Origin of the sequence: Microcoleus sp. Pol12B3, from assembly GCF_036701355.1 — a bacterium.
In the GTDB taxonomy this organism is placed as follows: Bacteria; Cyanobacteriota; Cyanobacteriia; order Cyanobacteriales; family Microcoleaceae; genus Microcoleus.
Genome location: NZ_JAUBQS010000008.1, coordinates 57,672 through 115,342, shown reverse-complemented (window position 1 = coordinate 115,342; position 57,671 = coordinate 57,672). Strand labels below are relative to the sequence as shown.

The window sequence follows — 57,671 nt, the reverse complement described above, 5'->3', positions numbered from 1 at the left end:
GAGTTGGAGTTGGAGTTTGAGTTTGAGGATTAACTCCCAAAAAGTCGGCAGCCGTGATCAGCGTTGCGTTGACATTCAACAATAGCGCCAGCGCGAAGTTATTGACCCGAATTTCGGTATTGCCACCGACTTGTATAAAGGTCAAGCTGCTAAAGTTCAAGTCCCCAAACAGCAGAAACTTGTCGCTGCCGTCCTCGAAGTCAGTGATGACTGCACTTGCCCCAGAGGTACTGTTACTCACGACATAAACGTCATTTCCAGCACCGCCGACACAGGTATGGTTGCCAGTACCGCCCATCAGCGTATCGTTGCCGTTGCCGCCCATCAGCGTATCGTTGCCGTTGCCGCCGCCGCTAACGCTGTCGTCGCCCTCGCCACCGTCTGCCATGTCATTGCCGTCGCCAGTCACGAGGGTATCGTCGCCGCCACCGCCGAGCACGGTATCGTCGCCGTCGCCGCCGCTAACGCTGTCGTCGCCGTCGTCGCCTGCACAGTTGTCGCTGCCGCCACCGCCGAGTACGGTATCGTCGCCGATGCCGCCGCTAACGCTGTCGTCGCCGTCGTCGCCTGCACAGTTGTCGCTGCCGCCACCGCCGAGTACGGTATCGTCGCCGATGCCGCCGCTAACGCTGTCGTCGCCGTCGTCGCCTGCACAGTTGTCGCTGCCGGCACCGCCGATCACGGTATCGTTATCTTTGCCACCGTTAACGGTATCGTTGCCGTCGCCCCCGCTAACGTTGTCCTTGCCTGTGTCGCCCCTGACGGCATCGTTGCCTTCGCCGCCCCCGCAATCGTCGTTGCCTTTGCCGCCATAGACGGTATCGTTGCCGGCGCCGCCGTCAACCTTATCATCTCCTTCGTTGCCGTGGACCCAGTCATCGCCGTCATCGCCTTCGCAGGTGTCGTTGCCGGTACCGCCCATCACGGTATCGTTATCTTTACCGCCGTTAAGCTTGTCGTTGCCTTTGCCGCCCTTAACGTTGTCTTTATCCCGATCGCCCTTTATTTCATCGTCGTCATCGCCGCCCTCACAATCATCGTCATCTTTACCGCCGTAGATTTTATATTTTTTGCCACGGTTTGCTTTGATTTTGTCCTTGCCTTTCTTGCCGAATATCTCCTCGGTATTCTCCGTGGCGACAATTTCGTCATCGTCATCGCTGCCGATGACGGTTCGGCGGCGATCGATGCCGTTGCCATCATCCTTGCCCGCACCTTCTTCGGGTATGTCGTTAAATTGAGCTATTGAGCTGTTATCCGTAGCACCTGTTTTGGATGCACCGTTAGACTGATCCGGAAATAAGGCGTTAATGTCGGCGGTGTTTTCGGTGAGCGCTACCTGAATTAACTTGGCTAAGTCCGGAGCGGAATTTGGAGGGCTGTTTTTGCCTAAATCCCCCACAGGATTTTGTGTTTCATTTTGAGCGGGAAAAAGTGTTCCCTGTCCTTCTTCTAACAACGTTGTTACGTCTGGTTCCATTGTGGATATTTCCCCAAAAATGGTAAGCTTCTTAGAATCAATTTATCAGCAAACAGGAGGCAGCAGAAGATTTTTTTTAACTTCATGCTTTCGCCTGCTAGAGGAGCTGGTTTCCTCATCTTTACTCTTATAGATGCCACTTAAACGGCAAGGTTTTTTTTCGCTCTGTTGCGAGTTTTATATTCTGCAATTGCGTACCAAAATTAATTGATCCGCAACCTACACTGTAAAGGCTACGCCGAAACTTCGAGAATTTAAGATGTTCTCGGTAATTTCTACAGTAAGCTGCGCCGAAGGGCCCCTGATTGTAGATTTTCTACGTAATTTCTACAGTAAATTAGCTGAATTTAAACTCGCAACTGACAACTCCTAAATAACTACCCAAAACTTGTATCCCCCAAATTTTACCCTTGCTTTTTTTCCGATCTCGGCTGGGTGTATTGAAGTTTTGTAACACTCCCAGCTTTAACAAATCCTTCCCTGACTTAGGATTTGAATCTCTTGACTAAACGACTGCACGTTTCTAATTTTAGTTCCCGATGAGTAATTAGAAATTTAGATAATTAGGCAGGGCAAATATTTGTTCTAATTTTTAGTTGCACAATTTTCTCTCGATTCGAGGAAATCTCGCGAACTGAGAAAAATTTTTTTTTCAGCTCAATACTAAGAGTTCTGCTAAAATATATCTATCTAAAGACATATTGCAAAATATAGTAAAAAGTAGTATATGCGAATGATGCGTTTTTGGTGATAGTTGCAAGCTCGATCGGCATTTTCAGCGGGAATGACCCACGGCGAGGCTGCCAAACCCGGTTGCTTCGTAGAGGCTTCGCTACCATATCGAATAATTCTCCGAGGAACCGGCCTGATGAGGCTTAATCCTGTAGGTGCCAAAAATGATGCTTGCTTGAGAGTACCGGAATAATTTAATTGCCGTTGTATTGTTGAGAGTTCTTGGCTGCTTACGTTTATTTTTGCTGCTTAACTTTAACTAAATTAAGAGAGTTAAATTAAAACTTTTCTATATCATAAAAGCGGTAAATTAGCAATCAGTTATTAGCAATTATCGATGGTCCACTATCGATTACCGATCGCCACTGAGGTCTTAAGGATGAGGGCGGAGGGCTTACGGATGAGAACCCAGGGCTGACCAATTAATTAATTGACACAAAATCAAGATTACACATGGGGGGCTGGTGGTAGAGGATAAGCGGTAAAGAGAGATCGACCGATCGCCAAAAAAAATAAAATACTCAACTTTCCCTGCGATATTGCCCTGAAACCGGTTGGCGAGACCCGAAGTAATTTTAATAAGAACTAGAGATCCGCCTGGTAAAGTGCCTCCAATTTTACTTTACTCAGCAATGAGAAACTCAAGTTCACGGCGAATCTAAAGGGGTCTGCGGTAGAGGTGCAAAATGTTAAAGATAGCAAGATTGGAGAAAATTCGGCTTTCACCGAGCCACAGGGCAATCAAAACTAATAAACTGTTATTAAAGTACAACTTTTATATCCTCAAAGTGTTTGAACAAATATATATCACCCCAGCGATCGCCCGATCGGGGGAAGCGCATTCAGAAACTTTGATTGGAAGAGTAAAAATTATTTTGCCGATCGCTATTGCTAGCCGCAAAAACGCAGGCAAATTCAGAATTAAGGCGGGAGGGCGCTAAATCGGTGAGCCAGGAATTTCAACTCTCAGTCACCCCTGTTGGGGACGACGAATATCTAGTCAGGACAGAAAGGGTTGCACCCGGTGTACCCTTAGCCGAACAACAAGTCCGCTGGCCGATCGACGAATGGCTTGCACTATCTGCTCAACTGATGAACGACCCGCTGGTGGGCTTGCTCCAGGGAAAAGCAGTACAGGGAACCAATTTTGCTGGTCGCGGCCTCTCCCGTTCGGGAAACAACTCAGCGCCGAATTTAGTAGCCCTGGGGCAACAATTATACAGCGGGCTGTTTCAAGGAAACTTGCGCGATAGCTGGACTTGCGCTCAAGGCATCGCCCAGCACCGCCGAGAAGTGCTGCAACTGCGACTCGGACTCAAAGGCCGGCGCTTGCCACGACTGCCGTGGGAAGTTCTGCACGCCGGCGATCGCCCTTTGGCAACCGGCACCGATGTCGTGTTTTCTCGCTACCAACCAGGTACAAGTTTGTTCAAACAAACCCGGATAGTGCCTAGTAGCGGGCCACTAAAAATTTTAATGGCGATCGCCTCTCCGAGCGATCGAGACAGCTTGCAGCTCAAGCGAGAAGTGCTCCACCTGCAACAAGAACTCCAAAACCGCAGCGCTAATCCTCTCAAAAACAGCCCGCATTCTCCGGAAATTCAACTGACTATTCTCGAACAGCCCGATCGAGAACAACTTACCCAAGCCCTAGAACAAGGACACTACCAAGTCCTGCACTACGCAGGCCACAGCAACTTAGGTTCCAGAGGTGGGGAACTCTACCTAGTCAGCAGCCGGACCGGCTTAACCGAAACCTTGAGTGGCGACGACTTAGCTGGATTGCTCGTTAACAACGGTATTCAGATGGCCGTGTTCAACTCCTGCCGAGGCGCCTACGGCGACCCCTCAGACCTCGCGGACGACAGCCCGGAACGGAACTTAACCGAAGCTCTAGTGAAGCGGGGCATTCCGGCGGTGCTAGCAATGGCAGAAAGCATCCCCGACGATGTAGCGCTAACTCTGACGCGGTTGTTTTACCGCAACCTCAATCAAGGCTATCCAGTCGATCTGAGCCTGAGCCGGGCCAGAGCAGGGCTAATTTCGGCCTACGGTTCTCACCAGCTATACTGGGCTTTGCCCATTCTCTACCAGCACCCGGACTTTGACGGCTATTTGATCGGTGGCCCAACCCACAGCGCGACATCCGGGTCTCGGATGCAAATAATCGCGTCGGGAACGCAGCCGGCTCTGGCGGGTACAGAATGGAATGCGCCACCTTCACTCTCGGCGATCGCCCAATACCCGCCAATGCCAGCCAATCGATCGCATGAGTCAGAGAGTTCAGACGGCGAAGTCTGGGAATATTTTCCTGACCAATTAAAAGATCGCAGGGATTGGGTTCACCAGAACGATCGAGCCGATGCTACTAATTCACCGAACTCACCGACGGCTTCGGAGTGCTCTATTCCTAATTCTGAGTGTTCGGCGATCCAAGCAACTCGCGCCGCTGCACCGACTCAAAAACCGTTAAAAAAACCGGGGTTGAAAAAATCTGTGGGCCTAATGCTTTGCTTGTTGCCCGTTGCTTTGAGTGCTGGCTTTTTTGGATGGCGGTACTCGCACCAGCGAGGCACGAAACCTGAAGAGTTACTGCCGGCGGTACGGACTCCCCTGTCGCAAAATTATTTGCAACAACGCCACTAAAAGCGATCGCCCACTGCAATGCCGAATTTAGACCCTTTTGGCCTAGCTCCAAACTGGGTGAGGTTTTTGCTGACCATTCGCGATCGGCTGTCGGTGGAAAAGCGATCGAAAGTATGTTGCTCGATCGAATCTCGGACTTACCTTCATCAAGTCGGTTTTTACCGAAAATAAGCAGCAGCGCAACCAAGCGCATCTAGGAACAAACCGGGTTTCTCGTCGAGAGAGGAACTCCGGGACTGTTTGATATAATTCGTCAGTCGATTGTAGATTTTCGACTTCGGCTTGAGTCCGGAGTCGAAACAGTTGAGATTTTAGATTTACTCCACAGATGAATCTGCAAGCTTGAACAAGAGTCTAAAATTTAGATGTCTCTACGACAGGAGTCGGCGGCTTGTATGCGTTTTTGGGCGGGCTGATTCGGCAGCAGGAGCATTCGTCATTCGGCACAAGACAATAAAAGCCATAGTTGCAACAATTAAGAACGTCCTCACCGTCAGTGCGGTTGGTATATTTCACAATAATTAATTATGGAAGCGGCTGTGAGTTTGACGCGCCCCTCCAGTTGGTGGATAAATTTTGAGATTCTGGCAGTTTACAGCCCACGAGTGGAAACCAATACATTTCCATCGAAAGTCCATGTCGGGAACCGCTGCTAATTTGTAGTGCATCAAACATTTAAGCAGTTGTCCATTTAACTCGCTCTTTTTCAATTCCCCTGTGGAAATAACCTCAAATTCTCTGGCTTGGGGCCGGAGGAGGAAGATTTTCCCGACTTCCCCCTACATATCTACTGATTCGTGGCGAAGTGTTAAGAGTCGCGAAGCAATCTCGCCAGATCAAAACTATTCCCCTCTTAGTGGCTGACCGATGTTTCTGCCGTGCCCATTGAGTCTGATTTTAGGTTAAACCCGTTCAACGAAGATGTGAAATTTCCTTCAATTTTTACCGGATTGCCTTCCCTAGACTGCTTTCTGTGGAAGTTATATGCCCAACACCTTAATAGAAGATTGCTCGTTGGTATTTGGGGTTTTGAGGGGATTTCCAGCCCAAAAAGTAGGGTTTATACCATTTTAGATTTTAGATTTTAGATTTTAGATTGAAGAATTGGGAATGACTTATTCCATAAGGGTTTGGAGCTTTCCTACAGTTGGATTCTTTTTGTAAACTGGTTTTGCAAGTAGCTGGCAGCGGCATCGAGAACAAGTGCTGCCTCCCCTTGTTGAGGTAAAAGTTAACCCCGGCAGGTAAATGCTTTCGCCAGATTTGCAGCGGCCGCGCTCTAGGTATTTCGATTCATGGCTGTCTTGTTTTTACCTTGACCACAGACTCGATCGGGGATTGGTGAATGCAGGGAACAGACTTTACTGTAAAAAAGTAAAGCATTTAATTTGCGACAATAATTCCCCGCGCGATCGCTCTGAGGCTTACGCAAGGATTTGGGCCGCAAGCAGCAAATTGATCGCCCTTCGAGCATCCTTACTTGCACCCCCGGTCTTGAGGCTGCAGAAATTTATCCAGAATCTTAAATATTGAGAATTCTTAGTATTGACAGTGAAACAAAGTTAATCTAATGTGTTGTAATTGATATAAGTAAAGTCCAATAAGCGAGGTACGGTCAATGGCAGAAACAGCTACAGCACCCTTAACAGGAAAAGGTCTGCTTCAAAAAATCAAAGGCAGTGATTTGCCACGCAGAGAACTTGCAAAGCTTTGTGGCTACTTCACTGTCAGCAAAAGTGGAGAAACCCGGATTAATCTGGCTGAGTTTTACGATGCAGTGTTAGCTGCTAAGGGCATTGAGCTAGAGAAGTCGAAAGCAGACGGACGCGGGCGAGAAGCGAGTTATCGAGCTAGCGTTCACAAGAATGGTTCGATCGTGATCGGGGCAAATTATACCCAAGAAATGGGATTAAAGCCGGGAGACGAGTTTGAAATTAAGCTCGGATATAAGCATATTCGCTTGATTCAGATCGATGTGGACAGACCGGATGTGGATGTGGATGATGAAGAGGAGGATACAGAAGAATAGAGGCGATCGTGATGCAGTCAGCCGATAGCAAGGCGACTGGATTTGGCATTCGCTACACGAGTATTTGCGCGCCACCCTTCGATTGAACTGATGAGCTGTCTTGACTATTTCTATTTTCTCTTGTCCCGCAAAGACTACAGTGCCTCTGAACTTCGCAAAAAGGGGCAAGAGAAAGGTTTTGGCAATGAGGAAATATTGGAGGCGATCGCGCAAATTCAAGACCGCGGCTATCAGTCCGACACTCGCTTGGTGGCAAACTCGATCGCCTCTGCAGCAGGCAAATACGGGAAGTCTGCCATCAAGCGCAAGTGCCTGCAAAAAGGAATTACCAACGATTTGTTCGAGCAAGTCTGGGAAGAAGAAATTGCCGAAAATCACGACTCCGAAGCAGAAAAACGGGCCGAATTAAAAGCCAAAGTAATGCGGAAATACAAGATCGATACTTGGGGTAAAGCAGATCCGAAAACCAAGGGCAAAGTCTTGAATTACCTGCAATACAGGGGCTTTAATGCCTTTGAAATTTGGCGACAGTGGCAAACAGAAGAAGATGACGAGTAAATAGTAGGGCCACGCCAAGAGGTGGGACCCAGATAGGCAAGCACAACTACACTGCTGCCGATGGGGCTAAAGTGTAAGTTCTGAGTTTTTGTAAATGTATGTCAATCCTCAGCGTTGACTAAATAAGATTCGTACATCTGCCGGTGTCTGACTAAAAGCTCGAGATATTTCTCGTTGATTTTAGCCAGCATCCATTTTTCTTGAAAAATGGCGGCGGATTCTGCTTTCACCGGATCTGCTTGTAGGGGCAAAATATCTTTTCGAGCGGCGGTTTGCTCTGCAGCAGACTTCAGCTTCTGAGGGTTTTGCTGGTATTTTCGACCGCTTTTGTGGTTGGCGTAGCGACGCGATCGAGTATACCCCATCTGTAAGAACTTGCGGGCCATGTCTGCTCCCACAAAATCCTCGCGATCGAGATACTCTAAAAACAAGGAGTAAATTTTGCTGCTGGATTCCCTGGCAATTTCAGGAGTCTTAAATCTCCAGAAAGGCAGAATTTCTCCTTTGTAGGGTTCCACCAACAGCACTCCCTGTTCTCCTTTCCCTACGCGATAAAGTTCCGGGTGCTGTCGAAAGTCGATGTTCTTAAAATCCAAAGAGTAGTCGAACTGCTTCATCGGGCATTTTCTGTTCTATCTGGAACTATAGAAGCCCGGGGTTGACCTTCGTCTGGTTTGGTATAAACCCAGGCCCAAGCAATGAGGACAGCTTGAAAAGGCAGCCTGAACCAATACAGTAATTGGTTGTGGGGAATCCCTTCTATGGGAATGTTGTTGACGGCTTGATTGATATTAGCTGGAAACACGGCAATAAACAAGGCAATTAATCCCCATGCCGCTGCCCTGCTGACAGGAGGAACTAACAGCCCAATGCCGCCCAAAATCTCGAAAAAACCGCTGATATAAACTAAGGCTTCTGGGTAAGGAAGCTGGGGTGGCACGATTCGTATAAAAGGTGCGGGTACTGCAAAGTGCAGCACGCCTACAATACTGATAGCTACTGCGAGAATAACTCGCCAAATTTCTTTTTGACTTTTCATGGGTAATCGGTAATTAATAATTGTTAAATTGCTGCGATAATGCTTGCCAAAATTCGCTATCTGCGATCGAGAGGGCCATAAAACTGAGAGCCAAAAATTCCAGCTTTGCGTGTTTGTCTACTCTTGCTGGTGGCTGTAACGATTTTATTGGGTAGAAAAACCAGGTTTCTGGATAAGTCTCAGACAAATTTTCACAGCCCCAAACTGGAGGAAGCCAGAAGTGGAATCGAAGGTATGCCCGTTGACTGCCAAAAACAGATAGCGCGCATTTTGATAACAAGATTTTAATGTCTAGTTCCCTGCTGCAGTCTCTATCTTCGGGTAGTAAAACATGATTTTTGTTCCGCCTCTGGCTCCGTCAGCAGCCAAACCAGCCGGAGATTTTCTCGATCGACAAATCCACCACCGCTTAAGATTAAATAAATCTTCGCCCAAATTGATGAGTGCGATTGCTGCTAAATTTGACCTAGCCTTCCAGGCGCTTCCCTACCCTACGGGAACCCCTACTGGGAAGGGGAACCCCTGTGGGAAGATACCTTTGCTAGCGCGTACCTTGATGAGACTAATTAAGGCGAGTAATTTGTCAATAACTTTTATAATTATTTAATATTTGCGCTTTGAGAATTCTTGGAAGAGGCTATTGAGGAACGCTATGTAATTAAACTTACTATCTAAAGTTTGAATTTTGTCAACTTCCGACAGATATTATAATGAATGAAATTATTGAATTTGCTAAAAAGTCGATCCTCGTAGCAACTCCCCAACCATCCTGGTGGAATTCAAAATAGTCACCAATGGCAGGAACTTTTTAGCAACCAGATTATTCAAAAAGATTGAGCCTCCCAGCGCTGTGTCATTTTTATTTACACGCAATCAATCACCGACGACCATGAACACCTCAATAAACACCTCTAAATTTGGCATCAACCGGATGCTGCGACAATCGCTGTTGCTTGGCATCTTTTCTGCAGCAGCTTTAGCTAGCGGATGGGCGCCCGGTTTGTACGCACAATCCCCAAACCTCGTTTTCGGAGCTGCAGCCCAAGCTCAAGAGATTAGCAGCGAGGAAATTACTAGCTACGCTCGCGCTGTGTTGGCAATAGAACCCAGACGGGTGGAAGCTTTTAACGAAATTAAAGGAATGGCTGGGGGATCGGTTCCCAGAGTAGTGTGCAACGAAAAGCAGGAAATTAATAGGTTGTCTGGAAGTGTTCGCGGCATCGCGGTGAATTACTGCCAACAAGCTAAAAAAGTTATCGAAACCAATGGTTTGACAGTTAGTCGCTTCAACCAGCTCACTTTGCTCCAGCAAGCGAATCCGGCAGTCAAACAGCGAATTCAAGCCGAGCTCCTGCGACTGCAACAAGCTGGCAATCAATAAGCTTGAGGGTTTGAGTCTTTCTTCCTCTCCCGTTCTATTAGACTTCTCCATAAAAGCTTGTTCAGGGCAGGCATGATACCTAACCGCTACCTCCCCCCAACAATATAATATTGGAGATTTAAATTGTTCGAGTTCCTAGACGGTAGGCAAAATTTTTTGAAAAAAAAGCGATCGTCTGTGATTAAGTGCTTGACAAAATAACATAAATTTGGTAATACAGCCAGAACGGGAGCGGCCAGAGAGATGAATATTTTTCAACTTGCTGTAAATTGGAATGAGATATTCCGATCGTCAACACGATTAAGACTTTTTTAATTTCTCAAACATGAGCTGAAAATTGGAACTTCAGTCTTCCTTATTCCTTCGGCTATAAAAAACATATTCCTCAAAAATTCTTCAAAAACTAGAGGTCAAGTGAATTGCTCTGAGGAATAGAATATAAAAATGCTAACATTCACAAAACATTTGCCTGCAAATCCCGATGCTATTGTCAGCTTTACTTTACAAATGACATCGGACGATCGCACTCGCAGCCGCCACCGATTCGAGACGGAAACGGGTGAAAGGCTGCACCTGAGTTTGCCCAGAGGTACGGTACTGCGCGATCGAGATTTATTGCAGTCGGAAGACGGTAGCTGTTTGGTACTGGTAAGTGCAAAACCCGAACTGGTGCTGACAGCCCGCGCATCAAGTCCGCTGCTACTGATGCGGGCGGCTTATCATTTAGGAAACCGTCACGTAGCTTTAGAAATTGCCGATAATTATTTAAGGCTTTCTCCCGACTCTGTATTGCAGGGAATGCTGGAAAAAATGGGTTTGGAAGTAACAGAGGAAATTGTGCCGTTTCAGCCAGAAATTGGCGCTTACGGGCACAGCCATTAGATTTTAGATTTTAGATTTACTCCCACCCTGCAATCCGAGGGCTTATAACCAAATTAGTTTGGGTAATTCAAGAAGGAAGAAGTCAACAGTCAACAGTCAACAGTCAACAGTGAACAATCAACTTTTATGTTTGTTACAGCTAGCTTTTGCACCTGTGGGAGCTTATAGTTATTCTGAGGGAATCGAAAGTCTGGTAGAAACCGGTGCGATCGACAGCGAGATTACTTTGAGAAATTGGTTAGAAAATTCGCTCCAATTCGGGGCTGTTCGAGTAGAAGCCGCTGTGGCGGTAAGGGCTTTGAGGGCGGCAAAGATACGCGATTTGACGGCTTTGAATTACTGGAATGCTTGGGCGACTGCTACTAAAGAAACAGAAGAGTTGCGCTTGCAAAGTTGGCAAATGGGACGGACTTTGGTCAGGTTGCTGCTGGATTTGCGTGAAGCGAAGCTATCCCGCAGGGAATCGCCAGTTGCTTCTGGGTTAACAACAATTGTAAAAGAATTCGTGGAATCTGGCAGCAATCAGTGCAATTTTGCGATCGGCTTTGGCATTGCCGCCGCCAACTGGCAGATAGAAGAAGAAGCCGCCGTGTTAGGATATTTCTACAGTTGGGCTGCAAATTTGGCGAGTGCGGGCGTGAAACTGATTCCCCTCGGTCAAACAGCCGGTCAACAGTTACTGTTAGATTTGCAGTCTCAAATTAGCTGTACGGCGCAAGAAGTTTTAAAATTAGAAGATGATGACCTTGGCAGTTGCAGTTGGGGATTAGGACTGGCTAGCATGGCGCACGAAACTCAGTACACTCGGTTGTTTCGCAGTTAAAAATCAGAAAATCTAAAATCTAAAATCTAAAATCGCTATGGGTGCTTTTCGTGTAGGAATTGCTGGGCCAGTTGGTTCCGGGAAAACAGCTTTACTGGATGCTTTGTGCAAAGCGCTGCGACAGCAATACCAGATTGCGGTTGTTACTAATGATATATATACTCAGGAAGATGCCCAGTTTTTGGTTCGGAGTCAAGCTTTGGAGAGCGATCGAATTTTGGGCGTAGAAACGGGAGGCTGTCCCCACACAGCCATCCGCGAAGATGCTTCTATTAACTTAGTAGCGATAGAAGAGTTAGAACAAAAATTCACTGATTTAGATTTAGTATTTGTCGAAAGCGGCGGCGATAACTTAGCTGCCACTTTTAGCCCGGAGTTAGTAGATTTAACAATTTACGTAATCGATGTCGCTGCAGGCGATAAAATTCCGCGCAAAGGCGGGCCAGGAATTACTAAATCTGATATGTTGGTAATTAATAAAACAGACCTCGCCCCTTATGTAGGAGCAGATTTGGGCGTGATGGAACGGGACGCTAAAAAAATGCGAGGCGATAAACCTTTTGTTTTTACTAACCTGAAGACCAAAGAAGGATTAGAATCAGTAGTTAATTTCATCCATTCGCATATCGTCGTGTAAAACATCAGCCTTCATCAGCCTTCATCAGCCTTCATCTGCGGTTAAAACTCCTAAAAAATATCACCTCACCACCAATTCTTTGACCAAATTAGCCAAACGTTCTGTACTGTCTCTCACTGCTAATTCAGAAGCTGCTTGAGACATTTTTGCCAAATATTCGGAATCTCTTAACAAATACAACACTTTGCTTTGCAAGACATCTGCTGTCAGTTCGCTTTGACGGAATACCACGGCGGCGCCGGCTTTAGCAAATACTTCCGCATTAAATCTTTGGTGGTCGTCAGCCGCGTGAGGAAAAGGAATTAAAATAGAAGGTACGCCCGTCACTGCTAATTCTGTCAGAGCACTCGCCCCCGATCGACTAATTGCTAAATTCGCTCGCTGCAACAAACTCGCTACATTGTCGTAAAATGGCATTGACAAATATTGCTCGTGTTTCAAACTTTCAGCATCCGGGTCATTATTTCCGGTGAGGTGAACCACCCAAGCACCGGCATCAAACCAAGCCGGAGCGCACTCCCGCACTAATTTATTTACTGCGACAGCACCTTGAGAGCCGCCCATGACTAAAATTACAGGTACGCTGTCAGGAATTGGCAAATTTAGAGGTTGGCGAGTCAGGAATTGCGATCGCACCGGTGTACCAGCAACCACGGTTTTCGCGCGGGGTAAATGCTGGGCTGCTGCTTCAAATCCGATCGCCACAGCAGTGCACAAAGGACTAAACCAGCGCGTCACCTTCCCGGGAATTGCATTAGATTCGTGGAGAATTACCGGCAAACCCAAAGAACGGGCCGCTAGAATTGCCGGTGCTGCGATGTAACCTCCGGTAGTAAAGACTCCCTGAAAATTTCCCGCTTTGAGCAACTTCCGCACCTGAAGGATCGAGCCGGCGAGTCCGCCCAAAATTCGCAGTGTACCGAGCCCAAATCCCTGCTGAAAGCCTTCGACGGCGATCGTGTGGAGGGGGTAAAGGGATGAAACTAACTGGGTTTCCATGCGGTCTGGGACTCCTAGCCATTCGATCTGACAGTCGCTCAACTGCCCAGCGGTGGCGATCGCGGGAAATAAATGTCCGCCAGTGCCGCTAGCTGCAACCAACAACCGGAGGGGGGCTTTTGTCAAGGTATTTGTTTCTTTTTTTACAAGTACAAGTTCCACAGGTCGATCAATTTTATATTTGGGGTTTTAGATTATTATGCTTATTATTCCGGCAGTTTCAGCCAATTTTGAATCAGCCATCTAAAATTAGATTGTGCCGTGTCCCTCCTTCCGTTGTCAGTTTTCGTTGCAGGCGAACATTTGCTCAAGCTACGACCCCTGACAAATAACCAAATTATCATCTAATGCGTAATTTTTTGAATTTAGTGCCAAGTGCATCTCAGTATTTTTCCAGCCGTCGGGACAAAAAAACCGATCGCGCGATCGTTTTTGGCTTTAACTGCAGGCAGTCGATCGCTCCAATGTTTTTATGTTTAACAGTGGTAAGTGCTGGCGTGCTGCATCCTAGTGCGGCAAGAGCGATCGGTGCGATCGCGGCGACTCCCCGAACGATCGCCCAAACCCCTGCAAATGCGCCTGCCCCACTCACAAAAGTGCTAACAGAAATTGACGCAGCGGCCAACCGGCGCGATGTCAAAGCAGTCATGGCATTTTACAGCCCGAATTTCACTCATTCTGACGGCTTAAACCGCCAAAGCATGGAAAAAGCCCTCACCCAACTCTGGAATCGATATCCGAGTTTAAATTACCGCACCGAGATCAAATCTTGGAAAACCGAAGGTAGCGCTATTCTCGCAGAAACCATAACTACAATTGCCGGCACTCAAAAAAAGGATGGCAGAGAATTAATTCTCAAATCTACCATCCGTTCCCAGCAGCGCTTTGAAGGTGAAAAAATAGTTAGTCAAGAGATTTTAGCAGAACAAACTCAGCTTAGTTCGGGGCAAAATCCTCCTACCATTCAAGTGAATTTTCCGGATCAAGTTAAGGTGGGCGAAGAGTACCATTTTGATGCCATTGTGCGAGAGCCGATCGGCGATGATATTTTAATAGGGACTGTTTTGGAGGAACCCATTAGCGACAAAACCTTTTTTAATCCCTCAGAAGTCGAGCTGGAGTTGCTAAATTCCGGGGGAATTTTTAAAGTAGGTAAAGCTCCGGCCACTCCCGAAAATCGGTGGGTTTCAGCAGTTTTGATGCGACAAGGCGGAATTGCAACAGTTAGTGTTCGATTGCGAGTTGTCAAATAATAAAATAGGTGTTATGGGTTATTTGGGTAATTTCTGTAGTGGCGGTTTAAGTAAAATCTCTAACACCAATGAGAGAACAAGTTAAACCTGCCTCTACAATAATGATGGTTAATTGACCAGACTTAATCTTATACCAACTAAAAAATTTTTCCTCTTCCCTCTTCCTTCTGATTATTAAAAATGATTGCTATCCAAAACCAAATTGTTTTCATTACAGGTGCGAGTAGCGGTATCGGAGCAGCCTGTGCCAAGATATTCGCCAAAGGAGGAGCAAAACTAATTTTAGCAGCCCGCCGCCTTGAAAAGCTCGATCGACTGGCAAACGAACTTGTAGAAACAAAATCCATCGCATCGGCGAACGAGATTTATTTGCTCGAATTGGACGTGCGCGATCGCCTGCAAGTGGAATCTGCGATAACTGAGCTTCCCGATGCCTGGAAAAGCATCGATATTCTGATTAACAATGCGGGATTGAGCCGTGGTTTAGACAAACTGCACGAAGGCAACTTCCAAGATTGGGAAGAAATGATTGATACCAATGTTAAAGGCTTGCTTTACATGACTCGCGCGATCGTGCCGGGAATGGTAAGCAGAGGCCTCGGCCACGTAGTGAATATAGGCTCAATAGCAGGTCGGCAAGCTTATCCCAAAGGTAATGTTTATTGTGCTTCCAAAGCAGCAGTGAGAGCTATTTCCGAAGGGTTGAAACAAGACCTTTTGGGAACACCCGTGCGCGTGACGGAAATAGAGCCTGGTTTGGTGGAAACAGAATTTAGCAATGTCCGGTTTCACGGCGATGCAGAAAAAGCCAAAAATGTCTATCAAGGATTAACACCGCTGACTGCTGACGATGTAGCGGATGTGGTGTATTTTTGCGCGACGCGATCGCCCCACGTCAATATTAGCGAAGTCTTGCTAGTTCCGACAGACCAAGCTAGTGCAACTCTGGTTCACCGAAAAGAGTTTTGACTTTTTAGTGGTAAGTGTCCGGATTGCGATCGAATTCTCAGGAAACTTAATTGGTAGATGCACCCTGATTAATTAACTCCCGACCAATTTTGGCCGGGTTTTTTTTGCCCGATCGCACGCTGAGCCAAAAATTATCCCACATTCTGCCAAAGTGTCCTGAAAGAGGTGCTGTGAGACGGGAGACTAAATTAGTAGATGCACCCTGATTAAATAACTCCCGACCAATTTTGGTTTGGGGTTTTTTTTTGCGGTATAGACGGTGATGCTGAAAAAGTTTGAGGTTGTCCGGATGGCGCTCGAATTCTCAGGAAGCTTAATTGGTAGATGCACCCTGATTAATTAACTCCCCACCAATTTTGGTTTGGGGGTTTTTTTTGGCGATCGCACCCTAAACCACGAATTTTCGTAAATTTTCGCAAACTGTCCGGAACAGGTGCACCTCGAAGCGGAGACTAAATTAGTAGATGCACCCTGATTAATTAACTCCCGACCAATTTTGGTTTGGGGTTTTTTTTTGCCCATCGCAAGCTGAGCCGCAAATTTCCGCAAAGTCTACCAAAGTGTCCTGAAAGAGGTGGTGTAAAGCCGGAGACTAAATTAGTAGATGCACCCTGATTAATTAACTCCCGACCAATTTTGGTTTGGGGTTTTTTTTTGCCGATCGCACGCCCTCGTCGCCAATGTTCGCAAATTCTACCAAAGTGTCCTGAAAGAGGTGTTTTGAGGCGGGAGATTAAATTAGTAGATGCACCCTGATTAATAAACCCCAGCCAATTTTGGCCGGGGTTTTTTTTAGCTCAAAAGCTGCCTTAACCAATTAGGCTAAATCGCCTCAAAAGACTGCACCTCAAGAACCGGGCCGATCATGGCAAAAGTCATCACATCCTTGCGGACTTCACCTTTAACACTGACTTTCAAACCAGCTTTTTTCAAATCAGAAGGAGCATCCTTAAGTTCGTAAGTTTCCCCATCTTCGCCGACCAAAGCCCAAGTACCGGGACCCAATCCTTTGCGTTCAATTACACCTTTGACAGTAATACTCATGCCGATCGCACCTCTGTTTTAATTGCTAAACGTGCCAATCCAAAACACAGTAAAGCATTGACAATCAAGAATGTTTGTGATACCAAACCTGTGCCCAATCCCCAGACTGCGGGAGACACAAAAGCATTCACCGCTAAACTGCTGGCAAAACCGATCGAAATTGCGATCGCGATCCACTTCCACTGTTGATGTCCCAACAGCAAAGCAATCAAAATCCCAGGAATCAAAACGCTAGCAAAAAAGGGATTCAGCATACTGCTGCCATTAATTGCGCCTCCGAGTTCGGGAATAGAACTGCCCATCACCCGCATCGGCCATTGCGGCAAGTCAAATACAAACAAGTTGCGGAGGAAAAAGAACCCAGAACTCCCAGCCATCAAACCGCCGGAAAAGCCCCAAGTCCACTGGAACGGAAAATAATTCCGCAAAAAGAAAGCCAGCAGGTAAGAACCGAGCACCATTGCAATTTTAGGCAACAGGGCGACTGCACCGCCGTCAATCCAAAAGCGAGGGTTGAGATAGCCATTATCGCGCAGCCAGCGGAAGAAATCGCGGAAGTTGATTTGTCCGCGCTGGGCTAGCTGAACTGCGGCGGCTGCGTCTAGGTGTCCTGAACCAAAATGGTTTAACGGATCTTCAGTGACAGTTCGCGAGGACTGCAAGAGTACGCTGCGAATTTCGTCGGGTTCTGTGATGCCGGAAGCCTTGACAAGGGCTGCAACGGCTGCAACGTGCGGAGAAGCCATGCTAGTGCCTTGGTAGCCTTCAAAGACTTCGGCGCCTGTGTCCGGGTCGATCGTACTTTGCAGGATCTTGCCCATTTCAGAACCGCCGGGGGCTGCAATGTCAACCCCTGCGCCGAAATTGGAGTAAGAGGCTTTTTCGTCGTCGGGGCCGAGGGCGGAAACGCCGATGACGTGGGGATAGCGGGCGGGATAGGAAGCGGAACTTTCGCCGGAGTTGCCGGCGGCTGCGATGATGACAACGCCTTTAGAGTGGGCGTAGTCGATCGCCTCTTCCATTAACTGACTCTCACCGCCGCCGCCGAGACTCATGTTAATCACGTCGGCGCCGTTGTCAGCAGCAAATTTAATCGCTTCGGCGATGTCAGAAACCGTGCCGCCACCGCTGCCGCCTAACACTTTCAGCGGCATTAAAGCTGCTTCGTAGGCGATGCCCGCAACGCCATAATTGTTGTTAGTTGATTGGGCGACTGTACCTGCAACGTGAGTACCGTGGCCGTTGTCGTCGTAGGCTTCGGCGCGATCGTTTACAAAGTCATAGCCCGGTACAAATTTGGTTTCTTTTAAGTCAGCGACTGGAGTAATACCCGTGTCAATTATCGCTACTGTTGTGCCGCTGCCTTTGGTTTCGTTCCAGGCAGATTCTACGTTGATACTGCGGAGATTCCACTGCTTGGTATACATGGGATCGTTGGGAATCTCGAAAGCGCTGTAGACAAAGTTCGGTTCAATGTATTCGGTATCTTTAGCCAAATTTGATTTTCTCAGGGCATTTAGCAAAGTGCGATCGCCCTTAACTACATATACATTGTCGGCCGCTGAGAATTCGCTGTTGAGTTGCGGTGCGACTTGGTACTGTTGGGCGATCGCATTTACTTCTTTCGCAATCTCAGCAGCACCCAAATCTTCGCGGAAATCCAGCACAATCGAGTCGTAAGTGCCTTGAGTAGCAAGTCCTGGGAAATTAGAAATCGCCCAGCCGAGCCCGATTAAAAATAAGCACAGAAGGAAAAACTTTTTCATGGCCGATCGTCCGTTTAGGGAAGGCTTGTTCACCACAATAACCCAATTTTCACCGCCAGCGCCAGTTTTCCTTGCTGCGACTTGTGGGGATCTCGCACGCGGGGGTTTGGTAGTTTTCGGCGGTGGCTGTTGCTCGCTCAAAAATTGCTCTAATTTCTAGTTGAAATTGCTGAGCAAGTTTTACGAGTTCAATTAATTGTATCATTAGAGAAGATGACAAACAGAACCTGGACTATTTTCAACAAGGGTATTGCATGGAAAGAGGTTTAATGTGGCTGCCGCTGCTGGCAATTTTTATCGGGCTGGCTTGGGCTGGATGGAACGAGTATCAAAAGCTGGAAGCGTATCGCGTCTGGGCAGAACAATTCGCTAAAGCCAAGTACGATATTTATGCTGTACTCGGTCAGCAAGAAGACAGTTTAACTTGGGGAAAACCTACTCGCAGCGGGCCTGTGAATTTGCAAACTTTTTCTTTAAAAGACGTGTACTCGCTGCGGTTGTTAGTCAACTCTCAGGCAGTTGATTTAGAGTCGCCGCCGAGTTCTGGAAGTCCAATAGCCCTCGAATTTTTGTTGAAAGATGCTGCTGCGGTGCAGGTTCCTTTTACAGAAATTCCTCTAGCGACTAAATGGGGAAAACACTTGCAGCAAGAATTACAGCGCTTTAGGTAAAAGCAGTGTCCGGCGGGGTAGCGTATCGGGAGCATCTCAATGAAAGCAGCCGAGCTATAAATTGGAGTTTTGAGGCAGGAGGCAGAAGTTTTGAGGCAGGAGGAAAGAGTCAGAAGTCAGGAGCCAGAAGAAGTGTTTTTACAAATATGAGATGCTCCCAGCGTATCAGATATGAATTCGGCTACTTGAAGTTACAAAAGTCTGTAAAACTGGTAGTAGAAATAGAACTTACGCACCAAATCCTTTGAACCGCCATCTATAGGGTAAAGTACCCACGGAACACCCGGAGGACAGGAGTTATTGCAGTAATTAGTAGGAGTAGTGTTCCCGTGCCTAGCCCGCTCGTGTTCCCTGCGTACCTTACAGTTAAAGTTATTGACCAGCGCGTCCTAAAACAGCTCAATTGCCAGCCCCCAAATCTGCGGAATGCAAACACAAGAATTTTTACAGCGCTATCAACAGGGAGAGCGCAACTTTGGTCACATTGACCTCAGCGGCGCTAGTTTAAGCGGTGTTAACCTGCGAGAAATAGACCTCACTGGTGCTAATTTGACCGGTGCTAATTTGAGCTGGTCTTTTTTGAGCAATGCCAAGTTGATAGGGGCTTGTTTGCGGCGCGCGGATCTCCGCAGTGCGGGGCTGGCTGGGGCGAATCTGAGCGGGGCAAATTTGAGCGGGGCAAATCTTGCTAAAGCGGATTTGCGCCTTGCTTGTTTGACAGCAGCAGAACTCAATTGGGCCGCGTTCCCGGAAGCGGATTTGGGCGGTGCTAATCTTCAAGGAGTTAAATCTGACCAGATTAATTTTGCTGGGGCTAAACTCGACGGCGCGAAGTTGATGGCGGCCGAATTGATGGAGGCGAATTTCAACCGCGCCAGTCTTGTTGGTGCTAATTTAACGGGTGCTAATTTGCGGGAAGCGCATTTGGTGGAAGCGAATTTGCGCTCGGCAATTTTAATCGGTGTAAATTTGATTGAATCTGACTTGAATGGCGCTCAAATGCGATCGGCAAATCTGACGGGCGCTGACTTGCACCGAGCTGTGCTGGCGGGGGCGGATTTGACTGAGGCGGTGCTGGATAACGCTGATTTGAGTCGAGCTAATCTGGCGGGTTCTTATTTATTGAAAGCGAGTTTTAAGAAGGCGCTTTTGCTGCGAGCTAACCTGCAAGGAGTGTATTTGCTGCGGGCCGATTTGAGCGAAGCTAATTTGCGAAGTGCTGATTTGCGGAAAGCTGATTTGAGCGGCGCTTATTTGATGGATGCGATGTTGGGTGAGGCGGATTTAAGAGAAGCTTGTTTGATTGAGTGCCGTTTGATTCGGACGAATTTGGAGGGGGCGCAGCTTACGGGTTGCTGCATTCAAAATTGGCAAGTTCAAGATGTCGATCTGTCGAGAGTTGACTGCAGCTATGTTTTTACTGAGTTTGATTATACTGCGAAAGTGGCGGCAAATCGCTTTCCGGTCGATCGCGATTTTGAGTCGGGGGAATTGGGGCGGCAGCATCAAGAGGACAGTTCTATCGTCAAGGTGTGTTTTGATGAATCTCCTAATTGGGAGGCTTTGGTTTTTACGCTGCGTCGGGTGGAGTTGGAAAGCCACGAACTCAAATTTAACGTTCAATTTTTTGACTCTGCGGGAGAACAAAATTTACTGCGGCTGAGCGCGAACCGTTTGGTGAACGGCAAGATTTTGGGCGATCGCATTTTGGAGCTTTATCCAGATATGTTGGAAAAGGTTTTAGCCAAGGACGCTGAAATTTTGAGTTTGCTGGACTTGGCTGTTCCTAGTAACAATGCGGAGCCGAGCCAAAAGGAAGCATTGCTCAGAAGACAGGAAATATACCAGCGAATGGTGCGCCAAATTTCGTTTATTTTGATGTCTCAGACGCCGGATAAATTTTCCGAAAGCGTGCAGCGGCTGTTGGATTATTTGAAGCAGCAAGGTATCCCGACAGAGCAGATTCAAAAGAAAGTCATCAGTCAGGCGATCGTGCAGCGGGCAAAGCAAGACCCGGGTTTTCGGGAACAGTTGCTCGCGTGGGAGAAAACGGCGTCCGATCGCGTTCGTTTTTCAATGATGGGGGAAGCGGTGCGGTATGCAATTACCCTTTTGATCGATTATTAACAGTTAATTGTGAACACTTGAAGCCGGAGAGCGGCTAAGGCCCGGATTTGCTCGTCGGCGTCGGAAATTGCAAGCATTGTACAGTAAGCCAAGCAAGACTCGGTGTTTCGGGAACAGTTGCTCAGGTGGGAGAAAACGGCTTCGGATTGCGATCGTTGTTAGGTAATGGGGGAAGCGGTGCGGTTTGGGAGGCCCTTTTGTGGGAATGAATACACACAAAAGGGCCTCCCCATTAAAAATCTTCCAACCAGAGCTCGATTTAACTGTGCGGTTAATTAGAATATAGTTCAGTATCTTCCTTCAAAAGCTTACACAACTCATCCAAATCTTTCTTACTGTGTTCAATCAGTTTTTCACCTCGGTTCTCTAGGTACTCAATATTACTGGGACTTGCGTTGTCGATTTGATCGTGACCATTATCGCTACTCAATTGAAGTTGAAAACGATAGTAGTTTCGGTTATTTTCTTTATCTCCTTTAGTGACCATTAGCTGATCGAGTTCATACGCAACCGATTCGCTTTGGCCATCTAGAACAACGTTAATTAAGGGAATAGCCCATTTTAGTTGACCCCAATTTTTTGCTTCTTTATACTTATATTTCTTAGTTAGTGAGCCCGTACCTAAAGAAACAACAAGGGTCTCAGTACGTTGTAGTTCTTCACCAGTCTTTTTCTTGTAAGAAATCATCGCCTCCATCATTGCAAGTGAGGAAGGATTATTTGCAATAATTCCTCCGTCTACCAAAGCGTAATATCCCTCATCGGTATGATGTCCCGTTTCGAGTTGGTAGGGTGGAAAGAATGTCGGTGCAGCAGAAGTTGCCATTGCTGCTTCCCACATTTTGAATCCCGTACATACTTTCCGGCTCTCAAAACTCTTGATTTCCTCTGCGTCCCGATTGCTTGTAAAAAAAATTGGTGCTCTGAGTTCGATATCATAGCTCAGAATAAAAATTTCTCGTAATGCCTCTTCAACCTTAGCTTCACCTAAAAGATCCTTTAAAACTTGTTGCCTACCTTTTGGGTTGTGCTTGGGTTGTAACAAATCATCAAAATCCAGTGGAACATACTCATTAAAAATTTTTTGTCCATATTTGCGATAGAAATTTACAAGTTCGGCAGCGGTATACTCTGGCTCACGATTGATGCTAGAGTCTGAGTTCTTTCTAGTTAAACCCAGTGCTAAAATTCCTCCTGTTGAAGTGCCTGCAATAAAATCAAACATTGCTGCTATGCGTTTTCCTGTGCGCTCTTCAATGTAGTTGAGAAGGATCGCAGGAATAATACCCCGAATACCACCACCATCAATTGATAGAATTCTTCTCTTGAATTTAGGACCCATCACATTTACTCCTTTAGATATTGCTTAAATTATCAAGTGAAATGAAACAAAATTATACAGCATTAAAATACCAACAGCCCACGTCATCATATGGTTTCCGGTTGCATCGAAATAATAAAATCGAGTCAACAGTTAACAGTCAAAAAAACATTTTTCGAGCAACCAGTCAACAGTCAAAAGTCAACAATTATTTCCCTCGTGCAACCGGAATTTATATGAATCCAACCCGTCGTTAGTGCGGTAACTTGCTCAGGGCGTGCCAAGTTCTATAGCCGACAATTCCATCTTGCGGTAAAGCCTTGCTGAGTTGCAATTGTCGCACTGCTACATCTGTCATTGTCCCGAAGAATCCGTCAATGGAGCCGAAATAATATCCATTGATTTTTAAGACATTCTGAACAATTTTAACAGCATTACCAGAACTGCCCTTCATGACTATCGGCATATTCACAGGTGCACCAGAGTATAGTGTTTCCCAAGTGATAGGGCCGACAATCCCATCTTCTTTTAAAAAGACGCGGTGTTGATAACCTTTGACCGCGTTTTGAACTTGCACACCGAAGATACCGTCAATCGGGCCGAAATAAAATCCCCAATGATATAGAAGCTGTTGTAGTTCCTTGACAGCTTGACCTGTTGAACCCATTTGTAAAGTGGGTTTGTTTACTCCAGTGGTTTCAGCAAATGCCAGATTTGATTGAGCAGTAGTATCGGCGACGAGAGCCATAGTTTCATTGTTCAAGCTTCTTTCTTCGGTGTACATAATGTGGTTTTTCTCAACATTTAAGTTTTAGTCTTTGATATTTCAGGTATAACTGGTGGGATTTGTGAATGCACAGTCACTTTTTGGAGTGTCACTCATGTGAGTGTCACTCGTTTGAGTTAGTCCCAGTGTTAACTGTTAATTTCTCTTCCGGCTGCGCCGGAATGATATTCTGAAAGAATCTTAAGAGTGCAACGAGGACAAGTTATGCCTAAACGTCTAAAGTTGGAGTCTCCTCAAACTTCAGAAAGAAGAGTTGTCTAAACTTTATCGTCAAGCATCGCCTCCAATTGAACGGACGCACTACCAAATAATTTGACTCTTGGCAACCGGACAAGTTACAGAAGATTTTGCTTCGACCACGAGCTAATGTCGTAACTCGATATATCGCGAAAGTTCCTTGTTACAATTCATATTATTTCAGTGCTGCCAAGTTCTTCTAAAGCAACCTTCTTTGATTAAAGAGATCACTTGTTTTCACGGGTGGCAAAAAACCATAGCTAGATCATTCCGGCACAGCCGGAATTGATATCATCCGGATAACCGCAGCAGATATCAAACAAAGCCGAGATGTCGCCACCCTGCTCAATTCACTCTGACCGCGGGCGAGAATTCACAGCCTGAGCAATCTGCCCCTCTTGTTTCTCAACTGCCACCAGTTCGTAAGTCGCCAGAGTCTTATTAATCCGCGCTAAAAAGCGAGCATTGCACGGTAACTCTTTAGCAAGGGTGGAAGAGCAGGTATGATTAATTTTCTGAAGTGCCTAAAGGATTGTTTCCAGTTATATCAATTCCGGTAGCATCGGAATAGTAAAGTCCAGTCAACAGGCAAAAATCACAGATGGTGCAACCGGAATCCATCTAATTCATCTGCGTTAATCTGTGTTAATTTGCCCTCATCTGCGGTCAAAAAAAGAGAATTTATCGGGCCGCAGATGACAAGAGATAGACGCAGATTCACGCAGAGATAGAGAACAGAGATAGGAATAATTCCGATGCTAACAGATTTGATGTTACCAATCTTGACTGCGTAGCCGGCGACCCGCTAAGGCCCGGATTTGCTCGTCGCCGTCGGAAACGGCAAGCGATCGCAACAACGGCACAACTCCGGGATTTTCGGGATAATGTTCGATAATCGCTTCGAGCGCTGTAAATCTGGGATTGTAAGGAAAAGAACCGTTTTGATTGTCAACATCGCTCAAAGCCCGATCGCGCAAAAACTCAAACATTCCCGGCTCGTCTTTCCATCCACGCATTAACTCTACCAGGGCGATCGCCCGCACCTGCGAATCTTCATCGTTTTGAGCTCTACTTTTGAGCCACTCGAAAGTTTGAGACTGATTTGTCCGCGCCCGGGCTAACTTTTGCAAAGCCATTTGCCTGACAGCCGGACTCTCATCGCCCTCTGCTTTTGCCTCCAGCAGCATCCAAGTTTCAGGGTTGTCAGGCCAGTTGTAAGCGAGTTCAAGCACCGCCGTTGGGCGGACCAGGGCATCGCTAGAATCGAGCTGAATTTTCAGCCAAGGCAAGGTTTCCTGGTCGTCGGGCCACCCCCGCACGATCGCCCGCACCAGCACGCTCAGCAGGTGAGAATCTTGCTCTGACTCGACCAGGCTTTTGAGGAAAGGCAGCGTCTCGCCCCGGTGAGACCAGCGTTTTGCGATCTCTTCCACGGCAGTTTCTCGGACGTTCAGGTGTCTGTCTGACTCGGCGAGATTTTGCAACCAAGTAAAGACTTCGAGACGGGGTGACGGCAGTGTGGCGACAGCTTCCACTACTACTTGTCGCACAGTCCAGTAATCTTCGGAATCAGCTATTTTTTGCAGCAGGGGCAGGGTTTCTGGGTGGTCGGACCAACCTGCTGCTATCTGTTTTAGGGCTATTTCGCGCAGGTCGGCGTCGCGATCGCCCAATGCTATATTTTTCAAAAAAGTCAGAGTTTCGGGGTTCCCGGCCCAGCCAGAGGCAATTGCTTGCACTGCTGCCCGCCGGACGCTCGAACTCGCGTCGGACTCGGCTAGGGTTTTCAGCAGCGGGTAAATGTCGGGTTCGCCGGGCCAGTGCGAAGCCAATTCTTCTAAAGCTGCTGTCCGTACTTCTTTGCTGCTGTCGGATTCGGCTAGGGTTTTCAGCAGCAGGCAAACGTCGGCTGCTGCAGGCCAGCCCGCTGCCAACTCCCGCACCGCTACTGTTCGCAGGATAGAACTTCCTGTCTGGGCAAGGTTTTTGAGCAGGGAGACGGTGCCTAAAAGGCTGTGCCAACCTCGGGCTATTTCTTGCCACGCTGCGACTCGCACTCCCAAATTTTCGTCGGATTCGGCGGCGGTTCTCAGCAGCAGCAAGGTATCTGTGCGATCGGGCCAATTAGAGGCTAACTGTTCGAGTGCTGCGGTGCGGACTGCGGGACTTTGATCGAACTGAGCCAAGGCAGCCAGCAGCGGCAATGTATCGCTCGTGTCTGGCCAACCACAAGCCATTTCTCGCACACAGGTCGATCGCACTGCCCAGCTTTGATCGGATTTGGCGAGGTTTTTGAGCATCAGGTAAATTTCTGGCTGCTCTGGCCAACCACGGGCTATTGCTTCGACTGCTGTGGCTCGGACTTCGCCGCAGTCACTGGAGTGAGCGAGTATTTTCAGCCAGGGCAGGGTTTGCGGGTCGTTTTTCCAAGTTTGGGCGATCGCCGCGATCGCTCGATTGCGAATTTGATAAGTTTCCTGCAATTCTTGAGCGCTTTGATAAAGAATCAGGAAACCCGTGCCGTATTGCGATAACTTTTTTAAAGCGTTTAACAGTTTTTTTTCGGTTTTTTTATTAACATCATTTTTATTTTTTAACAGGCATTGCGCAGCTAAAAATAAATTAATAAATTTTTCTGGTTGACCGTTTTGCTCGGTGAGATATTCTATAATTTCGCTTGCTGTTTCTTTGTCGAGCTTGGCTGAAATTTCTCCGAGGACTTCGTGTAAAGATTCGTCCCGCCAGTGCTGGCCGAAAACTTGTGCCTTGAGTTCCCCCCAAGTCAGTTGACCGATTTTGAGTTGGGCATGGATTAACTCTGCTACAGTCTGGGGATTATTTTCGGAAACAAGTTTTTTTAACAACATACCGATACCCTGCCCGTGAAGTTTGTTTGCATTCAAAATCCGAAACCATATCCAGTATTAGTTTAGAGTTTGGTGAGCCTTCCTGGAGTAGGTCGCTGATTAACTCCATTTTATACCACAACTACGGGGTCGCGTCCCAATGCAAAATCCGCCACCACCCAGAGAAATGTTAGGTTTTGGCGGATGGCGCTCGAACAATTAAGCCGCTGAATCTAGCTAATAGCTACTTGGACGCGATCGGCTGCAACCCGAACCGCAAAAGTCGGAATTTTTACCGTTTCATCATCGAGACATTGCCCGGTAGCCAGACTAAAGTTTTGTTTGTAAATGGGAGAAGCAACTTTGAGAGTGCCGTTGCGATCGCCCACAATTCCCCGCGACAAAACAAAAGCTTTGCTAAACGGGTCGTAATTGCTAAGCGCATAAACTTCATCTCCGTTTCCCACTCGGAAAATCGCCACTTGTTCGCCTTTAACTAAAGCGCAAACTCCAGTATAAGGGGCGATCGCATCGAGAGAACACACATCTACCCAAGTTGTTACTGTATCGGAAACTTGTAATGATTGAACCATCTTCTTTTCCTGTTAATTTACTTTAATTTCATTCCCAGCCTCCGGCTGGGAACGTAGGTTTCGAGGCTCTGCCTCCCCGAAGGAGTCTCTGGTTCACGGTTTGAGGAGGCAGAGCCTCCGGGACTTCATTCCCAGGCAGAGCCTGGGAACGAGATTAAATCTTGCTCCCTCCCCTGATTCAAGGGGAGGGCTGGGGAGGGGTTATTCCGAAACTCCAACCAGAGCCTTTTCATGTTCGTTAGCAGGCCGCGCTTGTCCCCGTTCCGCAACACGAACAATACTCGGATCGGGCAAATCGGAATTCACAAAATGCTGGAACCGCTGCACCTTTTGTGGGTCTTCAATCGTCGTTTTCCACTCACATTGATAAGTGTTAACTAAATGTTCCATCTGCGCTTCTAATTCAGCACAAATGCCAAGAGAATCCTCAATTATTACCTGTTTCAAGTATTCAATACCGCCCTCAAGCTTATTCAACCAAGTAGCAGTGCGTTCCAATCTATCTGCCGTGCGGATGTAGAAAACCAAGAATCGATCGATATATTTAATCAGCGTTTCCTTATCGATATCCGTCGCCAGCAAAACCGCGTGTTGTGGCTTAATGCCGCCATTGCCGCACACGTACAAATTCCAGCCGTTTTCCGTAGCAATGATCCCAAAATCCTTGCTTTGAGCTTCCGCGCATTCGCGAGTGCAACCAGAGACAGCAGATTTGAGCTTGTGGGGCGATCGCAAACCGCGATAACGCAATTCAACCTCGATCGCCAAACTCGTTGAATCCTGCACCCCAAAGCGGCACCAAGTGCTACCAACACAAGATTTTACAGTACGCAGAGCCTTACCGTAAGCGTGTCCCGACTCAAATCCCGCATCAATCAACCGACGCCAAATATGCGGCAATTGATCCACGCGAGCTCCAAACAAATCAATCCGTTGCCCGCCAGTAATCTTAGTATAAAGCCCAAAATCCCTGGCAACTTCACCCAAAACAATCAACTTATCAGGAGTGATTTCTCCCCCCGGTATTCGCGGCACCACCGAATAAGTACCGTCGCGCTGAATGTTTGCCAAAAAGTAATCGTTTGTATCTTGCAAACCGACGTGAGACTTCTCTAAAATGTGGTCATTCCAAGTAGAAGCCAGCATGGAACCAACAGCAGGCTTGCAAATTTCGCATCCCTTACCTTTGCCATGTCTTTCAATCAACTCCTCAAAGGTTTTAATCTCTTGAGAACGCACTAAATGGTACAATTCTTGACGAGAATATTCAAAATGTTCGCAGAGATTATTTTTGACTGCAAACCCAGCTTTTTTCATCTCCGACTTAAAGATATCCGTGACCAAAGGCACGCAGCCGCCGCAGCCAGTACCAGCTTGAGTGCATTTCTTGACGCTGGCAACATCGATTAAATTGCGATCGCGAATCGCTGCACAAATCTGACCTTTGGTAACATTATTGCAAGAACAAATTTGAGCAGAATCCGGCAAACTGTCTACTCCAAAACCCGCTGATGCTCCCCCTTCTCGCGGTGGCATTAACAAATCTTCGGGATGCGGCGGCAGAGCAATTTCATTTTGCATGAATTGCAGCAAAGTGCCGTAAGCAGAAGCATCTCCCACGAGAATTCCGCCTAAAATTAGACTGCCGTCTCGATTTAAAACTAATTTTTTGTAAATGCCTTGGAAGGTGTCAGTGACAACAATTTCTTTAGCATCGCCCGACTTGGGAAAAGGATCTCCAAAACTAGCGACATCCACCCCCAATAATTTGAGTTTAGTAGACATATCCGCACCTGTAAAAGTGCTTGTAGCGGGGGAATCCTGCCGGCCATCGGCTGCACGGCTCAAAGTATCTGCTGCTACGCTTGCCATTGTATACCCAGGCGCAACTAAGCCGTAGATGCGATTTTGATAAAGCGCACATTCTCCGATCGCATAAATGTCAGGATCGGAGGTTTGGCAGCTATCATTTATGATGATACCACCGCGTTCTCCTACTTCTATACCGCAACTTCTGGCAATTTCGTCGCGGGGGCGAATGCCAGCAGAAAACACAATCATATCTGTTGCCAATTCCGAACCGTCAGCAAACAGCATTTTAGTAACTTTGCCATCTTTGCTAACAATTTCTGTGGTAGATTTGCTGGTATGAACCGAAACCCCCAACTCTTCTATTTTGCTGCGGAGAATTGCACCGCCCATCTCGTCAACTTGCACGGGCATCAGCCGCGAGGCAAACTCAACTACGTGAGTTTTTAGACCCATATTTTGGAGCGCGTTTGCACATTCTAGACCTAACAAGCCGCCGCCAATTACTACACCAGTTTTGCAATTTTTAGCGTAATCTGACATCGCTTCTAGGTCGTCAATTGTCCGGTAAACAAAAGTCCCTGTAGCGTCTTTGCCTTTAATTGATGGCACAAATGGATAGGAACCGGTGGCGAGAACAATTTTGTCGTAGGTAACTTCTAAACCGTTGGCTGAAGAGACTATTTTGTGTTCCCGGTTAATGGCTACTGCTTTGTCGCCGATGTAAATTTGAATGCCGTTTTCTTGGTAAAATCCCGGTGCAACTAAAGATAAATCTCCCGCTGTTTTGCCAGAGAAAAATCCGCTGAGGTTTACGCGATCGTAAGCAACACGCGGTTCTTCACAAAAAGTAATTAAATTCCAGTGTTTGGCAGCATCCGAGCTGACCATTAACTCTAGGAACTTGTGACCTACCATGCCATTGCCGATTACAATGAGGTTTTTTTTGGCTGTCATTAGAATCTCTTTTATCCCGTTTATCAGTCGTTGGGTTAATTAATATAAGACTTTTTTGTAAACTTTTGTACTTATAGATACAAAAAATGGAGATTTATGCAATTGTCGAATACTCGCGATTGCATTTTTGCATGATGTCTGCGATCGAGGTAAATAGGGTGCTTCACTAAGTCTTTTGGAAAAAAAGATTAATATCTTAATGTCACATACCTTACAGTTTTCTAATTTTTAATTATTATTTAACTAACAAGCAGGAAGCCCCGCGCCAAAAATGGTACGAGTTGAGCGAGGGCATGAAAACGAATAAATTAAGTGGGTTGAATGCCCACTTGATTTATAAATATTCTCGCATATGAGGAATACTGTAGCATCAGCGCTGGGTAGTTCACGCTCCCATGCCCGAATACTGCTTCAAACCCTGCCGCCAAAGCCACCGATTCCACACAAAAAACACCGCACTCCAAGCCAGCATCACCAACAAACTGCGCCCTACATCTACGGGCAATCCGATCAAGATTGAAGCGGGAAAATGAATCAAATAAGGAAAAGGGGTCCATAAAACTACTTCGCGCACGGGCGCGGGAAACACTTCTAGCGGCGCGGTAATTCCCGATAAAAACAGGTAAATTAAAGACCAGAATTGCTCGATCGCACTTGCCCTCTCCAGCCAAAAAGCAAACAGCGCAAAAGTATACTGTATCAGAAACCGCAAACAAAAAGTCAAGACGATAACCAACAAAAATAGCAAAAACCTGCCCAAACTCGGCAGCCAAAAAGACTGCGGGTAAATTGCAAAAAATAGCAGCACTAATCCGAATACAAAGGGCAGCCTTGCAAACCTTTCGGAAACGTGAGATACGAAGTGGTGCCATACGGGATCGAGAGGCTGCAACAATCTATTAGATAGCTTGCCTTGCACTACTTCCTTTTCAAACTCCCAAATTACCCAAACTACATTTACTTGCCTGACAATGAAAGTGGCTAAAAAATAACGGGCAAAGTCGAGGGAATTCAGCCCAAATTGACCAGTATTGGCCGCCTGCATCCAAACACCCATCAAGATAAATGGCAAAGCTCCCGACAGGGCCCACAAAAACAATTCTGCCCGGTATTCGAGCATATAAGCGTAGTAGGTAAATAACAAAGTTTTAGCAATTTTGATGGATTTTGTCATATCAATTTTAGATTTAATTTTTCGGTGTTAGCAACGGGCAAGATGCCCGTTCCAAAAAACATTGAAACTCTCGTGTAACAGATATCTTGCCTTTTATGGAGAATGAACCCAGCCAAAAATATTACACTTTTCCCGTGCGGAAAACGCGACCGATTACCTCTTCAATTGGCGGATCGGTAACAGTCAAATCTATCACGTCCAAGTCCGACAAAATCTTCGCCACGCTCACCGTCAGCTCTTCCCTTTTCACTAAAAAACGCACCGATTGTCCCTCAATAGATTCTACCTCCCCGTAAGCAAAAGCACTATCTTTTGCCAGCGGCTTAGCTAATTTTACCTGAACTTCCCGATAAGGTGCAAACCTGTCGAGCAATCCGTCTAAACTACCATCATAAACTAATTGCCCTTCATGGATTAACAAAACGCGCTTGCACAAAGCAGTAATGTCCGCCATGTAATGGCTCGTCAACAGCACCGTTGCTTGATAGCGCTCGTTATATTCTCGCAGAAATTGCCTGACGCTAAACTGTGCGTTTATATCCAAACCTAAAGTCGGTTCATCTAAAAATAATACTTCCGGCTGGTGCAGCAGCGCCGCCATTAATTCAGCTTTCATTCGTTCGCCTAAAGAAAGCTTTCGTACCGCCTGATTTAACTTGCCTTCTAGTGACAGCATCTCTGTCAATTCTCCGACTCGCCGCCGATAATCTGTATCGGGAATGCCGTAGACCGCGGCATTGATTCGCAGAGAGTCAAGCACAGGTAAATCCCAAATTAACTGCTGTTTCTGCCCCATGACTAAGGTGATTCTTTGCAGAAAATCTGCTTCGCGGCGGAAAGGAGTACGATCGCACACACTCACCGTACCCGCAGACGGATAAATCAAACCCGTCAGCATTTTCAGCGTAGTAGTTTTGCCCGCACCGTTAGCACCGAGAAACCCCACGAATTCCCCCGGTTCAATACTGAAAGAGACGCCCTCAACTGCTTTAATATTGCGGTAAGTGCGACTAAAAAAGTGTCGCACTGTTCCTTTAAGTCCCGGTTCTTTAATCGCTACTGGATAAACTTTGCTCAAGTCTTCAACTAAGATAATTGGCATCGGCTCAAATTTTAACTTTTATTTTAATCTAGGGTATTTCCATCAGGCTTGTGCCAAGATGGAGCGATCGATATCTCTAGTAGGGTGCGCCAGCCATTGCTCGATCGCGAGTGAGAAAGTAACGGTGTTCGGGCGCACCCTACTAAACGGTAGAATATTGAACAATATCCATGCTGACATCGCACAAAGTTTACAAATATGGTACTCACACCAGATAATTCAGACATCTCTCGTTTGTTAGGAGACAATTCTTCTGAAAATATTACACTTGCACCAGAACAACTTGCTAGTTTTCCTGGGGGACTTTGGATGCTGGGCGGGAATGATACTGTCACGGGATCGTCAGATGCAGAACGGATTTTTGGCAACGATGGTAAAGACAGCCTGTTAGGCGGTGTCGGCAGTGATTCTATTTACGGTGGCAAAGATGATGACGATGTGTTAGGAGAAACTGGCGAGGATTTGTTGACAGGAGATAGAAATAGCGATTTCCTTAATGGGGGTGGGGGAAATGATTTGCTGCGCGGAGGACAAGGTGTTGATTTATTAGTGGGCGGTGACGGTAATGATACTTTAATTGGCGACAGAGAGGTGGATATTTACCAAGGTGGTGCAGGTAGCGATGTATTTGTTTTGAGAGTCGATCAAGCGGGAAGCAGAGTAGTGGGAATTGAAGTTCCTGACGCGGTAATTGTGGATTTTGATAAGTCTAGCGATTCGATTGGCATTAGTGTGCCATTTACCAGCAGCAATATCTCCTTGGAAGAGGTAAGTTATAGCTTGAACGATCCGAGACTGCTGCTGATCGATCCTTCAACTATAACGGGGGGAACGAGTTTGTTAGCCAAGGGTGGCATCTCGCAGCGAAGTCTCGATCCGGATGGCAACGGTCGCGTAGAAGCTACTAATATTAGATTCGGTTTTACGAATGCTTTGTTGGGTACTGTTTTGAATGTGACCCCAGCCGATTTAAACGGTCGTTTTATTAATGCTAATTCTTTGCTTTAATTCATGGGTTATATATCCCTAGTAGGGTGCGCCTAGCGCACCTTACCCATTACGCATTATCTAACTCACCGTCAAAACTGCGCGATAGCGCACTTGATTGTCCCGTACTTTTTGCATTGCTTCATTCGCTTGTGCGATCGCAAAAACTTCGACAATCGGCTCAATCCCAAACCTCTCTGCAATTGACAGCATTTCATTAATCATAGCGCGACCGCCGATCGGCGAAGCCATAATTCGGCGCCGCTTTGTCAGCAACGGAAACAAGGGAATGCTCAACGGTGCGTCCGGAACCCCCACAAAAGCAAGCGCACCGTCAGAATCGAGAAAATCAATGTATGGAACCCAATCTAAAGCAGCAGGAACAGTGCTCAACAAAATATCTAATTTGCTGCTGGGCGCTTGAGGAATTTCGCCTTTTCCTACTACAATAGCTTCGTCCGCCCCCATTTTCTGTGCAAATTCTGCCTTATCTTGGGAAGTAGTAAAAACTGTAACGCGGTTGCCTAATTTTTTCGCAAATTGCACCGCCATGTGTCCCAAACCGCCGATGCCGAGAATGCCAATTTCTTGCCCCGAACTCATCCCCGCATTCCGCAAACCTGCATAAACCGTAATTCCGCCGCACAACAGCGGCCCCGCTATTTTGGAATCGATGCCTTTGGGAATAGGAAAAGCAAAGCGGGAATCTACCATCAAATAATCGGCAAAACCGCCCGGGCCTGTAACAATTAATCCCTGGTTTTCATCGCAGAGATTTTCGTTACCGCGCAAGCAGTCGCGGCACTGCAAACAAGACGACCTTTGCCAGCCCACACCAACGCGATCGCCCACTTTTAAATGAGTCACTTGGGGCCCTATTTCTGCCACTTCTCCGATAACTTCGTGGCCGGGAACGAGAGGATATTTTGATTGACCCCAATCGTTGTCAATCATGTGCAAGTCTGAGTGACAGATGCCGCAAGTTAACACTTTTATCAGACATTCATGTACTTTGGGAGGTTCCACATCGAATTTGTATTCTTCAAGCAATCCCCCTGTTTTTTTAGCTGCTAGTGCTTTGATTTGCATGGTGGTGTTTCCTGGTTTGTTTGCCATTATAGTGTTCGGGCCGGGTTTAACACTCTCTTTCTTTAGTTGTATATATTCAAGGGAATCTGGCACTAGGACTCAGGCGCGTTACTAATAATTTGTCTGGTGCGCCCTGGGTACCTTACCAATTACCCATTATCCATTACCACTTAGGATTATAACTTGCCCTTTTCCATTGCCCACTGCATCAAACCGGGGAACAAACGATAAGCTTCCGATGCCAAAAAAGCAGGGCCGACGGTAACTTCTGCACGCTGATTTTTCACAGCATCCCAGATAGCTTTAGCAATATCTTCTGGCTGAGTTGCCCACTCAGATTTCAGCATTTTGCTCATTTGCTGGCGGCGCGATTCGACTGCGGGTTCGTCTCGATCGCGAAATTGAGCTCTTTCTAAAAAATCGCTGTTAATCAGGCCCGGATGCACGGCGCAAACGTGAATACCTTGAGGCGCTAATTCCAATCGCAAACTTTCTGTTAAACCGGTTACTGCATATTTGCTGGCACAATAAGCAGTCATTTGAGGCAAAGGCATTTTGCCACCAATAGAACCAACATTGACTATTGTGCCAGTTTTTTGTTGCAGAAAATGTGGCAAAATTTCTTGAATTGTGTTAACGCAGCCCCAAAAATTGGTATTCATTAATTGCTGCCAGTCTTCGGAGGTAGTGTGCTCGGTCGCCCCCGTGACACAAATGCCGGCATTGTTAACCACAACATCGATGTTGCCGCAGGTATCTAGGGCTTTTTGGACGATCGCGCGCACTTGATGAATATCGCCAACATCCCCCGGAATAGCTACAGCGGAAGTGCCTTCTCGCTGCACTTGAGCCGCTGCTGCTGCCAATCTCTCTGGCTGGCGAGCTACCATCACTACATCGTAACCTTTACTTGCAAATAAAATTGCTGTTGCTTTGCCACTTCCTTGAGAAGCGCCTGTAATCAAAACTGTAGGAGCCATAGATAGTTATAAATTGTAAGTTTGTAATTTGTTTTTTACGATATTGAAACTATAACAGAGGTTAGGTAATTTTAGGGGCGGTCTATATTAATAATTATTGAGTATAAAAATTATTTGTGCTTCGGGAATGGTTTTTTTTTTACGAACCGCGAAGGGGCGAAGGAAGAGAGGAGAGGAGAAGAAGAGAATAGAAATTATTCATAATTTGTGAGAAAATTGCTTTGTAAATTTTCCCAATGCCCAATGCCCAATGCCCAATGCCCAATGCCTAAATAATGAATCTTCCGAAACAAACGCCTAATTGGTCGATCGCCCTAGTGTTAATTATCGGCGTTTTAGCCGTCTCAACTTCCTCAATCTTAATTCGGCTGGCTAACTTAAAAGCAGGCGCGGGCGGTTTGGGTTTCAGTCTGGTACTCGCGGCTTCTCGTCTGACTTTATCTGCTGTAATTCTGCTTCCTGCTTGGCGGAAAATTCAGTGGAACGCTTTGCAACCGGGAGCTCGGCGCTATGCTGCTGCTGCGGGTTTGTGTCTCGCCCTGCACTTTGCGCTGTGGATTACCTCACTTTCTTATACTTCGATCGCCGCCTCGACTGCCCTCGTCACCACTAATCCTGTGTGGGTAGCGCTGTTGTCGCGCTTCTGGTTCGGGGAAAAACTCAGCAAAATGTCGATCGCTGGCATTACTGTAGCCCTGACTGGGGGAATGGCGATCGCCCTCGGAAGCACGGGCGCAGCCCATGCTGGCAGCAGCCAACTGCTTGGCGATTTCCTGGCTATGGCTGGTTCTTGGGCTGTCAGCTTGTATTTGCTGCTGGGCCGGGAAGCTCAGCGGCGGGGACTGGGAATTGGTGGCTATATCGCGATCGCCTATACTGTTGCTGCGATCGTTTTGCTGCCTCTCCCCTTCGCCTTCGGCACTACTTATACTAACTACCCAGACATTGTATATTTTTATATTTTGCTAACGGCCGCTTTGCCTCAGTTAGTCGGCCACACCATTTTGAACTGGGCCGTAGTGCAGATTTCCCCAACTCTGGTAACTCTTGCCATCTTGTTTGAACCGGTTGGGGCGAGTTGGTTGGGTTATTTGCTGTTTGGGGAAGTGCCGGCGCCGGCGGTACTCGCAGGTGCTGCGGTGCTGCTGTTGGGGGTAGCAACCGCTACCGTCGGAGCAAAAAAAATCACTGTCAACAGTTAAGAGTTAACATTTTTCAACATTGCCACTACCGTTGCCGTGAGTCAGAATAAAACAGATTAGGGCTTAAAAACAAAAATAACTCGTCGCTTAAATATTGGTTCCAAACTATCAAATGTCTGACTAATCACTAATGACTAATGGACTAATGATATTCGGGTGCCTTTCGGAGAATAAAATTATGTTGCCAGAACAACTACAGCGGATCATCGGCTACTTTATCGAAGAAGCCACAGAACAGATCCAAATTATCGAACAAGGCTTGCAAGATCTGCAAAATACCCTGCCAGCTCCCCAAAGAATACACCAGCTCATCCGAGCCTCGCACTCGATTAAGGGGGGAGCAGCTATGCTCGGATTTAGCAGCATTCAGCGAATTTCTCATCGGTTGGAGGATTATTTAAAGCTGCTCCGAGAATGTCCGATCGCCATTGATAGCAGGCTACAATCGCTCTTAACCGAAGTTTTTGATATTTTAGCAGGCCTCGTGTCAAAGGTTTCTAAGGGTTTTGGGCTCAACCACGAAGACGCAAACCAAATGCTCTCCCTCGCCGAACCGGTTTTTGACGAACTCGACGCTTACCTGAGATTGCGAATTCCCACTCGCCTGACTGTGAGAGCTACTACGGACGAACACATTCACGTTTTCTCCGGTTACTGCACCTCTTTGAGCGAATTTTCCTCGGCTATTGCTTCGCGCGTCGGTTTGCTCGGAGGCACTATTACCCGCCACGATCGGGATAGCCAGGGCATACGCCTTTGTATTGACATTTATCTGCCGCCTTACACCAGGATCGAAAACATCCGCCAAGCTGTCGAACTCTCCGGCGCTATTATCGGAAATGTTCAGACGCAGCGAGACTTTTCGCTGCTGGCGACTGCGGATTATCCGGTTTACCAAAGTGCGATCGAACCTCCCGCAATTTGCATCGGATGCCGCTATTATTACGGCAGAAGCGACGGTGGCTACCTGCTCAATTGCACGATCCATCCCCGCGGCCCGGAAACAGAAGATTGTCGCGATCGCGAACCGGAATAACCGCTGAAAACTCAGCCCTCGGAAGCACGATTTGCCACCCGAAAAACTTTCTTCTGAAACCAATATTTTCCCTGAAACATTTCACACTACCCCCCTGCCAAATTCTTTTTGAGTTCCTAGATAATTAGATCTTTGTCTTTTAGATAACTAAATCCTTCTTCCTTGTGAAACCTCCCCTAACCACTGATACCCCAACTCGAATTAATTGCATCATGCTTGCAGGATGAGCGATCGCCCAGACATTAATTGTCAGACAAGTGATTGCCATAACTAGCAAGATGTATGTCGGAGGCATGACTACCCCGATCGCGAACCAGGTGAAAACGTGAAATATCATTGCTGTAGCCCAAAGGCTGGCAACAACCACAGACGCCCAAATTTGGATTCGAGGTCGGTTTAGTCCTATCAAAATCGCTGTTTGCAAAGTAGTCAGCAAGTTTGCCGGAACTAAAAAGGCACAGATAGCTATGCAGTAGGTATGAGAAAATTCAGTAACTGTATTGAAGTCGATCATCAGTCTAATTGTCGGGCCTGTTGGGTATACTTAAAGAGCTTAGCGTGACTTGACTTTCAGATCTTGTCACCATTACCTTAACTTAATATTTCAGTAACTAGGCCGCTCTGGAGACGCATTTCTCTCTCCCTTTTCCAGCAGGCAAAATTTTACCACAAATATTAAACTTTTGGGAAATTATTAAACATACTTGAAGAATGGCAACAATTGCTATGATAATTAACATCGGGAAGCGATAGTATAGAAGAGCCAAGTCGGTAAAATTTCTAGAATGCTGAGGCTGGTATAACAGCAACAAATACTGCAGGCTGGTTTTCGACTAAATCATTTTTGATTCGCTGAGTATCGGATGATTGATTCTCACCGTCCATTAAGGGATCGAGCCGTTATGCGATCGAACAATATGAGATTATTATGGAAAAGCCAATTTGCTCTCAAATTTCAAATCAATAGAACTCTCTCCAAATTTTACAGCGGAAGACAAAGCAAATGGATCAACAAATCACAATTCCCGCACTCGAAGAAATTGACTTGACAAACTGCGACAGAGAACCCATTCATATATCGGGGCACATTCAGCCACACGGGGTGCTACTTGTGGTACAAGAACCTGAACTAGAAATACTGCAAGTCAGCGAAAATACGCAAGATTTGTTGGGAATTGATGCAGAAAGTGCGATCGGTAAAAATTTGAGCGTATTATTCAATCGAGTTCAACTAAAAAAACTCAATCTTTGTTTACGTAATGAAAACTTAAAAACTGTTAATCCAATTAAACTCTCTGTCACAAACAAAGGTCAATATTTAGAATTTGATTGCATCCTCCACCGAGTAGAAGAAGTATTGATTGTCGAGTTAGAATTAGCCACAAACCCAGAAAATATTTCTGTTTTTAGTTTTTATCATTCAGTGAGAGCCACTGTCAGTAAAATTCAAAGCGCCCCAAATCTCAAAGAATTATCTCAAATAACTGTAGAAGAAGTCAGAAAAATATCTGGTTTTGATCGAGTTATGCTCTATCAATTTGACTGCGAAGGCAACGGCGCTGTGATCGCTGAAGCTAAAGCAGAAAACCTAAGTCCTTTCTTGGGATTAAACTACCCCAGCTCAGATATTCCCAAACAAGCCCGACAACTGTATACGTTAAATTGGCTGAGGTTGATCCCCGATGTTAATTATCAACCCGTCCCCCTTGTTTCAGGAAACAATGCTCTTACCACCCAGTCTCAAAACCTCAGTTTCAGCGTGTTGAGAAGCGTTTCTCCCATTCACATAGAATACCTGCAAAATATGGGCGTTGCAGCTTCGATGTCAATCTCATTAATCAAAGACAAAAAACTGTGGGGATTGATTGCTTGCCACAACTATACACCAAGACACCTCAACTATGAATTGCGCGCAGCTTGCGAATTTATCGGGCAAGTAATGTCCTTAGAACTCCAATCAAAAGAAGGAAACGAAGACTACGACTACAAATTACACTTGAAATCGATTCAGACCAAGATTTTTGAAGACATATCCACGTCCGAAAACTTGTCACAAGTGTTAGTTAAATGTCAGCATAATTTGCTAGAAGCAGTCAACGCCCAGGGAGCCGCAATAGTATTTGGGGACAATTGCTATCGAGTCGGGCAAACACCTCAAGGAGAATCCCTCAAATACTTAACTCAGTGGGTGCAAAAGCATTTAAATAAAGAAATTTTTTATACAGACTCGCTGACCAAATGCTATCCTGAAGCTGAGGAATTTAAAGACACGGCTAGCGGGTGTTTGGCTATAGCAATATCGCCGACGCAGAAAATATACATTTTGTGGTTTCGCCCCGAAGTAATTAAGACAGTAAATTGGGCGGGCAACCCTAACAAACCAGTTGAAACCGATGAAGATGGCAACCCTCGACTGTCTCCTCGGAAATCCTTCGAGCTGTGGAAAGAAAATGTGAGGTACAAATCGTTGCCTTGGAAACAATGCGAAATAGACGCTGCATTGGAACTGAAAAAAGCAATGATTAATATAGTGCTGCGCCAAGTTGACAAACTCGAAAAATTAAATACAGCATTAGAAGCATCAGTCGCCCGAGAACGCGAAAAAACTGCTAATTTAAAAACAGCAATGTCCGAGCTTAAGCGGGCGCAAACTCAATTGGTGCAAAGCGAAAGAATGTCAAGTTTGGGACAGTTGGTGGCGGCGGTAGCTTATGAAGTCACTAACCCGATTAACTTTATCTATGGAAATCTTAGTTATGCCAACGAATACAGTCACAAAATGCTGAATTTATTGCAGCTTTACGAGCAGCACTATCCTTCACCTTCGCCAGAAATTCAAGCCCAAATAGAAGCAGTAGAATTAGAGTTTATAGTTGAAGACTTGCCCAAGTTGCTGGGTTCAATGAAAGTAGGAGCTAACCGCATCCGCGAGATAGTTCAGTCGCTGCGAAATTTCTCTAGAATTGACGAAGCAGAGATTAAACCAGTTGACATTCACGACGGATTAGACAGCGCTTTGCTGATTTTGAGCAACCGACTCAAACCGAAGCCCGATCGCCCAGCAATTCATCTCATCAAAAAATATGGATCTCTGCCTTTGGTTGAGTGTTACGCAGTTCAAATCAACCAAGTATTTATGAATGTACTGGCAAATGCAATTGATGCTCTCGAAGAGGCTTTTGTCAACAATAATTTATCGCCGCAGGGCGGCGGCGAAGAGCCAGTTAAGTACGGACAAATTCGGATTGTGACTGAACTTTGTCCCGGAGAAAAAGCCGTAGCAGTTCGGATCGAGGACAACGGTTGGGGCATGGAAGAAAAAGTTCGCCAGAAAATTTTTGAGCCGTTTTTTACCACAAAACCGGTGGGCAAAGGTGCGGGGATAGGTTTGGCGATTAGCCATGAAATTGTCGTAGAACAACACGGCGGCAAATTGACTTGCATTTCTGCCCCCGGAGAGGGAACTGAGTTGATTATTGAGATTCCATTGAGCCAAACTCATCCCACACCCATTGTCAAGTGAAAAAAAATCCGCGCTAGCGAAGCTATCCCGAAATTAGGAAATCGACCCAATTCACAAATCGAAAATTCGATTAAAATACAAAAGCAGCTAAGTAGATTTGAGCCAATTCAGAGGAAGCTAGTATGACTGAAAAAAAAACCGCCCAATGGGATGCCGGCCGGTTTCTCAAAACCTTGGCTTATTTCGGCGTCATTCCCTTCATTGGCAGCATTAGCTGGCTGCAACAACTCTTTGGAAGCAGCAGCAACAGTAAAAAAGACAAACCTAAACTGATACTGGTAGCCGGTGCCACCGGCGGCGTCGGGAAGCGAGTTGTCAAGCGGCTGCAACAGCGCGGATATAAAGTACGCTGCCTCGTCAGAGATGCTAAAAGAGCAACAGAAATTCTCGACAATAATCTCGAATTAGTCGAAGGAGATATTACTCTGCCAGAGACGCTTACACCGTTAGTAACCGAGGGCGTGGAAGCAGTTATCTGCTGTACCGGCACTAAAGTTCAACCTATAGAAGGAGACACCCCAACCAGGGAAAAATACTATCAAGGCATCAAATTTTATATGCCGGAAGTTGTCGATGTTCCCGAAATTGTCGAATACAAAGGCATCAATAATTTAGTGCAAGCTGTTCGCCGCCAGCTAATTCAAGCAGGCGAAAAAACAATTTTTGACTTCACAAAACCCAGCCAAGATTTAAAAGAAACTTGGGGAACCCTCGACGACATCGTGATGGGTGGCACCAGCGAAAGTTCGATTCGGCTGACAGACAATACTGCTATATTCACAGGCAATGTTTCTACCGCCAACTCGGGTGGCTTTGCTTCGGTGCGTACCCGCAACTTCGATCCTCCGCTTAATCTCGCAGGATTTAGCGGCCTCTACCTGCGCGTCAAAGGGGACGGTAAGCGCTACAAATTAATTGTTCGCAGCGAATCTAAATGGGATGGAATTGGCTATTGCTATTCCTTTGATACTGTTTACAATATCTGGATTACTGTCACCATTCCCTTTGATGAGTTAATTCCAGTATTTCGCGCCAAAACTGTCAAAGATGGCTCCAAATTTGATGCCAGCAGTATTTTTTCTTTTCAGTTAATGTTGAGCAAATTTGAGTATGATGGCGCGCTCAACCCGAAATTTACACCGGGTATTTTTCAAATCGAGCTAGAATCTATTAAAGCTTATGGGGGACAGACTTTGCCGCGATTTGTGATGGTGAGTTCGGCAGGAGTTACCCGCCCCGGTCGCCCGGGAATTAACTTGGAAGAAGAACCGCCTGCTGTCAGGATGAATGATATGTTGGGGGGGATTTTGACTTGGAAGTTGAAAGGGGAAGATTGTGTGCGATCGAGCGGCATACCTTATACTATTGTCAGACCTTGCGCTTTGACTGAAGAACCGGGAGGCAAAGCTTTAATATTTGAGCAAGGAGACAATATCAGGGGCAAAGTTAGTCGGGAAGATATTGCAGAATTGTGTGTGCAGGCTTTGGAACAACCGCAAGCTTGCAACGTTACTTTTGAGGTGAAAGAGGGGGAAAATGGTAGTTCTCCCGGAGACTGGCAGGCTTTGTTTGCGGGAGTTAAATAACTATTATTTGTAGGGTCGAAGTCTAGATACACTCTAACCCCCCTTAATAAGTGGGGACAAGAAATCGTTTCAAGGACTTAGTGCCGGTGCGCCGAATAGTACCCTACAAATGCGAGTTTTATAACTGGTTCCCAGGCTATGCCTGGGAATTAATGTCCAGAGGCTCTGCCTCGCTTGTTAGTAGGAAAATTGGAGGCAGAGCCTCTGGATCTGCGTTACCAGGCATAGCCTGTTAACGAGTAAAGTTACCAATTACCGATTACTATGTCTGTGACTTTTTCCCGACGCTCCTTGACGCCTTATTTGTTTTTGCTTCCGGCTTTATTTATTTTGAGTTTGACTGTTTTGTGGCCGGCGGTGCAAGCTTTTTATTTGAGTTTTACTAATTACGAATATGATTTAACTCAAATGCCACAGTGGGTGGGTTTGAAGAATTTTAACAGGTTGTGGGGCGATCGCACATTCTGGCAAACTTTGACGAATACGCTGCTGTATCTCACCTGCGTTGTGCCTGTATTGGTTGTTGTGCCGTTGGGAATGGCGATTTTGTGCAACCAAAAACTTAAGGGGATGAACTGGTTTCGAGCAGCATACTACACGCCGGCGGTGATTTCCATGGTTGTCGCCGGGATTGCTTGGAAGTGGCTGTTTGCTGAGACTGGACTGCTGAATCAGTTGGGGGAATTGTTGGGTTTACCTCCTGTTTCTTGGCTGGCTAATCCGAAGTTAGCAATCTTTAGCGTTATGGCAGTTACTATCTGGAAAGGATTGGGTTATTACATGGTGATTTATTTAGCAGGGCTGCAAGCTATTCCGGCAGAACTTTATGAGGCGGCTGCTATTGATGGTTCTGATGGTTTGGGAAAGCACTGGGATATTACTGTGCCGCTGATGAAGCCGTATCTAGTTTTGGTAGCGGTAATTTCGGCGATTTCTGCTACTAAGGTTTTTGAAGAAGTTTATATTATGACTCAGGGCGGGCCCCGCAATAGTTCTAAGACGGTTGTTTATTATCTTTACGAACGGGCTTTTAAGGACTTGGAAATTGGCTATGCTTGCACGATCGGGCTGGTTTTGTTTTTGCTAATTTTGGGTTTGTCGATTTTGCAAGTTAGCCTTCAGGGTTTGACTCGCAATGATTAAGATTGGTGGCTGATTAGGGCTGACGCAATCCGGGCATCATAAACTAGGTTTCTCGTTCTCATTCCTGCGATTACCAGGGCTTTGTTACATTCAGAAACCAGGTTTACTGCTCTAATTTAGACTAATTTTAGACTGGAACCTCGAAGTAATGCGATCGCTCACGGCTTTGGGCAGGTCTTATTGGCGAAATCACAGCTATAAATATAGGGTTTCTGCCAGTTCAGAGGAATTTCTAATAAATCCCTGGTTCCGGTCATTCCCTGTCCCAGAAAGAGCAGCACGGCGATCGAGTTCAAGATCACATGGATAGTGCGCCAGCGATTTGAGCGGTCTTTGTAAATGTCTTGAATGATGGCAAGGGAGAAAACCATAATTAGCGCAGCGGCGATGCCAATGTAGTAGTGAGACCAATACCATTCATTGGTTCGCCGATAAACGCCATCTTGAGTGCCAAGAATTACCAAACCAGTACCTGTTAGCGTCGCAAATATGCCGCGCCATAAAGCGGGTGTCGCTCGATATAGCATCACCAAAGAGGCGATAGTTGCAACAAACATCAGCAGAATGAAAATGACCTGAAACGAGTTTTTGCTCCAAACATCCTTGCTCAAAATATGCTCAAAAATCGGGTAGGCTAGACCCAACAAAGTCACTCCTACCACAGAACCTGACAGAATTCGACCTGCTTTGACGTGTTCTGAAGCGACTACAGGTGGAATTTTGCTCTTGGTGTCGATCGCAATTTGCTTGCGACGCTGCATAGTTTGCCACGCCATATTGAGAACAACACCAATCATAGGAAAAACAATCGCTACAGCTAAAATAGGATGCAGCAAAGCCAGAAAATCTTTAAATTCCATACAGCACCTTTTTGTTGAAGAGGGTTGGCTTCATCAACCCGGTTTTTGCGATACATAATATCATACCCGGCGATCTAAGCACAGTAAGTTTGTAGCCAGGACTAATAGCGATTATTCGCCTCCATAGAGAGAATAGAAGCCCTGACTACAAACACGCTTTATGAAGGGTAACTCACCGGAAATTTTGATAAATCAGAAGATATATAGCCATCCTCGCATCATTTGTGAATTTCTTACTCCCTCCCCTTGATAAGGGGAGGCTTGGGGTGGGGTCAAAAAATTACGGCTCCTGCAAGGATTGCTATAGCATTTGTCTATTGCGCGAGGTACAACTTTCTCAATTATGCAATGGAAGAATTACAGTTACCTTGTTTTCAGGGAAATGAAAACTGCTGGCGGTAATGTCGGTGCCGGTTAGCCACTAATTCCCTGCATCACTTTGAGCCTATATGTTACTAGCCTTTCAGTATTGAAAAACTCCTAGCGAGTGTGAAAACACATCTGCGCCAAACTCAAACAAACAACCCCGATAAGTTATAATTTGAATATATAATTTTGAACGTTTTAATCACTAAAATTTAGCGAGGTAATTAACTAATTGAATCCAGTGCAAAAGAGTTTAATTTCTTATGATTTATGCTGTAAAATGGCCGTCAATTCCTGACCGAAGACGGGGTTGGAGAAAAAGTCTGCGTTTGCAATTTTATGGCGAGTCAAACATTATTTAACTACTATATATTCGTTAGTTACAAATTAATTTTTGAGCAAGTAAGTCAAAACGCGTGCTGCATACTGTTCGGGGATTGGGATATGTGTGGCAAGACCAAAAGTGATGAGGGGCGAATTGACAAATACTTGGCGTATAAAGTATAAATACTGGTGAATCCGCTCCTATTATACTCCCTATTTTTTATACCAAATAGACCTAGAAATCCGGTCGTTCCTGATAATCTTCTGCAGAACTAGGGTCTAATTCCCAGCGACTTTCATCTCGATGTTCAAGCATATTTGTTGTGTTCAAAATAGCGCCATCGGCTATCTCTATGCCCGCAGCGGCTCCGAGTTCGTCAACAATATCCAGGTCTGGAGTAGGCGCGGTTCCGCCCACCGATTGCTCGCCAGTGGCACTTTCCTGTTCCGCAGCCGGATCGCCATCCTCGCCGCCGATTTGGGAACTGGTGGAGTAGTCCGAACTGCTGTCCTGCAGGGTTGTTATGTCGTCTTGGCTCACCCCCGGTTGATCGATGACGCCGGTACCGTAAGATTCGGTAATTTCTTGAGGTAAGTCACCCAAATTATTGCGTTCTTTTGTTTTTTTTGCGTTGATTTTTTTTTGTTGTGCCACGATACTTGCTCCTGTTTTTTTATTCAATTAAATTTAAAATGTCCGAATTTGCCTTTAACTGAATTGTTTTTAGTAATTGTCGATGGCTATAATTACTTGGTATCGTAGTTGCTATTTAAACTTTTAGCTTCTATCCCAGGAAATATATTGATTCGGCTCAGCTATTTCATTGGGAATACAAAAAGCGATCGCCCGTTTGAAAAGGGCGATCGCTTTTTAATAGGGAGGCTAATTCTATTCGGGAAAGTCAGGAATTACCCATTTGGGGGGTTCCATCCGTTTCCTTCTCACTGCTTCCTCTGCTATTTCTAGCATTTTATCCAGAGAAGTATTTTCAATAAAGTTGGACGTTGCTTCTGCGTATTCCCGCTTCGGGCACTTGTCGCCCAGAACGCAGCCATTGACGCAGGCTACAGCACAATCGACAGTGTTCTCCACCATAACTTTTTTCCTTTCACGGTTCCAACAACTAATAGGCAGGTACTCTGGGTGAATTTGTCAAGAGACTGCTCTATATCTTTATTTTACTTCACAAATTGTCATCAAAGCTCGATCGCAAGGGCAAAACTGTTATAAAATCAAAGCAACCTACCTAATCTGCCGATCGTGAGTAATTTTCTGCGGCGCTTAAAATTTTTACCTTGGCGAGAAATGCTGCAAATTGCCGCCCTTGTCAACTCAATCGTGATTGCACTGGAGCTATTTTTAGCCTGGGGTTTCACGCAATCGCGGGCAATCCGCAACGGGTTGACGCTTCTCTACAGTTCCTCCCTCGGGATATTGATACCTTTTGCAGCAGCAGTGGGAATGGGGGCTTTAGCAGTGTACTTTTTAGAATATTGGCAACAACAATTTTTGCTCAACCGAATTAGTTTGTGGGTTTTAGTTTTGTGCCTGCTCTTGGGTTTGGTTTTAAAATCATTCCTACCCATACCTGCTTCTTTAGCAAGTTTATCAGAAACTGCACTAATAGGAATTACGGTGGGAGTTTTTTGGAAGGGCCGGCCTTATTGGCGATAGTCATGCCATTTTAGATTTTAGATTTTAGATTGGCTATGACTGATGAAGATTCGGGTTTCGAGCTTGTCTACAGTTGCATTTTTTTGTGAAAAGAGTATCATGAGTCATCGATCATTGGTTATTAGTCTATATGTAGGGTGCGCAGTGCGCACCTTACCGCTTCAAGCAAGAAATTCCTTCTTCCTTCTTTCTGACATCAGTTAAATCCGTTACCGAATCCTTTGCCGAACTTCCTTATTCTTATGGCAGCCAAAAATCTGGAATAAATGTTTTAGTCAAACTGCGAGTAAACTGATTAATCTTTCTCCCCATTTGAATGTGCGGTTCGTCAGCTTCCACGGGAATAATTGCCGCTTTGTTTCCGATTCCGAAACGCGAAATAACCAAATTTGCAGCCTCCAAACCAGTAACATAAGCTTTTTCTTGCGACCAAGAACCGTGGCGGGTCACAACCCAATCGCCGCTCATGAATACATTATCATAACTTGTTACCGCAGGCAACAAATATTGATAGCTGCCAGGGGCAAAATGCGTCACCGCCCGCGACAGCCGAATCACGCTCCTGTCAATTACTTTTGCCTCCCGAAAAGCGGGGAGGCAAGTAGCTAAATCCCGCTGAACTAGGGAAACAATTTCCTCATCTTTGAGGGGAATTAATTGATTTGCGTGATAAAAGTCAGCTTCGACCACTGTTCCCGGTTCGTCTCGAAATTCGTCGTGCAAAGCATTTAAATCAAAAAACGTCCAACCTGTGGTTGAACTAAATCCAAAACAGGCATTAGAAGGCAGGGGAATGTCAATTTTCTTATCAAACCACAGGCGAACAGCTAACACGTCAACAGCACCCAAATTCATCACTTCCCGAAACTCTTGGCGAGTTTGCAAAGCTGGACTGCTGCCGATAATTTTTTGCATTCCCGTGACGCCAACTGCAAAAATAACTGCATCTGCATCGAAGGTTTCTTCGCCGCAAACAACGCCTGTTGCTCGGTTGTGGCTGTCAACTATTAAGTCAGTAACTCGCTGCTGTGTCAATACTTTTGCGCCTAGTTTTTCCAAGCGTTCGACCCAGGGACGAAAGATTTTTTCTCCGACTGTTCCGCGACACCAAACTACATCAAAATCCGGTTGGTGGGCTAATATGAAATAATAGAGCATTCCCAAAGCGGCGGCAGCAGAACACTGTTCTCCTGGTGCAAATAAACCTACTAATAACATCGGTTCAAAAGCATCGCGGTATAGCCTTGCAGAAACACCAAACTGTTTGAACAATTCGCGGGCTGTGACGCGATCGTACCTGTGCCAAGCTTTGTCGGAATTGTCGAAATCTAGGACGGCGTAGAGTAAGGGTAAGGCTGAAAGCCGATCGACTAATGGCAGCCTTTTAAATCGCGTGTAAAGAAAGGTTCCTAACGGTGTGGGAAGCCGCGGTTCGTCCTGAAAAATCGGCGATTCTACTTCCAATCCGGCGGGTGAATACTGACAAGAACGAGTCCAAGGCGTGAAGGGATCGAGGCCTAACTCCTTGACTAAGGAAAAGATATTTTTGTAGGGATACCAGAAGCCATGAATACCTGCTTCTACGGAACGGCCGCCGGCGGTTTTCCACCCCGCAACTAACCCACCCGGATAAGGGCCTGCTTCTAGCAGGGTGACATCATAGCCTTGCTGGGCTAGGTGATAGGTAGCGCCTAAACCGGCCCATCCTGCACCGACGATGACTATTTTTGGGGTTGACGATTCTGCTGACATTGCGTACCTCTTGATAATTTATTAATGATGACATAATTCATAAAATCCGGATTTGATATAAAATGTGTTGGATTATGTGCTAAATTTCGCTTGAGTGAATAATGAGTGTCAAAAACCGCCAGCAAACTAACCTGTTGCTGCTCTTATTTCCCGCTACGGCATGGCTGATGGTTTTCTTCATTTTGCCCGTGTTAATTGTACTGTTGTACAGTTTCTTAGAACGCGGTACTTACGGGGGCGTTACTTGGATATTTACTCTCAGCAACTACCAGCGTTTGTTCAGCGGACTGTTCTTAGGAGTAATTGGGCGATCGCTCTGGCTGGCTTTTTTGACAACGGCCGCTTGCTTGTTAGTTGGCTATCCCCTAGCATTTTTCATCGCCACCCGTTCTCCCCGCTGGCGAAATGCTTTGCTTTTGCTGGTAATTATTCCATTTTGGACTAATTTTTTAGTGAGAACTTACGCCTGGATCATACTCTTACGCAGCGAAGGAGTCGTTAACACAGCCTTGCAAAGCCTGCAAATTATTAGCGAACCGTTAAACTTGCTTTTTACGCCTTTCGCTGTGGCGATCGGTCTTATTTACGGCTATTTACCTTTCATGGTTCTGCCTTTATATTCTAGCATAGAACGCTTCAATTTTTCATTGGTAGAAGCTGCTCATGATTTAGGGGCAAACGATATTCGCACTTTTTGGCGCGTATTTTTACCATTAACAACTCGTGGCATTGTGGCAGGTTCGATTCTAGTTTTTGTTCCCGCCGTCGGCGCTTTCATCACACCGGATATATTGGGTGGTTCTAAAACAGTTATGGTGGGAAATTTGATTCAAAATCAGTTTATGAAAGCCCGCGACTGGCCTTTTGGATCGGCGCTTTCTATGCTGTTGACGGTAATCATATTGATTCCTGTGTTAATTTACTTCCGCGTGTCTGACGAACCTCAATAAGGTAAGGTGTAGATTAATCGGTGCACTCTGCATTTAGGTTAAAATGTGCTAATTATTAATGACTGATGACTAAAACAAAACTAGACTTGCTCGTGCGGGCGATCGGCAAAAAGTGGCTTTGGGTACAAGCTGCACTAGCATTTGCCTTTCTTTACTTGCCAATTCTCATCTTAATTATTTACTCCTTTAATGCCTCCCGATTCAATGCCGTTTGGCGGGGCTTTACTCTCGATTGGTACCGCAGTTTGTTTAGCAATGCAGGCGCGACTATTGCTACAAGTAGCAGCGCCGGAATCTTGACAGCCCTCAACAACAGCTTGCTAATTGCAGCTATTTCGACTGTGTTAGCCACAATTTTTGGTACAATGATCGCGCTAGCACTCGAACGCTTTTATTTCCCAGGACGCAAAGCAGTAGAGGCTTTACTGTTTTTGCCGATTATCATGCCCGAAATTACGATCGGCATTTCGCTGCTAGTTTTCTTTACCCTAGTATTTCGGATCCTAGAAAATCTCACGGGAATTCGCCTCAATCTCGGCTTACCTACCGTAATTATCGGTCATGTTGTCTTTAATATTTCCTTTGTGACTATTACTATCAGGGCACGTTTGGCAGAACTCGATCCGATATTAGAACAAGCAGCTTTTGACTTAGGCGCTAACGAATGGCGGACTTTTTGGCGCATCACCCTCCCTCTGATTTGGCCCGCTATTTTCAGTGCGGCACTGTTGGCTTTTACTCTGTCTCTGGACGATTTTGTCGTCACCTTCTTTACCACCGGCGTCGGTTCGGTGACGCTGCCGCTATTTGTTTACGGCATGATAAAGTTTGCAGTAACGCCAGCGATTAATGCTATTTCAACTTTGATGTTGTTCACTTCCTTATTCCTGGTTTTATCATCGTTAAAAGTTCAGAAAACTTAAAAATTTTTCTTTTTGTGTCATAATCATTGTCATCTGCAACTAACACAACCTATGAAACGCCTGCTGACTTTCCTAATTTTGTTTGTGATGAGTGCAACGGTGGCTTTGGGCTGTAGCCCCACAGGTGCTAACCAGCAGCAAGTCCTCAGCATTTACAACTATGCCAGTTATATCGCCCCAGAAGCGATCGCCCAATTCGAGAAAGAGAACAATGTGAAAATTCAATACGACACATTTGAGAACAGCGACGCACTCTACGCCAAACTCAAACAGGGAAACCCCGGTTACGACTTAATATTTCCCGCCGATTACATGGTGAAAATCATGATCGCAGAAAATATAATTGAACCGCTGAATTTAAATAATATTCCCAATCAAAAAAACCTAGAACCTAAATTTGTCAATCAAAATTTTGATCCGGGAAACAAATATTCCCTGCCCTACCTGTGGGGAACAATGGGAATTGGCTACAACGTCAAAACAACCAAGGGCGATATCAACAGTTGGGCGGCGATGTTCGACCCGAAATATACCGGAAAAGTCGCGTGGCAAGACGATGCAAGATACACATTTGCAGGAGTTTTAATGTATTTAGGATTTGACCCCAATACAACCAATCCCGAAGAAATTAACAAAGCCCGCGATTTGCTGATTAAAAGTAAAAATATCATTGCTGCTTTTGTCCCGGATACTGGTCAAAATCTGCTCGATCAAGGAGAAGTAAATCTGACAATGGAATGGAGTGGCGATGTTTTCCAAGTTATGAAAGAAAATCCCAATCTCCGCTACGCTATTCCCAAAGAAGGAACAATTATCTTCTCTGACAACATGGCAATTCCCAAAGGTGCACCCCATAAAGAGTTAGCGGAGAAATTTATTAACTATATTTTGCAGCCAGAAGTAGGCGCCCAAATTTCCAATTTTACCCACTTCGGATCGCCAAATAAAGCAGCAATTGATCGAGGTTTAATCGACGCGAAAGATTTGAAAAATCCTCAAATTTACCCGCCGGCTGAAGTCTTTGGCAAAATGAAATTATTGGAGGATGTCGGGAAAGCAACTGCATTGTACGATCGAGCTTGGACGGAAGTTAAAGCGGGGGCTGGAAAGTAGATATATAACCTTTGTCAGTAATATGAGGTACTATCTCGCATAAGGCATAGGGCATACCTCAGCACGCTTGAGAAACGCTATCACAGAGGTTTCCGCCGGGGCGGGTTTACTTAAATTTTTAGTTTGTATTAGAGATTTTGATGAACCAGCCCCTAGATAATTTATGTTTATTTAACCGGAATTGAGTTCAACTTTTTATTAGTCATAACTAAGACATACTAACACAATGCACGCTGTCGAAGTTTTAGAAGTTTCCAAAGTATTTAAAAGTGTCCGCAGTCACGATTTTTTAGCTGTAGACAACATCAACCTGCAAATTTACGATCGAGAATTCTTTTCTTTACTCGGCCCTTCTGGCTGCGGCAAAACTACAACTTTGCGAATGATCGCTGGTTTTGAAATTCCCACAGCGGGCGAAATTTACATTCACGGCCAACCGATGCAAAATCGCCCGCCATTTCACCGCCCAGTAAATACGGTATTTCAAAACTATGCTTTATTTCCGCACATGACAGTAGCACAAAATGCCGCTTTTGGGTTGGAAATGGAGAATTTGCCTCAGAAAACAATTCGCGATCGCGTTGCTGAAGCCTTAGCATTAGTACAGTTAACCGATGTAGGAAAACGCTATCCCCGCCAACTGTCAGGGGGACAGCAGCAGCGAGTAGCACTAGCAAGAGCATTAGTCAAACAGCCGTCTGTTTTACTGTTAGATGAACCCCTGGGAGCGCTGGATTTAAAATTGCGTAAAGAGATGCAGTTAGAATTAAAAAAAATGCAGCGAAAATTGGGAATTACGTTTATTTATGTAACTCACGATCAGGAAGAAGCACTAACAATGTCGGACAGAATTGCAGTGATGGATGGAGGGAAACTGCAACAAGTCGGTACACCGGTTGATATTTATGAATATCCTAAAACGCGGTTTGTTGCTGATTTTATTGGCGACAGCAATTTTTTAAGCGGGCAAGTAGTAGAAAAACAAAACGGTCAAATAATCGTGTTGGTTGACCAGCAGTTGCCCGTGTTAGTTACGACAGCAGAAGATATGCCCGCTGGGAAATTTGTCACCCTGGTGTTGCGTCCAGAAAAAGCTGCGATTTATCCGGCTAATTATGACGATGAAAATAGCTGGTCGGGAATAGTAGAAGAGGCTATTTATATTGGCACTGATACGCGCTATACGGTGCGGTTGACTGCTAAAAGTTCGATCGCCCTTCGCCGACAAAACTTGCACAGAGATGACTTGCAGCGATACCAAGTCGGCGACAGCGTTCGAGTTACACTGCCGCCGGAAAGTATTTGCATTTTTTGACACTCAAGCGGGCTGAAGCCACTGAGATTCAGCCGACAGAGTGAGATTAGGTAGTGTCCAAAGTCTAACTATCGCTACCGTCATCAAGCACCGTCTAACCAGTAAAGCTAAGTCCAAGCGACTTGACAATGGAAGACTTAGCTGAGGTTTTGGAAGATTGAGGGGCAGACTGAAAATGCGATTCCTTCCCGGTAGAAGATAATCTACTTCTTCCTTCTGCTTCCCCTTCTTCCTTCGCGTTCTAGCGCTTACGCGCGACTTCGCCTAACGCGTCTTCGCGGTTCAATAATATAGACAGTATTGGTACTAAACCCGTGTTTGACTTTGCAAAATTTCCTCCAACAGCCGCTCTTGACTTTTCGCAGGTTCCTTGCAAGTTAAACACTCGCAAACTAACCCGATAACACCTTCAAGCAAATCAGCCTCAATCTGACAGACAGCAGTCGGATAATACTGGGAAATCAAGCCAGAAATTCGATCGGGAGTCGTGCGAATCAGGGTAGAATGCTGATACCAATCGATCGCCGAAAGTAGACTCGGACAAGCTTGCGGAGCATCTTGTACAATACTGCTGAAAGCTTGCAAACCTTGCTGGGCGCGATCGAGATATTCCAAATTCTGCTCCAGCAGTGCGAGACGAACCAAAGAGGCGATCGCAATTCCATTCGCCGCCGGAGTTGCATTGTCGATATAGCTGCGTTCCCGCACCAACAAATCTTCGCTAGCATCCTTAGCAGTATTGTAATATCCTCCCAATTCCACGCTCCACAAAAACTCATCAAACTCTTCTTGCACCTGCACAGCTTTCTCCAACCAAAACTGAGAATTCGGCAACTGTTTCGCCTCTTCCCCCTTGCCTAAAGTCAAACTCGCTTGGTGCAAATCCAACAAAGCTTTCACAAACAAAGCATAATCTTCCGACTGCGCGGTTACAGCAGATTGTCCGTCATAATTCAACCGCTGAAACCGCCCATCCGTCCACTGATTGTCTAAAATAAAATTAGCAGTAGTCACAGCTAATTCCAGATATTCCCAATTTCCAAAAACCGCCGCAGCGCGGGCTAAACCCGAAATCATTAAGCTATTCCAAGCAGCAATCATTTTCGTGTCAGTAACGGCGGGAATTCTGCCCGGCCAACTGTCGTTTTTAGCTTCCTGATTGTTGCGGGCGGGCGGAAAGGTTTTTACAGTATCGGGATTGCCACCGTAGCGAACTTGAAATAGTTTAGCCAAAGCCGATTCTACCGTGTCGCTCAGTTTTCCTGGATGGCGGCGCTGCAATACATTTTGACCTTCAAAATTGCCGCTGCGACTAACAGTAAACTGTGCTTTAATTTCTGTTAATTCCTCAGCAGTTAACAGTTGTTCCAGTTCGGCATAAGTCCAGACATAAAATGCTCCTTCTTCCGGTTCAAGTTCTTCAGAAGTGTTAAAGCTGTCAGCATCCTGTGCGGCATAAAAATAGCCTGTTGGCGCGGTCATTTCTCGCTTCAACCATTCTACTGTCCCCGCGATCGCACTTTCAAAAGCTGGTTCTTGTATTCCCGCGCTCCACAAATTTGCTAAATACTCAACAATTTGACCGTTGTCGTAGAGCATTTTTTCAAAGTGTGGTACAGTCCAAGTCGCATCAACCGTATAGCGGTGAAATCCGCCTCCTACGTGGTCGTAAATGCCGCCCAATGCTAAGTCTAATCCGCGCTGAGTGCAGACTTGTTTGCTGTCGTATTTTGATTCAAAATTAAATCGCGTTCCCCGCAGTGCTAGCTCAGCATAAGGTATCATCGGAAAACTGGGGCCGGGGTTGCTACCGGCAATAATTCCGGTGTTGAGTTCTAAGCCTTTTTGAAAGATGTCGCGATTTAATGCGACGGTCACTCCTGAAAGCGCTGCCGACTGTTGGAGGTTGCCTAAAATCTCTGCTTTGAAGGCTTCTACTTTGCCTTTTTCTGTGTCGTAAAAGCGGCGAATTGCTTGCAAAACTTCTAAAAATCCCGGCCGTCCGTAGCGCGGTTCTACAGGGAAATAAGTGCCTCCGTAGAAGGGAACTCGCTCGTCTGGAGTCAGAAAAACGTTGAGCGGCCAACCGCCTTGACCGGTCATCATTTGCAAGGTTTGCATATAAATGCTGTCGATATCCGGGCGTTCTTCGCGATCGACTTTTATCGGTATAAAATGCGAATTCATGTATTGGGCGATCGCGCGATCGGAAAATGCTTCCCCTTCCATCACCGTACACCAGTGGCAGCTAGAGTAGCCAATTGACAGGAAAATCGGTTTATTTTCGCTTCGGGCCGTTTCCAAAGCTTCTTCGCACCAAGGCCACCAGTCGATCGGATTTTCGGCGTGTTTCCGCAGGTAAAGGCTTTGGGATTGAGCAAGACGGTTGACCATAATCAAATCCACTTTAACTCGTGCTGAGTAAGCTTGTCAGTTCTCTAGCAGTTTAGCGCGAGATGTTTTAGTTGAGTTGTCGCTGATAATTATGTTTTAATATTAAGGCTGATTATCTCGATCCAATATGAGCTTATCATCTCGGAGAACCTTCAATCAACAGCTCGGACAATTTTTGCTGAGTGCTGCTGTTCCTCCTGCTGTTATCAAACTGATCCAAACAGAATCCTCGGAGCAAGCTTTATTAGAAACTAATCTTAACAATTACCTGGCTAAAGCAGACCCAGAAATAGAATTATTAGTCCCGACATTTTTAGGTAACGACAAGCGTCGGTTCTACGGCAGAGGTGTTCCGAAAAGCTTGAAGTTAATCGACAAATTTCAACTCGGCAGTGGCCGGACTGTTCTGGGAAGGCGGTCTGTAGTTTGGAGCGGTGCCGGTTGGACAGGACAGCCAACAATTACCAGAGATGGGGGAAAAACTTATTTAATTATAGGTGCTTATGACCACAATTTGCGAAAAATAGATATTGCTACTAATAAAGAAGTTTGGCGCTATAAATTTGATGATATAATCAAAGGCTCCTCAACAATTTATATCGATGAAAAAGCGAGCGCCGAAAACAGAATTGTAATTTTGCAGGGAAGCCGCAGTGGCGGTGGTGGCAAAAAAGTAGTGCCGAGTTTTAGGGCAATATCTTTTAGAACTGGCAAGGAACTTTGGAAATTGGACATCAGGAAAACGCCCAGCTACAGCCGCGATAATGACAGCAGCGCTTTGGACATCGGCGGTGGCGTTTTGTTCAATGCGGGGGAAAATGCGATCGGCTATTTTCTCGATAGTTCCACAAGCCAGACAAAAACCAAACAAGGCATCAAGCAGCCAAGTATCTTGTCGGAAGTACAGCTTTATGCTGCCGGAGATATCAGCAAACACGGCGGAAACTTGGTAGCGGAGTCATCGCCATCAAGGCTGAAAGATAGAATATTTATAGCTGCTGGTTCCGGTCATATTTACGGTATTAGTATTGAAACTAAAAAGATAGTTTGGGATTTTTATACTGGTTCAGATTTGGATGGAAGTGCTGTAATTTCTAAATCAGGGAAACTGTTTTGTGCCATTGAAAAACAATACATTCAGGGCAACGGTGGAGTATTGAAGCTGAATCCCAACAAGGAACCGAATGCCAGCGTCGAATGGTTTTTACCTACCGGAAATCGCCGACTTTCTAGCTGGGAAGGCGGGATAATCGGCTCTGTGGCGTTGAATGACGAGTACAATTCAGGCGAGTTTCCGGCGCTGTTTGCCACAAATGCGATCGACGGCAATTTGTACATCGGTTCACAAGATATGATTACAGGCCAAAAAACTTCTGTGCCTTGGCGAAACCAGTCTTACGATACTCCGATAATAGTATTTAAAAAAGCCATTGGCTCTTCAATTTCGACTCCGATTTTTACTGATGGCAATAAACTGATCAGTGCGGGATACAACGGTGTTTATTTGTTCAATTTGAATTGGGAACGAGCGAAGCCGGGGGCTCGGAATGCTTTGAAAAATGCTAAAGGGGAGTTTTACCGTTTGAAAGTAATAGAATCAGGGAGATTTAAGCCGGGTTTGTCATTTGAAGCGACGCCTGTAGTTTGGGACGGAATTGTGAGGATTTGCGCGAGGGATGGCTGGATGTATACTTTGGGTTAGTTATTGGTATTTTGTACCTGGATCGGGAACAGGCAAGATGCCTGTTCCACAACAGAGTCTACTTATTGTGGAACAGGCATCTTGCCTGTTCTTAAAATGGTGTTGAAATCCGCCACCTATTCCTACCTGCGGTTTAACTGCGGTTATATGTATGAGAGAAATAATTTCGGAAATTATCGAAAACTCGTTATGGCAACTCATGAAACTTAAATAAGTCAAGTTTACGGGTCAGAGGATGCTCAAGGTATTTTACAGCTTGCGATCGCGCGATCGCAAAATGCTTCCCCTTCCATCACCCTACACGAGTGGCAGCTAGAGTAGCGAATTGACAGAAAAATCAGTTTATTTTCCCTCCAGGCCCTTTCTCAGGCTTCGTCGCACCAGGCCCACCAGTAGATCGGATTTTCAGGGTGTTTTCGCAGAAAAAGGCTTTGGGATTGAGCAAAACGGTTGCCCATAATCAAATCCACTTGAACTTTTGCTGGGTAAGCTTGTCAGTTCTCTAACAGTTTAGCGCGAGATGTTTTAGCTGAGTTGTTACTGATAATCCTGTTTTCAGATGATCGCTGATAATTTAGATGTCAAATGAGTCGATCGTCTCGGAGAACCTTCAATCAACGGCTGGGAAAATTTTTGCTGACTGCGGCGGTTCCTCCTGCTGTCCTCAAACAGTGCCAAATTGCATTTGGGAATTGACGGGGTGACAATGCCACTGAAACCTTGATATTTATAGGGTTTAGGCTCTTGAACCTCCCTCAAGAGAGTAGCAATTATCAGAAGTCTATTGACAATTTTGATGGTAGCGATCGCCAACGATCTTCATTCGACCGTGTAGAAAGTCTCAAAAGTAGCGATCGCACGCACACCTTCTTTTGATCGCAAGCTACTC

49 protein-coding genes and 1 pseudogene (1 of these 50 only partly in view) are annotated in these 57,671 nt (G+C 45.9%); 26 read left to right on the top strand and 24 right to left on the bottom strand.

All coding sequences use genetic code 11. The annotated features are described in order from the left end of the window. On the bottom strand, window positions 1-1,480 hold part of the coding region annotated (locus QUA53_RS06300) for a cadherin-like domain-containing protein (RefSeq protein ID WP_333248748.1) (this coding region is incomplete at its 3' end). Its footprint begins 2,332 nt before the window's first position; 1,480 of 3,812 annotated nt are visible. A 1,418-nt stretch (window positions 1,481-2,898) separates the two neighbouring features. On the opposite strand from QUA53_RS06300, the gene QUA53_RS06295 reads away from it, so the two are divergent. From QUA53_RS06295 to QUA53_RS06275, 5 genes are all read left to right on the top strand, one after another. Next, window positions 2,899-3,153, top strand: coding sequence for a hypothetical protein (locus QUA53_RS06295; protein WP_333095699.1), 255 nt, complete (start codon window positions 2,899-2,901; stop codon window positions 3,151-3,153). A gap of 4 nt (window positions 3,154-3,157) precedes the next feature. After that, window positions 3,158-4,858, top strand: coding sequence for a CHAT domain-containing protein (locus tag QUA53_RS06290; RefSeq protein ID WP_333095698.1), 1,701 nt, complete (start codon window positions 3,158-3,160; stop codon window positions 4,856-4,858). 18 nt (window positions 4,859-4,876) lie between these two features. Then, complete coding sequence (locus QUA53_RS06285) at window positions 4,877-5,029, top strand: hypothetical protein (RefSeq protein ID WP_333095696.1); 153 nt, start codon at window positions 4,877-4,879, stop codon at window positions 5,027-5,029. A gap of 1,447 nt (window positions 5,030-6,476) precedes the next feature. Next, window positions 6,477-6,887, top strand: a complete 411-nt coding sequence (locus QUA53_RS06280) for an AbrB family transcriptional regulator (RefSeq protein WP_172184952.1) — start codon at window positions 6,477-6,479, stop codon at window positions 6,885-6,887. Between the two features lie 42 nt (window positions 6,888-6,929). After that, a complete protein-coding gene (locus QUA53_RS06275) occupies window positions 6,930-7,445 on the top strand; it encodes a RecX family transcriptional regulator (protein WP_333248745.1) in 516 nt (171 codons plus the stop codon). Between the two features lie 101 nt (window positions 7,446-7,546). On the opposite strand, the gene QUA53_RS06270 is transcribed toward QUA53_RS06275, so the two are convergent. Both QUA53_RS06270 and QUA53_RS06265 read right to left on the bottom strand, forming a co-directional pair. Next, window positions 7,547-8,062, bottom strand: a complete 516-nt coding sequence (locus tag QUA53_RS06270; protein ID WP_333095692.1) for a DUF4385 domain-containing protein — start codon at window positions 8,060-8,062, stop codon at window positions 7,547-7,549. Next, window positions 8,059-8,484: a DoxX family protein gene (locus QUA53_RS06265; RefSeq protein WP_333095691.1), complete on the bottom strand. Its 426-nt coding sequence runs from the start codon at window positions 8,482-8,484 to the stop codon at window positions 8,059-8,061. Before QUA53_RS06265 ends, QUA53_RS06270 begins: the two co-directional genes overlap by 4 nt. A gap of 331 nt (window positions 8,485-8,815) precedes the next feature. On the opposite strand from QUA53_RS06265, the gene QUA53_RS06260 reads away from it, so the two are divergent. From QUA53_RS06260 to ureG, 5 genes are all read left to right on the top strand, one after another. Further along, window positions 8,816-9,091, top strand: a complete 276-nt coding sequence (locus tag QUA53_RS06260) for a hypothetical protein (RefSeq protein ID WP_333095690.1) — start codon at window positions 8,816-8,818, stop codon at window positions 9,089-9,091. 282 nt (window positions 9,092-9,373) lie between these two features. Beyond that, entirely contained in the window at window positions 9,374-9,865 is a 492-nt protein-coding gene (locus tag QUA53_RS06255) for a DUF4168 domain-containing protein (RefSeq protein ID WP_333095689.1), read from the top strand. A gap of 444 nt (window positions 9,866-10,309) precedes the next feature. Continuing rightward, window positions 10,310-10,747, top strand: coding sequence for an urease accessory protein UreE (gene ureE, locus QUA53_RS06250; protein ID WP_333075619.1), 438 nt, complete (start codon window positions 10,310-10,312; stop codon window positions 10,745-10,747). 109 nt (window positions 10,748-10,856) lie between these two features. Further along, the gene (locus QUA53_RS06245) at window positions 10,857-11,570 is read left to right on the top strand and encodes an urease accessory protein UreF (RefSeq protein ID WP_333095688.1); all 714 of its coding nucleotides are present in this window, start codon (window positions 10,857-10,859) and stop codon (window positions 11,568-11,570) included. 37 nt (window positions 11,571-11,607) lie between these two features. Next, a complete protein-coding gene (gene ureG, locus QUA53_RS06240) occupies window positions 11,608-12,207 on the top strand; it encodes an urease accessory protein UreG (RefSeq protein WP_333095687.1) in 600 nt (199 codons plus the stop codon). A gap of 60 nt (window positions 12,208-12,267) precedes the next feature. Here the strand turns inward: ureG and murG are convergent, their stop codons facing one another. Beyond that, a complete protein-coding gene (murG, locus tag QUA53_RS06235) occupies window positions 12,268-13,332 on the bottom strand; it encodes an undecaprenyldiphospho-muramoylpentapeptide beta-N-acetylglucosaminyltransferase (RefSeq protein ID WP_333095686.1) in 1,065 nt (354 codons plus the stop codon). Between the two features lie 221 nt (window positions 13,333-13,553). Between murG and QUA53_RS06230 the strand changes: the two genes are divergently transcribed. Both QUA53_RS06230 and QUA53_RS06225 read left to right on the top strand, forming a co-directional pair. Continuing rightward, on the top strand, window positions 13,554-14,459 hold the full coding sequence (locus QUA53_RS06230; protein WP_333095684.1) for a nuclear transport factor 2 family protein: 906 nt from the start codon (window positions 13,554-13,556) through the stop codon (window positions 14,457-14,459). A 180-nt stretch (window positions 14,460-14,639) separates the two neighbouring features. Further along, on the top strand, window positions 14,640-15,428 hold the full coding sequence (locus QUA53_RS06225) for an SDR family oxidoreductase (protein WP_333095683.1): 789 nt from the start codon (window positions 14,640-14,642) through the stop codon (window positions 15,426-15,428). A gap of 822 nt (window positions 15,429-16,250) precedes the next feature. Here the strand turns inward: QUA53_RS06225 and QUA53_RS06220 are convergent. From QUA53_RS06220 to QUA53_RS06210, 3 genes are read right to left on the bottom strand one after another with little or no spacing between them, the layout of a single operon-like run. After that, window positions 16,251-16,472 carry a hypothetical protein gene (locus tag QUA53_RS06220; RefSeq protein WP_333035640.1) on the bottom strand — a complete coding sequence of 74 codons (222 nt, stop codon included), beginning with the start codon at window positions 16,470-16,472 and terminating at the stop codon, window positions 16,251-16,253. After that, the gene (locus QUA53_RS06215) at window positions 16,469-18,238 is read right to left on the bottom strand and encodes a S8 family peptidase (protein WP_333095681.1); all 1,770 of its coding nucleotides are present in this window, start codon (window positions 18,236-18,238) and stop codon (window positions 16,469-16,471) included. Before QUA53_RS06215 ends, QUA53_RS06220 begins: the two co-directional genes overlap by 4 nt. A gap of 49 nt (window positions 18,239-18,287) precedes the next feature. Beyond that, on the bottom strand, window positions 18,288-18,443 hold the full coding sequence (locus QUA53_RS06210) for a hypothetical protein (protein WP_333095679.1): 156 nt from the start codon (window positions 18,441-18,443) through the stop codon (window positions 18,288-18,290). A 49-nt stretch (window positions 18,444-18,492) separates the two neighbouring features. Between QUA53_RS06210 and QUA53_RS06205 the strand changes: the two genes are divergently transcribed. Next, window positions 18,493-18,909 (top strand): hypothetical protein, encoded by a 417-nt coding sequence (locus QUA53_RS06205; RefSeq protein ID WP_333095678.1) that lies wholly within the window; start codon window positions 18,493-18,495, stop codon window positions 18,907-18,909. Between the two features lie 426 nt (window positions 18,910-19,335). Further along, the gene (locus QUA53_RS06200; RefSeq protein ID WP_333095677.1) at window positions 19,336-21,036 is read left to right on the top strand and encodes a pentapeptide repeat-containing protein; all 1,701 of its coding nucleotides are present in this window, start codon (window positions 19,336-19,338) and stop codon (window positions 21,034-21,036) included. A gap of 271 nt (window positions 21,037-21,307) precedes the next feature. Here the strand turns inward: QUA53_RS06200 and QUA53_RS06195 are convergent, their stop codons facing one another. The 8 genes from QUA53_RS06195 to QUA53_RS06160 form a co-directional block, all read right to left on the bottom strand. Further along, window positions 21,308-22,378: a patatin-like phospholipase family protein gene (locus QUA53_RS06195; RefSeq protein WP_333095676.1), complete on the bottom strand. Its 1,071-nt coding sequence runs from the start codon at window positions 22,376-22,378 to the stop codon at window positions 21,308-21,310. A gap of 232 nt (window positions 22,379-22,610) precedes the next feature. Further along, window positions 22,611-23,141 carry a peptidoglycan-binding protein gene (locus tag QUA53_RS06190; protein WP_333095674.1) on the bottom strand — a complete coding sequence of 177 codons (531 nt, stop codon included), beginning with the start codon at window positions 23,139-23,141 and terminating at the stop codon, window positions 22,611-22,613. 1,013 nt (window positions 23,142-24,154) lie between these two features. Then, a complete protein-coding gene (locus tag QUA53_RS06185; RefSeq protein WP_333095672.1) occupies window positions 24,155-26,248 on the bottom strand; it encodes a HEAT repeat domain-containing protein in 2,094 nt (697 codons plus the stop codon). 212 nt (window positions 26,249-26,460) lie between these two features. Further along, complete coding sequence (nirD, locus tag QUA53_RS06180) at window positions 26,461-26,820, bottom strand: nitrite reductase small subunit NirD (protein WP_333095670.1); 360 nt, start codon at window positions 26,818-26,820, stop codon at window positions 26,461-26,463. 201 nt (window positions 26,821-27,021) lie between these two features. Beyond that, window positions 27,022-29,586: a nitrite reductase large subunit NirB gene (gene nirB / locus QUA53_RS06175; protein WP_333095667.1), complete on the bottom strand. Its 2,565-nt coding sequence runs from the start codon at window positions 29,584-29,586 to the stop codon at window positions 27,022-27,024. 385 nt (window positions 29,587-29,971) lie between these two features. After that, entirely contained in the window at window positions 29,972-30,760 is a 789-nt protein-coding gene (locus tag QUA53_RS06170; protein ID WP_333095665.1) for an ABC-2 family transporter protein, read from the bottom strand. A 121-nt stretch (window positions 30,761-30,881) separates the two neighbouring features. Beyond that, window positions 30,882-31,862 carry an ATP-binding cassette domain-containing protein gene (locus tag QUA53_RS06165; RefSeq protein WP_333095663.1) on the bottom strand — a complete coding sequence of 327 codons (981 nt, stop codon included), beginning with the start codon at window positions 31,860-31,862 and terminating at the stop codon, window positions 30,882-30,884. Between the two features lie 42 nt (window positions 31,863-31,904). Next, the gene (locus tag QUA53_RS06160; protein WP_333095661.1) at window positions 31,905-32,042 is read right to left on the bottom strand and encodes a hypothetical protein; all 138 of its coding nucleotides are present in this window, start codon (window positions 32,040-32,042) and stop codon (window positions 31,905-31,907) included. Window positions 32,043-32,060: 18 nt separating this feature from the next. Between QUA53_RS06160 and QUA53_RS06155 the strand changes: the two genes are divergently transcribed. Next, entirely contained in the window at window positions 32,061-32,870 is an 810-nt protein-coding gene (locus QUA53_RS06155) for a calcium-binding protein (protein ID WP_333095660.1), read from the top strand. A 60-nt stretch (window positions 32,871-32,930) separates the two neighbouring features. Here QUA53_RS06155 and QUA53_RS06150 read toward each other — a convergent pair whose 3' ends face one another. Then, complete coding sequence (locus QUA53_RS06150; RefSeq protein WP_333219749.1) at window positions 32,931-33,965, bottom strand: NAD(P)-dependent alcohol dehydrogenase; 1,035 nt, start codon at window positions 33,963-33,965, stop codon at window positions 32,931-32,933. Window positions 33,966-34,114: 149 nt separating this feature from the next. Beyond that, window positions 34,115-34,918 carry an SDR family oxidoreductase gene (locus tag QUA53_RS06145; RefSeq protein ID WP_333095657.1) on the bottom strand — a complete coding sequence of 268 codons (804 nt, stop codon included), beginning with the start codon at window positions 34,916-34,918 and terminating at the stop codon, window positions 34,115-34,117. Window positions 34,919-35,193: 275 nt separating this feature from the next. On the opposite strand from QUA53_RS06145, the gene QUA53_RS06140 reads away from it, so the two are divergent. Both QUA53_RS06140 and QUA53_RS06135 read left to right on the top strand, forming a co-directional pair. Continuing rightward, complete coding sequence (locus QUA53_RS06140; protein WP_333095655.1) at window positions 35,194-36,120, top strand: DMT family transporter; 927 nt, start codon at window positions 35,194-35,196, stop codon at window positions 36,118-36,120. A 178-nt stretch (window positions 36,121-36,298) separates the two neighbouring features. Then, complete coding sequence (locus QUA53_RS06135; RefSeq protein ID WP_333095654.1) at window positions 36,299-37,156, top strand: Hpt domain-containing protein; 858 nt, start codon at window positions 36,299-36,301, stop codon at window positions 37,154-37,156. A 139-nt stretch (window positions 37,157-37,295) separates the two neighbouring features. Here the strand turns inward: QUA53_RS06135 and QUA53_RS06130 are convergent, their stop codons facing one another. Further along, window positions 37,296-37,670 carry a hypothetical protein gene (locus QUA53_RS06130; protein ID WP_333095653.1) on the bottom strand — a complete coding sequence of 125 codons (375 nt, stop codon included), beginning with the start codon at window positions 37,668-37,670 and terminating at the stop codon, window positions 37,296-37,298. Window positions 37,671-38,159: 489 nt separating this feature from the next. Here QUA53_RS06130 and QUA53_RS06125 point away from each other — a divergent pair, with 489 nt between their 5' ends. The 3 genes from QUA53_RS06125 (at window position 38,160) to QUA53_RS06115 (ending at window position 43,408) form a co-directional block, all read left to right on the top strand. Continuing rightward, window positions 38,160-40,679, top strand: coding sequence for an ATP-binding protein (locus QUA53_RS06125; RefSeq protein ID WP_333095652.1), 2,520 nt, complete (start codon window positions 38,160-38,162; stop codon window positions 40,677-40,679). Window positions 40,680-40,801: 122 nt separating this feature from the next. Then, a complete protein-coding gene (locus tag QUA53_RS06120) occupies window positions 40,802-42,265 on the top strand; it encodes a CIA30 family protein (protein WP_333095650.1) in 1,464 nt (487 codons plus the stop codon). A gap of 264 nt (window positions 42,266-42,529) precedes the next feature. Next, window positions 42,530-43,408: a sugar ABC transporter permease gene (locus QUA53_RS06115; protein WP_333075655.1), complete on the top strand. Its 879-nt coding sequence runs from the start codon at window positions 42,530-42,532 to the stop codon at window positions 43,406-43,408. A 158-nt stretch (window positions 43,409-43,566) separates the two neighbouring features. Here QUA53_RS06115 and QUA53_RS06110 read toward each other — a convergent pair whose 3' ends face one another. The 3 genes from QUA53_RS06110 to QUA53_RS06100 all read right to left on the bottom strand — a co-directional run bounded on the left by QUA53_RS06110 (window position 43,567) and on the right by QUA53_RS06100 (window position 46,054). Then, complete coding sequence (locus tag QUA53_RS06110; RefSeq protein ID WP_333095648.1) at window positions 43,567-44,268, bottom strand: DUF4079 domain-containing protein; 702 nt, start codon at window positions 44,266-44,268, stop codon at window positions 43,567-43,569. A gap of 925 nt (window positions 44,269-45,193) precedes the next feature. Further along, complete coding sequence (locus QUA53_RS06105) at window positions 45,194-45,613, bottom strand: DUF6335 family protein (RefSeq protein WP_333095647.1); 420 nt, start codon at window positions 45,611-45,613, stop codon at window positions 45,194-45,196. Window positions 45,614-45,847: 234 nt separating this feature from the next. Continuing rightward, window positions 45,848-46,054, bottom strand: coding sequence for a hypothetical protein (locus QUA53_RS06100; RefSeq protein ID WP_190734170.1), 207 nt, complete (start codon window positions 46,052-46,054; stop codon window positions 45,848-45,850). A 165-nt stretch (window positions 46,055-46,219) separates the two neighbouring features. Here QUA53_RS06100 and QUA53_RS06095 point away from each other — a divergent pair, with 165 nt between their 5' ends. Beyond that, window positions 46,220-46,633, top strand: coding sequence for a peptide chain release factor 1 (locus QUA53_RS06095; protein WP_333095645.1), 414 nt, complete (start codon window positions 46,220-46,222; stop codon window positions 46,631-46,633). 240 nt (window positions 46,634-46,873) lie between these two features. Here QUA53_RS06095 and QUA53_RS06090 read toward each other — a convergent pair whose 3' ends face one another. Further along, complete coding sequence (locus QUA53_RS06090) at window positions 46,874-48,385, bottom strand: FAD-dependent oxidoreductase (RefSeq protein ID WP_333095644.1); 1,512 nt, start codon at window positions 48,383-48,385, stop codon at window positions 46,874-46,876. Between the two features lie 101 nt (window positions 48,386-48,486). On the opposite strand from QUA53_RS06090, the gene QUA53_RS06085 reads away from it, so the two are divergent. From QUA53_RS06085 to QUA53_RS06070, 4 genes are all read left to right on the top strand, one after another. Next, entirely contained in the window at window positions 48,487-49,335 is an 849-nt protein-coding gene (locus QUA53_RS06085) for an ABC transporter permease (protein ID WP_333095642.1), read from the top strand. Window positions 49,336-49,400: 65 nt separating this feature from the next. Next, window positions 49,401-50,258 (top strand): ABC transporter permease, encoded by an 858-nt coding sequence (locus QUA53_RS06080; RefSeq protein ID WP_333095640.1) that lies wholly within the window; start codon window positions 49,401-49,403, stop codon window positions 50,256-50,258. 51 nt (window positions 50,259-50,309) lie between these two features. Continuing rightward, window positions 50,310-51,371, top strand: coding sequence for a spermidine/putrescine ABC transporter substrate-binding protein (locus QUA53_RS06075; protein WP_333095638.1), 1,062 nt, complete (start codon window positions 50,310-50,312; stop codon window positions 51,369-51,371). Window positions 51,372-51,597: 226 nt separating this feature from the next. After that, the gene (locus QUA53_RS06070) at window positions 51,598-52,686 is read left to right on the top strand and encodes an ABC transporter ATP-binding protein (protein WP_333095636.1); all 1,089 of its coding nucleotides are present in this window, start codon (window positions 51,598-51,600) and stop codon (window positions 52,684-52,686) included. Window positions 52,687-52,992: 306 nt separating this feature from the next. On the opposite strand, the gene QUA53_RS06065 is transcribed toward QUA53_RS06070, so the two are convergent. Further along, window positions 52,993-55,080: a thioredoxin domain-containing protein gene (locus QUA53_RS06065; protein ID WP_333095634.1), complete on the bottom strand. Its 2,088-nt coding sequence runs from the start codon at window positions 55,078-55,080 to the stop codon at window positions 52,993-52,995. Between the two features lie 127 nt (window positions 55,081-55,207). On the opposite strand from QUA53_RS06065, the gene QUA53_RS06060 reads away from it, so the two are divergent. Continuing rightward, window positions 55,208-56,782: an outer membrane protein assembly factor BamB family protein gene (locus QUA53_RS06060; protein WP_333095632.1), complete on the top strand. Its 1,575-nt coding sequence runs from the start codon at window positions 55,208-55,210 to the stop codon at window positions 56,780-56,782. A gap of 257 nt (window positions 56,783-57,039) precedes the next feature. Here the strand turns inward: QUA53_RS06060 and QUA53_RS29130 are convergent. Beyond that, window positions 57,040-57,240 (bottom strand): annotated as a pseudogene (locus QUA53_RS29130) (DUF255 domain-containing protein); the annotation flags it as partial. Between the last annotated feature and the right edge of the window lie 431 nt (window positions 57,241-57,671).

Excerpts from the sequence above, each read along its gene's own strand:
- QUA53_RS06295 (WP_333095699.1), top strand. The coding sequence starts at position 2,899 with ATGTTAAAGATAGCAAGATTGGAGAAAATTCGGCTTTCACCGAGCCAC.
- QUA53_RS06285 (WP_333095696.1), top strand. The coding sequence starts at position 4,877 with ATGCCGAATTTAGACCCTTTTGGCCTAGCTCCAAACTGGGTGAGGTTT.
- QUA53_RS06280 (WP_172184952.1), top strand. The coding sequence starts at position 6,477 with ATGGCAGAAACAGCTACAGCACCCTTAACAGGAAAAGGTCTGCTTCAA.
- QUA53_RS06270 (WP_333095692.1), bottom strand. The coding sequence starts at position 8,062 with ATGAAGCAGTTCGACTACTCTTTGGATTTTAAGAACATCGACTTTCGA.
- QUA53_RS06265 (WP_333095691.1), bottom strand. The coding sequence starts at position 8,484 with ATGAAAAGTCAAAAAGAAATTTGGCGAGTTATTCTCGCAGTAGCTATC.
- QUA53_RS06260 (WP_333095690.1), top strand. The coding sequence starts at position 8,816 with ATGATTTTTGTTCCGCCTCTGGCTCCGTCAGCAGCCAAACCAGCCGGA.
- QUA53_RS06255 (WP_333095689.1), top strand. The coding sequence starts at position 9,374 with ATGAACACCTCAATAAACACCTCTAAATTTGGCATCAACCGGATGCTG.
- ureE (WP_333075619.1), top strand. The coding sequence starts at position 10,310 with ATGCTAACATTCACAAAACATTTGCCTGCAAATCCCGATGCTATTGTC.
- ureG (WP_333095687.1), top strand. The coding sequence starts at position 11,608 with ATGGGTGCTTTTCGTGTAGGAATTGCTGGGCCAGTTGGTTCCGGGAAA.
- QUA53_RS06230 (WP_333095684.1), top strand. The coding sequence starts at position 13,554 with ATGCGTAATTTTTTGAATTTAGTGCCAAGTGCATCTCAGTATTTTTCC.
- QUA53_RS06225 (WP_333095683.1), top strand. The coding sequence starts at position 14,640 with ATGATTGCTATCCAAAACCAAATTGTTTTCATTACAGGTGCGAGTAGC.
- QUA53_RS06220 (WP_333035640.1), bottom strand. The coding sequence starts at position 16,472 with ATGAGTATTACTGTCAAAGGTGTAATTGAACGCAAAGGATTGGGTCCC.
- QUA53_RS06215 (WP_333095681.1), bottom strand. The coding sequence starts at position 18,238 with ATGAAAAAGTTTTTCCTTCTGTGCTTATTTTTAATCGGGCTCGGCTGG.
- QUA53_RS06210 (WP_333095679.1), bottom strand. The coding sequence starts at position 18,443 with ATGATACAATTAATTGAACTCGTAAAACTTGCTCAGCAATTTCAACTA.
- QUA53_RS06205 (WP_333095678.1), top strand. The coding sequence starts at position 18,493 with ATGGAAAGAGGTTTAATGTGGCTGCCGCTGCTGGCAATTTTTATCGGG.
- QUA53_RS06200 (WP_333095677.1), top strand. The coding sequence starts at position 19,336 with ATGCAAACACAAGAATTTTTACAGCGCTATCAACAGGGAGAGCGCAAC.
- QUA53_RS06195 (WP_333095676.1), bottom strand. The coding sequence starts at position 22,378 with ATGGGTCCTAAATTCAAGAGAAGAATTCTATCAATTGATGGTGGTGGT.
- QUA53_RS06190 (WP_333095674.1), bottom strand. The coding sequence starts at position 23,141 with ATGTACACCGAAGAAAGAAGCTTGAACAATGAAACTATGGCTCTCGTC.
- QUA53_RS06185 (WP_333095672.1), bottom strand. The coding sequence starts at position 26,248 with ATGTTGTTAAAAAAACTTGTTTCCGAAAATAATCCCCAGACTGTAGCA.
- nirD (WP_333095670.1), bottom strand. The coding sequence starts at position 26,820 with ATGGTTCAATCATTACAAGTTTCCGATACAGTAACAACTTGGGTAGAT.
- nirB (WP_333095667.1), bottom strand. The coding sequence starts at position 29,586 with ATGACAGCCAAAAAAAACCTCATTGTAATCGGCAATGGCATGGTAGGT.
- QUA53_RS06170 (WP_333095665.1), bottom strand. The coding sequence starts at position 30,760 with ATGACAAAATCCATCAAAATTGCTAAAACTTTGTTATTTACCTACTAC.
- QUA53_RS06165 (WP_333095663.1), bottom strand. The coding sequence starts at position 31,862 with ATGCCAATTATCTTAGTTGAAGACTTGAGCAAAGTTTATCCAGTAGCG.
- QUA53_RS06160 (WP_333095661.1), bottom strand. The coding sequence starts at position 32,042 with ATGTCAGCATGGATATTGTTCAATATTCTACCGTTTAGTAGGGTGCGC.
- QUA53_RS06155 (WP_333095660.1), top strand. The coding sequence starts at position 32,061 with ATGGTACTCACACCAGATAATTCAGACATCTCTCGTTTGTTAGGAGAC.
- QUA53_RS06150 (WP_333219749.1), bottom strand. The coding sequence starts at position 33,965 with ATGGCAAACAAACCAGGAAACACCACCATGCAAATCAAAGCACTAGCA.
- QUA53_RS06145 (WP_333095657.1), bottom strand. The coding sequence starts at position 34,918 with ATGGCTCCTACAGTTTTGATTACAGGCGCTTCTCAAGGAAGTGGCAAA.
- QUA53_RS06140 (WP_333095655.1), top strand. The coding sequence starts at position 35,194 with ATGAATCTTCCGAAACAAACGCCTAATTGGTCGATCGCCCTAGTGTTA.
- QUA53_RS06135 (WP_333095654.1), top strand. The coding sequence starts at position 36,299 with ATGTTGCCAGAACAACTACAGCGGATCATCGGCTACTTTATCGAAGAA.
- QUA53_RS06130 (WP_333095653.1), bottom strand. The coding sequence starts at position 37,670 with ATGATCGACTTCAATACAGTTACTGAATTTTCTCATACCTACTGCATA.
- QUA53_RS06125 (WP_333095652.1), top strand. The coding sequence starts at position 38,160 with ATGGATCAACAAATCACAATTCCCGCACTCGAAGAAATTGACTTGACA.
- QUA53_RS06120 (WP_333095650.1), top strand. The coding sequence starts at position 40,802 with ATGACTGAAAAAAAAACCGCCCAATGGGATGCCGGCCGGTTTCTCAAA.
- QUA53_RS06115 (WP_333075655.1), top strand. The coding sequence starts at position 42,530 with ATGTCTGTGACTTTTTCCCGACGCTCCTTGACGCCTTATTTGTTTTTG.
- QUA53_RS06110 (WP_333095648.1), bottom strand. The coding sequence starts at position 44,268 with ATGGAATTTAAAGATTTTCTGGCTTTGCTGCATCCTATTTTAGCTGTA.
- QUA53_RS06100 (WP_190734170.1), bottom strand. The coding sequence starts at position 46,054 with ATGGTGGAGAACACTGTCGATTGTGCTGTAGCCTGCGTCAATGGCTGC.
- QUA53_RS06090 (WP_333095644.1), bottom strand. The coding sequence starts at position 48,385 with ATGTCAGCAGAATCGTCAACCCCAAAAATAGTCATCGTCGGTGCAGGA.
- QUA53_RS06085 (WP_333095642.1), top strand. The coding sequence starts at position 48,487 with ATGAGTGTCAAAAACCGCCAGCAAACTAACCTGTTGCTGCTCTTATTT.
- QUA53_RS06080 (WP_333095640.1), top strand. The coding sequence starts at position 49,401 with ATGACTAAAACAAAACTAGACTTGCTCGTGCGGGCGATCGGCAAAAAG.
- QUA53_RS06075 (WP_333095638.1), top strand. The coding sequence starts at position 50,310 with ATGAAACGCCTGCTGACTTTCCTAATTTTGTTTGTGATGAGTGCAACG.
- QUA53_RS06070 (WP_333095636.1), top strand. The coding sequence starts at position 51,598 with ATGCACGCTGTCGAAGTTTTAGAAGTTTCCAAAGTATTTAAAAGTGTC.
- QUA53_RS06065 (WP_333095634.1), bottom strand. The coding sequence starts at position 55,080 with ATGGTCAACCGTCTTGCTCAATCCCAAAGCCTTTACCTGCGGAAACAC.
- QUA53_RS06060 (WP_333095632.1), top strand. The coding sequence starts at position 55,208 with ATGAGCTTATCATCTCGGAGAACCTTCAATCAACAGCTCGGACAATTT.